Origin of the sequence: Dechloromonas denitrificans (assembly GCF_001551835.1) — a bacterium.
In the GTDB taxonomy this organism is placed as follows: domain Bacteria; phylum Pseudomonadota; class Gammaproteobacteria; order Burkholderiales; family Rhodocyclaceae; genus Azonexus; species Azonexus denitrificans.
In genome coordinates, this window is the sequence record NZ_LODL01000035.1 from 293953 (window position 1) to 349658 (window position 55706).

The 55706-nt window shown below is 64.8% G+C and carries 57 protein-coding genes and 1 tRNA gene (2 of these 58 only partly in view); 25 read left to right on the forward strand and 33 right to left on the reverse strand.

The genetic code is table 11. From position 1 onward, the window contains the following. From AT959_RS16140 to AT959_RS16150, 3 genes are all read left to right on the forward strand, one after another. Positions 1-439 carry the 3' portion of a hypothetical protein gene (locus AT959_RS16140; RefSeq protein ID WP_066885203.1) on the forward strand. 173 nt of this gene lie to the left of the window's left edge, so only the last 439 of its 612 coding nucleotides appear in the window; its start codon lies off the left edge, out of view; it ends in the stop codon at positions 437-439. A 61-nt stretch (positions 440-500) separates the two neighbouring features. Beyond that, positions 501-1289, forward strand: a complete 789-nt coding sequence (locus AT959_RS16145; protein ID WP_066885206.1) for an ABC transporter substrate-binding protein — start codon at positions 501-503, stop codon at positions 1287-1289. 15 nt (positions 1290-1304) lie between these two features. Beyond that, the gene (locus tag AT959_RS16150; protein ID WP_066885209.1) at positions 1305-4709 is read left to right on the forward strand and encodes a PAS domain S-box protein; all 3405 of its coding nucleotides are present in this window, start codon (positions 1305-1307) and stop codon (positions 4707-4709) included. A 16-nt stretch (positions 4710-4725) separates the two neighbouring features. Here the strand turns inward: AT959_RS16150 and AT959_RS16155 are convergent, their stop codons facing one another. Both AT959_RS16155 and AT959_RS16160 read right to left on the reverse strand, forming a co-directional pair. Beyond that, positions 4726-5853: a glycosyltransferase family 4 protein gene (locus tag AT959_RS16155; RefSeq protein WP_240481865.1), complete on the reverse strand. Its 1128-nt coding sequence runs from the start codon at positions 5851-5853 to the stop codon at positions 4726-4728. After that, positions 5850-6266, reverse strand: coding sequence for a diacylglycerol kinase (locus AT959_RS16160; protein WP_066885212.1), 417 nt, complete (start codon positions 6264-6266; stop codon positions 5850-5852). Before AT959_RS16160 ends, AT959_RS16155 begins: the two co-directional genes overlap by 4 nt. Positions 6267-6373: 107 nt before the next feature. Between AT959_RS16160 and AT959_RS16165 the strand changes: the two genes are divergently transcribed. Both AT959_RS16165 and AT959_RS16170 read left to right on the forward strand, forming a co-directional pair. After that, positions 6374-7057, forward strand: a complete 684-nt coding sequence (locus tag AT959_RS16165; RefSeq protein ID WP_066886423.1) for a hypothetical protein — start codon at positions 6374-6376, stop codon at positions 7055-7057. Positions 7058-7149: 92 nt separating this feature from the next. Further along, positions 7150-7524 carry a Crp/Fnr family transcriptional regulator gene (locus AT959_RS16170; protein ID WP_066885215.1) on the forward strand — a complete coding sequence of 125 codons (375 nt, stop codon included), beginning with the start codon at positions 7150-7152 and terminating at the stop codon, positions 7522-7524. Here the strand turns inward: AT959_RS16170 and AT959_RS16175 are convergent. Genes AT959_RS16175 through AT959_RS16185 form a run of 3 tightly spaced genes read right to left on the reverse strand, consistent with a single transcriptional unit; the run spans position 7494 to position 9723 of the window. After that, a complete protein-coding gene (locus AT959_RS16175; protein ID WP_066885217.1) occupies positions 7494-7715 on the reverse strand; it encodes a hypothetical protein in 222 nt (73 codons plus the stop codon). The two genes, AT959_RS16170 and AT959_RS16175, sit on opposite strands and share 31 nt — an antisense overlap. A gap of 13 nt (positions 7716-7728) precedes the next feature. Further along, positions 7729-8937 (reverse strand): glycosyltransferase, encoded by a 1209-nt coding sequence (locus AT959_RS16180; RefSeq protein WP_066885220.1) that lies wholly within the window; start codon positions 8935-8937, stop codon positions 7729-7731. Then, positions 8938-9723: a UDP-2,3-diacylglucosamine diphosphatase gene (locus tag AT959_RS16185; protein WP_066885222.1), complete on the reverse strand. Its 786-nt coding sequence runs from the start codon at positions 9721-9723 to the stop codon at positions 8938-8940. A 135-nt stretch (positions 9724-9858) separates the two neighbouring features. Here AT959_RS16185 and AT959_RS16190 point away from each other — a divergent pair, with 135 nt between their 5' ends. The 5 genes from AT959_RS16190 to AT959_RS16210 all read left to right on the forward strand — a co-directional run bounded on the left by AT959_RS16190 (position 9859) and on the right by AT959_RS16210 (position 13178). Next, on the forward strand, positions 9859-10080 hold the full coding sequence (locus AT959_RS16190; protein WP_066885225.1) for a ParD-like family protein: 222 nt from the start codon (positions 9859-9861) through the stop codon (positions 10078-10080). After that, positions 10077-10877, forward strand: coding sequence for a type I methionyl aminopeptidase (map, locus tag AT959_RS16195; protein ID WP_066885228.1), 801 nt, complete (start codon positions 10077-10079; stop codon positions 10875-10877). The genes AT959_RS16190 and map overlap by 4 nt, the downstream gene beginning before the upstream one ends. A gap of 89 nt (positions 10878-10966) precedes the next feature. Next, positions 10967-12181 (forward strand): formate-dependent phosphoribosylglycinamide formyltransferase, encoded by a 1215-nt coding sequence (gene purT / locus AT959_RS16200; RefSeq protein WP_066885231.1) that lies wholly within the window; start codon positions 10967-10969, stop codon positions 12179-12181. Positions 12182-12416: 235 nt separating this feature from the next. After that, complete coding sequence (locus AT959_RS16205; RefSeq protein ID WP_066885234.1) at positions 12417-12755, forward strand: hypothetical protein; 339 nt, start codon at positions 12417-12419, stop codon at positions 12753-12755. A gap of 9 nt (positions 12756-12764) precedes the next feature. Further along, a complete protein-coding gene (locus AT959_RS16210; RefSeq protein ID WP_066885236.1) occupies positions 12765-13178 on the forward strand; it encodes a hypothetical protein in 414 nt (137 codons plus the stop codon). A gap of 68 nt (positions 13179-13246) precedes the next feature. Here the strand turns inward: AT959_RS16210 and AT959_RS16215 are convergent, their stop codons facing one another. The 10 genes from AT959_RS16215 to AT959_RS16260 form a co-directional block, all read right to left on the reverse strand. Beyond that, complete coding sequence (locus AT959_RS16215) at positions 13247-14407, reverse strand: PepSY-associated TM helix domain-containing protein (protein WP_205629945.1); 1161 nt, start codon at positions 14405-14407, stop codon at positions 13247-13249. A 5-nt stretch (positions 14408-14412) separates the two neighbouring features. After that, positions 14413-16464 (reverse strand): TonB-dependent receptor, encoded by a 2052-nt coding sequence (locus tag AT959_RS16220; RefSeq protein WP_066885240.1) that lies wholly within the window; start codon positions 16462-16464, stop codon positions 14413-14415. 316 nt (positions 16465-16780) lie between these two features. Beyond that, positions 16781-16856, reverse strand: a tRNA-Met gene (locus AT959_RS16225). 83 nt (positions 16857-16939) lie between these two features. Then, the gene (phoR, locus tag AT959_RS16230; protein WP_066885243.1) at positions 16940-18232 is read right to left on the reverse strand and encodes a phosphate regulon sensor histidine kinase PhoR; all 1293 of its coding nucleotides are present in this window, start codon (positions 18230-18232) and stop codon (positions 16940-16942) included. A 5-nt stretch (positions 18233-18237) separates the two neighbouring features. Beyond that, the gene (phoB, locus tag AT959_RS16235) at positions 18238-18924 is read right to left on the reverse strand and encodes a phosphate regulon transcriptional regulator PhoB (RefSeq protein WP_066885246.1); all 687 of its coding nucleotides are present in this window, start codon (positions 18922-18924) and stop codon (positions 18238-18240) included. Further along, positions 18921-19610, reverse strand: coding sequence for a phosphate signaling complex protein PhoU (phoU, locus tag AT959_RS16240; RefSeq protein WP_066885249.1), 690 nt, complete (start codon positions 19608-19610; stop codon positions 18921-18923). Before phoU ends, phoB begins: the two co-directional genes overlap by 4 nt. Positions 19611-19623: 13 nt before the next feature. After that, a complete protein-coding gene (pstB, locus tag AT959_RS16245) occupies positions 19624-20403 on the reverse strand; it encodes a phosphate ABC transporter ATP-binding protein PstB (protein ID WP_066885251.1) in 780 nt (259 codons plus the stop codon). 56 nt (positions 20404-20459) lie between these two features. Further along, positions 20460-21392 (reverse strand): phosphate ABC transporter permease PstA, encoded by a 933-nt coding sequence (gene pstA, locus AT959_RS16250; protein WP_066885255.1) that lies wholly within the window; start codon positions 21390-21392, stop codon positions 20460-20462. Next, positions 21392-22327 (reverse strand): phosphate ABC transporter permease subunit PstC, encoded by a 936-nt coding sequence (pstC, locus tag AT959_RS16255; RefSeq protein ID WP_066885257.1) that lies wholly within the window; start codon positions 22325-22327, stop codon positions 21392-21394. Before pstC ends, pstA begins: the two co-directional genes overlap by 1 nt. A gap of 99 nt (positions 22328-22426) precedes the next feature. Continuing rightward, a complete protein-coding gene (locus AT959_RS16260; protein ID WP_066885260.1) occupies positions 22427-23428 on the reverse strand; it encodes a PstS family phosphate ABC transporter substrate-binding protein in 1002 nt (333 codons plus the stop codon). Between the two features lie 422 nt (positions 23429-23850). Here AT959_RS16260 and AT959_RS16265 point away from each other — a divergent pair, with 422 nt between their 5' ends. From AT959_RS16265 to AT959_RS21645, 3 genes are read left to right on the forward strand one after another with little or no spacing between them, the layout of a single operon-like run. Next, complete coding sequence (locus AT959_RS16265; RefSeq protein WP_066885263.1) at positions 23851-25140, forward strand: LssY C-terminal domain-containing protein; 1290 nt, start codon at positions 23851-23853, stop codon at positions 25138-25140. After that, positions 25137-26417 (forward strand): LssY C-terminal domain-containing protein, encoded by a 1281-nt coding sequence (locus AT959_RS16270; RefSeq protein WP_066885265.1) that lies wholly within the window; start codon positions 25137-25139, stop codon positions 26415-26417. Before AT959_RS16265 ends, AT959_RS16270 begins: the two co-directional genes overlap by 4 nt. Further along, positions 26404-27561, forward strand: a complete 1158-nt coding sequence (locus tag AT959_RS21645; protein WP_205629946.1) for a hypothetical protein — start codon at positions 26404-26406, stop codon at positions 27559-27561. Before AT959_RS16270 ends, AT959_RS21645 begins: the two co-directional genes overlap by 14 nt. Positions 27562-27750: 189 nt before the next feature. On the opposite strand, the gene AT959_RS16280 is transcribed toward AT959_RS21645, so the two are convergent. Then, positions 27751-28359 carry a hypothetical protein gene (locus AT959_RS16280; RefSeq protein WP_157651343.1) on the reverse strand — a complete coding sequence of 203 codons (609 nt, stop codon included), beginning with the start codon at positions 28357-28359 and terminating at the stop codon, positions 27751-27753. A 110-nt stretch (positions 28360-28469) separates the two neighbouring features. Between AT959_RS16280 and rpiA the strand changes: the two genes are divergently transcribed. The 3 genes from rpiA to AT959_RS16295 all read left to right on the forward strand — a co-directional run bounded on the left by rpiA (position 28470) and on the right by AT959_RS16295 (position 30958). Continuing rightward, the gene (gene rpiA / locus AT959_RS16285) at positions 28470-29138 is read left to right on the forward strand and encodes a ribose-5-phosphate isomerase RpiA (protein WP_066885271.1); all 669 of its coding nucleotides are present in this window, start codon (positions 28470-28472) and stop codon (positions 29136-29138) included. A 67-nt stretch (positions 29139-29205) separates the two neighbouring features. Next, positions 29206-29781, forward strand: a complete 576-nt coding sequence (locus tag AT959_RS16290) for a hypothetical protein (protein WP_066885273.1) — start codon at positions 29206-29208, stop codon at positions 29779-29781. A gap of 175 nt (positions 29782-29956) precedes the next feature. Continuing rightward, the gene (locus tag AT959_RS16295) at positions 29957-30958 is read left to right on the forward strand and encodes a patatin-like phospholipase family protein (protein WP_066885275.1); all 1002 of its coding nucleotides are present in this window, start codon (positions 29957-29959) and stop codon (positions 30956-30958) included. 43 nt (positions 30959-31001) lie between these two features. On the opposite strand, the gene AT959_RS16300 is transcribed toward AT959_RS16295, so the two are convergent. Beyond that, positions 31002-32837, reverse strand: a complete 1836-nt coding sequence (locus AT959_RS16300; protein WP_066885278.1) for an EAL domain-containing protein — start codon at positions 32835-32837, stop codon at positions 31002-31004. A gap of 155 nt (positions 32838-32992) precedes the next feature. On the opposite strand from AT959_RS16300, the gene AT959_RS16305 reads away from it, so the two are divergent. From AT959_RS16305 to AT959_RS16320, 4 genes are all read left to right on the forward strand, one after another. Further along, the gene (locus AT959_RS16305; protein ID WP_066885281.1) at positions 32993-35059 is read left to right on the forward strand and encodes an ATP-binding protein; all 2067 of its coding nucleotides are present in this window, start codon (positions 32993-32995) and stop codon (positions 35057-35059) included. 2 nt (positions 35060-35061) lie between these two features. Continuing rightward, a complete protein-coding gene (locus AT959_RS16310; protein WP_205629947.1) occupies positions 35062-35445 on the forward strand; it encodes a response regulator transcription factor in 384 nt (127 codons plus the stop codon). A gap of 2 nt (positions 35446-35447) precedes the next feature. Beyond that, the gene (locus tag AT959_RS16315; protein ID WP_066885284.1) at positions 35448-35918 is read left to right on the forward strand and encodes a chemotaxis protein CheX; all 471 of its coding nucleotides are present in this window, start codon (positions 35448-35450) and stop codon (positions 35916-35918) included. 96 nt (positions 35919-36014) lie between these two features. Next, a complete protein-coding gene (locus AT959_RS16320) occupies positions 36015-36257 on the forward strand; it encodes a hypothetical protein (RefSeq protein ID WP_066885288.1) in 243 nt (80 codons plus the stop codon). Between the two features lie 174 nt (positions 36258-36431). Here the strand turns inward: AT959_RS16320 and AT959_RS16325 are convergent, their stop codons facing one another. The 6 genes from AT959_RS16325 to AT959_RS16350 form a co-directional block, all read right to left on the reverse strand. Then, complete coding sequence (locus tag AT959_RS16325; protein ID WP_066885292.1) at positions 36432-38312, reverse strand: potassium transporter Kup; 1881 nt, start codon at positions 38310-38312, stop codon at positions 36432-36434. Between the two features lie 10 nt (positions 38313-38322). Beyond that, entirely contained in the window at positions 38323-39012 is a 690-nt protein-coding gene (gene kdpE, locus AT959_RS16330; RefSeq protein ID WP_066885294.1) for a two-component system response regulator KdpE, read from the reverse strand. Then, the gene (locus AT959_RS16335; RefSeq protein WP_066885296.1) at positions 39009-40544 is read right to left on the reverse strand and encodes an ATP-binding protein; all 1536 of its coding nucleotides are present in this window, start codon (positions 40542-40544) and stop codon (positions 39009-39011) included. The genes kdpE and AT959_RS16335 overlap by 4 nt, the downstream gene beginning before the upstream one ends. 274 nt (positions 40545-40818) lie before the next feature. Further along, on the reverse strand, positions 40819-41481 hold the full coding sequence (locus AT959_RS16340) for an HD domain-containing protein (RefSeq protein ID WP_240481866.1): 663 nt from the start codon (positions 41479-41481) through the stop codon (positions 40819-40821). A gap of 72 nt (positions 41482-41553) precedes the next feature. Beyond that, on the reverse strand, positions 41554-42639 hold the full coding sequence (locus tag AT959_RS16345) for an NADH:flavin oxidoreductase/NADH oxidase (RefSeq protein WP_066885299.1): 1086 nt from the start codon (positions 42637-42639) through the stop codon (positions 41554-41556). A gap of 31 nt (positions 42640-42670) precedes the next feature. Beyond that, the gene (locus tag AT959_RS16350) at positions 42671-43684 is read right to left on the reverse strand and encodes a zinc-binding alcohol dehydrogenase family protein (RefSeq protein ID WP_066885303.1); all 1014 of its coding nucleotides are present in this window, start codon (positions 43682-43684) and stop codon (positions 42671-42673) included. 111 nt (positions 43685-43795) lie between these two features. Here AT959_RS16350 and AT959_RS16355 point away from each other — a divergent pair, with 111 nt between their 5' ends. Beyond that, positions 43796-44683 (forward strand): LysR family transcriptional regulator, encoded by an 888-nt coding sequence (locus tag AT959_RS16355; RefSeq protein ID WP_066885305.1) that lies wholly within the window; start codon positions 43796-43798, stop codon positions 44681-44683. Here the strand turns inward: AT959_RS16355 and moeA are convergent. The 7 genes from moeA to AT959_RS16390 form a co-directional block, all read right to left on the reverse strand. After that, entirely contained in the window at positions 44680-45912 is a 1233-nt protein-coding gene (gene moeA, locus AT959_RS16360) for a molybdopterin molybdotransferase MoeA (protein WP_066885307.1), read from the reverse strand. The two genes, AT959_RS16355 and moeA, sit on opposite strands and share 4 nt — an antisense overlap. 4 nt (positions 45913-45916) lie before the next feature. Next, entirely contained in the window at positions 45917-46723 is an 807-nt protein-coding gene (locus AT959_RS16365) for an ABC transporter substrate-binding protein (protein ID WP_066885309.1), read from the reverse strand. Then, entirely contained in the window at positions 46699-47418 is a 720-nt protein-coding gene (locus AT959_RS16370; protein ID WP_066885312.1) for an ATP-binding cassette domain-containing protein, read from the reverse strand. Before AT959_RS16370 ends, AT959_RS16365 begins: the two co-directional genes overlap by 25 nt. Next, complete coding sequence (locus AT959_RS16375) at positions 47418-48113, reverse strand: ABC transporter permease (RefSeq protein WP_066885315.1); 696 nt, start codon at positions 48111-48113, stop codon at positions 47418-47420. Before AT959_RS16375 ends, AT959_RS16370 begins: the two co-directional genes overlap by 1 nt. A 212-nt stretch (positions 48114-48325) precedes the next feature. Then, positions 48326-49003 carry a DUF799 domain-containing protein gene (locus tag AT959_RS16380; RefSeq protein WP_066885318.1) on the reverse strand — a complete coding sequence of 226 codons (678 nt, stop codon included), beginning with the start codon at positions 49001-49003 and terminating at the stop codon, positions 48326-48328. Beyond that, positions 49004-49384, reverse strand: coding sequence for a DUF4810 domain-containing protein (locus AT959_RS16385; RefSeq protein ID WP_083518460.1), 381 nt, complete (start codon positions 49382-49384; stop codon positions 49004-49006). It lies immediately after the preceding gene. Between the two features lie 17 nt (positions 49385-49401). Continuing rightward, the gene (locus AT959_RS16390; protein ID WP_066885324.1) at positions 49402-50076 is read right to left on the reverse strand and encodes a CsgG/HfaB family protein; all 675 of its coding nucleotides are present in this window, start codon (positions 50074-50076) and stop codon (positions 49402-49404) included. Positions 50077-50397: 321 nt separating this feature from the next. On the opposite strand from AT959_RS16390, the gene AT959_RS16395 reads away from it, so the two are divergent. From AT959_RS16395 to AT959_RS16410, 4 genes are read left to right on the forward strand one after another with little or no spacing between them, the layout of a single operon-like run. After that, positions 50398-51273, forward strand: a complete 876-nt coding sequence (locus AT959_RS16395) for a putative selenate ABC transporter substrate-binding protein (RefSeq protein ID WP_066885329.1) — start codon at positions 50398-50400, stop codon at positions 51271-51273. Continuing rightward, positions 51270-52160 (forward strand): phosphonate ABC transporter ATP-binding protein, encoded by an 891-nt coding sequence (locus AT959_RS16400; protein WP_066885331.1) that lies wholly within the window; start codon positions 51270-51272, stop codon positions 52158-52160. Before AT959_RS16395 ends, AT959_RS16400 begins: the two co-directional genes overlap by 4 nt. Continuing rightward, entirely contained in the window at positions 52151-53710 is a 1560-nt protein-coding gene (gene phnE / locus AT959_RS16405) for a phosphonate ABC transporter, permease protein PhnE (RefSeq protein ID WP_066885335.1), read from the forward strand. Before AT959_RS16400 ends, phnE begins: the two co-directional genes overlap by 10 nt. Positions 53711-53724: 14 nt before the next feature. Then, positions 53725-54078, forward strand: coding sequence for a DsrE/DsrF/TusD sulfur relay family protein (locus AT959_RS16410; protein ID WP_066885338.1), 354 nt, complete (start codon positions 53725-53727; stop codon positions 54076-54078). Positions 54079-54156: 78 nt separating this feature from the next. On the opposite strand, the gene AT959_RS16415 is transcribed toward AT959_RS16410, so the two are convergent. The 3 genes in view from AT959_RS16415 to AT959_RS16425 are tightly spaced (at most 16 nt apart) and all read right to left on the reverse strand, a layout consistent with a single transcriptional unit that may run on beyond the window. Next, positions 54157-54492, reverse strand: coding sequence for a hypothetical protein (locus AT959_RS16415; RefSeq protein WP_066885340.1), 336 nt, complete (start codon positions 54490-54492; stop codon positions 54157-54159). A gap of 16 nt (positions 54493-54508) precedes the next feature. Further along, a complete protein-coding gene (locus AT959_RS16420) occupies positions 54509-55516 on the reverse strand; it encodes a formate dehydrogenase subunit gamma (protein WP_066885342.1) in 1008 nt (335 codons plus the stop codon). A 10-nt stretch (positions 55517-55526) separates the two neighbouring features. Continuing rightward, on the reverse strand, positions 55527-55706 hold the 3' portion of the coding sequence (locus AT959_RS16425; protein ID WP_066885345.1) for a hypothetical protein. The gene runs 36 nt beyond the window's last position; only the last 180 of its 216 coding nucleotides appear in the window; its start codon lies off the right edge, out of view — the gene reads right to left on this strand; its stop codon occupies positions 55527-55529.

The following is a 55706-nucleotide window of genomic DNA, read 5'->3' on the forward strand; positions in this document are numbered from 1 at the left end:
CGCCCTGCGCGTCCTCTATGGCAACGAGTTGCCGCGCCGCGGCGAGATCGAAGTCGGCCTGCACGAGGCGGAGGACAGCGGCGTCAGCGGCGTCATCGCCAGCGTTCTCGGCCTGCTCACCGGCGCCGCCGGCCCCGGCGGCTTCAAGGGCCTGGGTGGACAGTTCCGGCGCAACCGGCGCCTGCATTTCGCCGAGCCCGGCCTCGAATACATCCGCCTGCGCCGGATCGACACCGGCCTCAGCGTAGACTGCCGGCTCGACCTGTCCGCCGTGCCCGGCGACCCGCGCAGCGGCCCGCTGCTCGGCGCCATCCTGGCTGGCGTAGCCAGCCCGGCCGAACGCCAGTTGTTTGCCGAATTGTGGCAGGACCGCGTCCGCCGCATCCTGCTCGACGACAGTGCCGGCGACCGCCTGCTCAAATTCACGCTAAGCGATTGAAGCCCCCGGGGCCGGCCGGTATCTGATATGCTGAATACTACAAAAGTATTAGAGCCCTGCCATGTTGCGCATATTCCTGATCGGCCTCGCCCTCCTCGCTCACCAGTTGCCCGCCCTCGCTCAGGAGGGCACTCTTGACCGCATCGCCGCTGCCAAGACCGTCCGCGTCTGCATCTGGCCCGACTATTTCGGCATCAGCTATCGCGACCCGAAAACCCGGCAACTGTCCGGCATCGATATCGACATGGCCAAGGGCCTGGCCCGCGACCTTGGCGTCGGCCTCGAATTCATCGACAGTTCCTTTGCCCGGCTGATTGCCGACCTCACGGAAGACCGTTGCGACATCGCCATGTTCGCCATCGGCATCACGCCGCAGCGGGCAGAAAAACTGCGCTTCACCAAGCCCCACCTGGCCAGCGATATCTACGCCATCACCACCAAGAGCAACCGCCGCATCCGCGCCTGGGACGACATCGACAAGGCTGGCACAGTCGTCGCCGTGGCCAAGGGCACGCTGCACGAACCGGTGATGAAGGAAAAGCTGAAGAACGGCACGCTGAAAGTGCTCGATACGCCGCATGCCCGCGAGCAGGAAGTCGAATCCGGCCGGGCCGACGTTTTCATGACCGATTTCCCGTACAGCCAGCGCATGCTGAAGACGACCGACTGGGCGCGCCTGATCAAGCCGGACAGCACCTACCACATCACCCCCTACGCCTACGCCATGCGGCCGGGCGACGACCGCTGGCACGCCCGGGTCGAAGCCTTCGTCGCCACCGCCAAGCGCAATGGCGAACTGAAAGCGGCCGCCGAACGGCACGGCCTGTTGCCCATCCTCCGCCTCGACTGATCGGGTTCGACCAGCGTGAGCAACGCCGGGGCCCGCTCTTACACCAAGCTGCTGATCAGCCTGCAACTGCTGCTGGTCATCTCGGTGGTGGCCGGCACTTTCTCGAATGTCTACAGCCTGCGCCAGGAAACCCTGGCCCGCCACCTGCAGGAGGCTGAAGCGCAGGCCCGCGTCTTCGAAGACCAGCTAACGCAGACGCTGAACCTGGCCAGCCTGACGCTGCAAAGCCTGCCGGAAGCGATCGACCTGCCGCAGCCCGGGCCGGAGCGGGCCAATGCCCAGCTCGAACTGATCCAGCGCCGCCTGCTCTTCCTCCGTTCGCTGTCACTGGCCGGACTGGATGGGCGCATCGTCGCCAGTTCCAACCCGGACAACATTGGCGCCCTGGTCGTCACCGACGATTTCCAGCCGCGCCCGGAAGGCCTGCAGGCGGCCGGCTTCCTGCGCACCGGCGCGCCCTGGGTCGGGCGCGATTTTGCCGATGGCAAGCCGTCGACCGCAGGCAACCCAATCCCGGCCGATGCCAGCAGCTTTTTCCCCGCCCTGCGCGAAGAAATTTTCCACGGCCAGCGGCTGAAACTGCTGGCCAGCCTGAATCCCGACTATTTCCTCAACCACTTCGCCCGCCATATCGACCCGGCGCTGACCGAGGTCGAAATCCTCAGCTACGACGGTACGCTGCTGCTCTCGTCGAACGACCAGCGCAGCATCGGCAGCCGCCACCTCGACGCGGCCAGCCTGAGCCAGTTGCAGGCCGAGGAAATCGGCACCCGTAACGCCAGCCACGAGAACCGCGGTTACCTGCTGACCGCCTTCCGGGCCTCGCGCAGCTATCCGCTGCTGATCCAGGTCCATGTCGACCGCGCCACCGCCCTCGCCCAGTGGCAGGCGCAAACCTGGCGCACGCTGGGCGCCGTCGGCCTGGCCCTGCTCGCCCTGCTGCTCCTCACCTCACTGCTGATTGCCCGACTGCGCAAGGGCATAAGGGCCGAAGAGCAGATGCAGAAGGAACGCCAGCTCGCCGCCCAGGTTTTCGAGCACAGCACGAATGGCATCCTGATCACCGATGCCGAGCGCCGCATCCTGGCGGTCAACCCGCGCCTGGAGGTAGTTTCCGGCTACGCGGCCAGCCAGCTGATCGGCGCCAACCCGCGCATTTTTTCCTCCGGCCTGCATGACGCCACCTTCTACCAGGCGATGTTCACCGAGTTGCAGGCGCATGACGTCTGGCGCGGCGAAATCGTCAATCGGCGGCAGGACGGCACGCCGATCGAGGAATGGCTGACCATTTCCTCGGTGCGTAACGCGCAGGGCCAACTGACCAACTACGTCGGCGTCTTCGAGGACATTTCCGACGAGCGCCGCCGCGACAGCCTGATCCGCCGGCTATCGCAGGCCGTCGAGCAAAGCCCGACGAGCATCGTCATCACCAATCTGACCCCGGCCATCGAGTACGTCAACCCGCAATTCTTCCGCACCACCGGCTACACGGCGGAGGAAGTGATCGGCCAGAATCCGCGCATGCTGCAGTCCGGCCTGACCCCGGCCGCCACCTATGACGCGATGTGGCAAACGCTGGCCGGCGGCGAAGTCTGGGAAGGCGAATTCGTCAATCAGCGCAAGGATGGCTCGGTCTATCACGAGCGAGCGGTGATCGCGCCGATCCGCGAAACCGACGACGAAATCACGCACTATGTCGCGGTCAAGCTCGACATCACCGAACAACGCCTGCAGGCCATCCGGCTGCAACGCCAACTGGCCGCACTGCGCGCCCTCAACGACATCGTCGCGACGACCGGCCTCGATCCGCTGGAAACGATGCGCGCCGCACTGCAGGTCGCCGTCGATCACCTGCACCTCGAATACGGCATCATCAGCCACATCAACCGCGAGGTTGGTGCCTACCGCATCGAAGTCCAGGTTTCGCCGCCGGAAACGCTGCGCGACAAGCAGCAGATCGAACTCGGCATCACCTATTGCAGCTCGACGCTGGAACACGACGGCGTCCTCGCCATCGCCAATGCCGCAACCAGCGACTACCAGCGCCACCCGTGCTTCCGCGAATTCCGGCTGGCCGCCTACCTGGGGGCGCCGATCCAGGTCAATGGCGAGGTCTACGGCACCATCAGCTTCTCGTCGGCGACCGGCCGCGACCACGACTTCGACCCCTCCGACATCGAGTTCATCCGCATGCTCGCCCGCTGGGCTGGCGCCTTCCTCGAACGCCTGCATGCCCAGGAGCAACTGGAGCAGGCGCGGCAGGCGGCCGAAGCGGCCAGCCTGGCGAAGAGCAGTTTCCTGGCCAACATGAGCCATGAAATCCGGACGCCGATGAACGGCGTCATCGGGATGAGCGATTTGCTGCTCGGCAGCACATTGACCGCCGAACAGCGCGACTATGCGAAAACCATCCGGCACAGCGCCGACAGCCTGCTCGGCCTGATCAACGACATCCTCGACTTTTCCAAGGTCGAAGCCGGCAAGCTGCAGCTTGAAGCGATCCCCTTTGCACCCGCCGAACTTCTCCATGACATCGTCGCCCTGCTCGCCCACCAGGCCGCCCTCAAGGAAATTGGCCTGAGTACCGCCAGCGTCCCCGGCGTACCGGCCCAACTGCTCGGCGATCCCGGCCGGCTGCGCCAGATACTGCTCAACCTGGCCGGCAATGCCGTCAAATTCACCGAGACCGGCGGCGTCAAGATCACGATGGCGAGCGAAGCAGCCGCCGGCCAGCCCGATCAGGTCTGGCTCGACTTCCGGATTGCCGACAGCGGCATCGGCATGAGCCGGGAAGTCGTCGACAACCTGTTCGCCCCCTTCTACCAGGGCGACGCCTCGACCACCCGCCGCTTCGGCGGCAGCGGCCTCGGCCTGTCGATCTGCCGGCGCCTGGTCGAACTGATGGGCGGCAGCATCGAGGTCGCATCGACGCCCGGGGTCGGCAGCGAATTCCGCCTCCGTCTGCCGTTCGGCGTCGTCACCGACCCCGCGCCGCTCGCCACAGCCGCCCCCGCCCTTCCCCCGGTCGGCGAACTGCCGGCCGGCCTGCGCGTGCTGCTGGTCGAGGACAACGTGGTCAACCAGAAAGTGGCCGGCGCCCTGCTCAAAAAACTGGCCTGCCAGGTGAGTCTGGCGGTGAACGGTGCCGAAGCCCTCAAAATGCTCGCTGCCGACAGTTTCGACATCGTGTTGATGGATTGCCAGATGCCGGTCATGGATGGCTTCGAGGCCACCCGCCGCCTGCGTGCCGGCGAAGCGGGCCCGGCCGCGGCGAACCGGCCGGTGATCGCGATGACCGCCAACGCCATGCAGGGCGACCGCGAAGAATGCCTGGCCGCCGGCATGGACGCCTACCTGGCCAAGCCGGTCAGCCGCCAGGAACTGGTCGACAGCCTGCGCCAGTGGTGTGGCGGGCGCTGACTTTCAGCCGACAATCTCAGCCTGCAATCGCCTCGCGCGCCACTTTCTCGAAACTCGCCACGACGCCGGCCCAGTTGCGCGGCAGCATGCTTTGCCGGGCCGCCTGCGACAGTTGCGCCAGGCGGGTGCGGTCGGCGAGCAAGGCCAGGGCCGCCGCGACATAGGCGCCTTCGTCACCCGGCGAGGCGACCGCCCCGTTCACCCCATGCTCGATCAACTCGGCCGCCGCTGCACTGCGGTAGGCTGCCACCGGCAAGCCGCTGGCCATCGCCTCGGCGACCACGTTGCCGTAGGTTTCGGTCAGGCTGGGAAAGAGGAAGAGATCGGCACTGGCATAGTGGGCGGCCAGATCCTCGCCGAGGCGCATGCCGGCGAAGTGATGCCCGGGATGATCCACCGCCAGTTGGCGGGCTGACGGCCCGTCGCCGACCCAGACCATGCGCGCCTCGGGATGGCGCAGGCTGATTGCGGCGAACGTCCGTTCGACCAGCGCCAGGTTCTTTTCGGCGGCCAGCCGGCCGACATAGAGGCAGGCCAGGCCGCCCGGCGCGACACCCCACTCGTTGCGCAGCATGGCATTGCGCCGCAAGGGATCGTACAGCTGCGTATCGACGCCGCGCCCGACGACGCGCACCCCGCTCAAGCCTTCGCCGGCCAGGTCGGCGGCCAACGCCGCGGTCGGCACCATGGTCGCCCGCGTCCGCCGGTGCAGTGTGCGCAGGTAGGCGGCGACCGCCGGCCGCATCCAGCCCAGGCCGTAATGCACGCTGTAGCGGTCGAAATTGGTATGGAAGCCGGAGGTCACCGGAATACCCAGGCGGCGCGCCGTACTGACCGCTGACCAGCCGAGCGGACCTTCGGTGACGACATGCACCAGATCCGGCCGCCGCGCCCGCCATTGCCGGGCCAGCCGACGCCCGGCCGGCAGGCCGAAGCGCAGGCCGGGGTAGCCGGGCAGCGGCAAGCCGGGCAAGGCCAGCTCATGCTCGCTGCCGCGATCGCTCTTGCCCTGGCTCGGCCGGACGATGCTGACCCGGTGCCCCAGTTCGCGCATGCCGTGGACCAGTCGGCCGACCGTCATCGCGACACCATTGACCTCGGGCGGGAAGGTTTCGGTGACGAAGGCGATCTCGAGCGACATCATGCCGCCTCCAGCAGCACGCAGGCCCAGACGGCGAGCACGGTGAGCAGCGCGACGAGCACCGCGGCGCTGCCGATGTCCTTGGCGCGCTTGGCCAGCCGGTGGTTTTCCAGGCTGACCCGGTCGACCACCGCCTCGATCGCCGAATTGAGCAGTTCGACGACCAGCACCAGCAGCACGCTGGCGATCATCAGGCCGCGCCCGAGCCAGGGCACCGGCAGCAGCAGCGCGGCCGGGATCAGCAGCACCGCCAGCCAGACCTCCTGGCGGAAGGCGTCTTCGCACAGGTAGGCCGCCTTGAGGCCGGCAATTGAGTAATTGAAGGCATTCCAGACCCGGCGCAGACCGGTCTTGCCCTTGAACGGCGACTCCTGGCTCGGGTCGAGGCCCAGTTCGGGCGGCTTGGCTTCGTGCATGACACCTCCATGAAAGCCCCGAGGCTAGCCGGCCAGCACTAAGCTTTGATGACAGGGAGCGTCAGGAAACTGTCACAATGCCGCGCTAAAATCGGCCGGTTATGCTGATGAAAAGACTCCTCCCCGGCCTGGCCCTGCTGGCCAGCCTGCCTGGCGCCCACGCGGCGCGCCCGATGATCACCGACGATGCGCGGCTGACCGATCCCCAGGCCTGCCAGCTTGAAACCTGGGCGCACGCCCATCGCCAGCGCAACGAGCTGTGGGCCTTGCCGGCCTGCAACCCGGGCGGCAATTTCGAATTCACCCTCGGCGGCGCGCTGGCCCACGCCCACGGCGAAGCCGACAGCGGTGCCGTGCTGGTCCAGGGCAAGACGCTGTTCCGCAAACTGGAAAGCAATGGCTTCGGCTTCGGCCTCGCCGCCGGCTATGCGACGCAGCCCGGCAACGGCCAGTCCGGCGCGCCCTACTTCTACTTTCCGGCCAGTCTTTCGCTGGCCGACGACCGCATTGTCGTGCACAGCAATCTCGGCGCCACCTATGACCGCGAAAACCGGGGCACCCGCCTGACCTGGGGCCTGGGCAGCGAAATCCAGACCAGCGAACGACTCTACGTGATCGCCGAAAGCTACGGTCAGGATCAGGGCAGGCCCTTCGTCCAGTTCGGCCTGCGCTACTGGCTGGTGCCCAACCATGTCCAGATCGACACGACCTGGGGCAGCCAGCTCGGCCAGATCCGCGACGAGCGCTGGCTGTCGCTTGGTCTGCGCCTGATTACACCGCCTTTGTTCTAGATCAAGGCCTTGACGTTTGTCATAAATCGGTAAAAGTTCTGCCGCATCGCCTATGCTAAAAGGCCTACTCCCGTTCCGATGGAAGAATAGTCATGGTCTTTTTCGAGCTTTTTGCCAACAACCCCGACATCGTCCGCATCCCGGCCGGCCAAACCCTGTTCAAGGCCAACGATGCAGGTCACCTGATGTACGTGCTGACCACCGGCACGGCCGAAGTCATCGTCAACAACCGGGTGGTCGAAAGGCTGCAGCACGGCAATATCGTCGGCGAAATGGGCCTGGTCTCACCGGGGCCGCGCTCGGCAACCGTCGTCGCGACCAGCGACTGCGAACTCGTCGCTGTCGACGAAAAGCGCTTTCATTACCTGGTCCAGCAGACGCCCTTCTTCGCCACCCAGGTCATGCGCGTGCTGGCCGAGCGCCTGCGCGCCGCCAATCAGATGGTGGCGCCGATCGAGGACATCTGAGCCTCGGGTAGCGGCAGGAACTCGCCGCACCAGGCATGGTTGCCGACCGCCGGGAAACGCCAGTGATGCGTTTCCCGCGGTGAGCTGGCGCCGGCGAAAACCGGCGGAAAACGGTGACAGTTGCCGGTCAGGGCGTCGGCCAGCGTGTAATAGCGACAATGCTCGCAGGCGTGTTCGGTGCTCAGGCTCATGGTTCCCCCTTGTTCAGCCGGCCGCGTCCAGGGAAATATCCGGGACTCCTGCGGTCGACGTCCCTTCTGAGGCATTTTTCAAGCCCGATAGTTCGCGATAGAGGCCGGCCAGCCGGCCGGCCATCGCCGTGTCCGACCATTCACTGGCGTATAACGGCGCTTCGTCGGCCAGTCGGCGCCAGAGCGTCGGCTGCTGCAGGAAGTTGCCGAGCATTTCGCCGAAGGCTTGCGGCACCGCCGGCGGCGACAAGGCGCCACGGCCGGGGGCGAGGATATCGACGGTCCCCATTTCGGCCAATGCGATGACCGGCAGGCCGGCCGCCATCGCCTCGAGCAGGACCAGGCCTTGGGTTTCGGTGCGCGAGGCAAAGACGAAGACATCGGCCGCCGCGTAGCAATCCGGCAAGGCCTGGCGACGGTCGAGATAGCCGATGAAGGCAACGGCATCGCTCAGGCCCATGGCTTTGACCCGCGCCTGCAGGCTGACCATGGCCGGCCCTTCGCCGGCAATCAGCAGGAGCAGTTCGGGCTGCAACTGCCGGGCATGGACCAGCGCATCGAGCAGGAAGGCGATGTTCTTCTCATGGGCGACGCGGCCGACGAACAGCGCCACCGGGCGATCCGGCGCAATGCCGTGCTGCAGCCGGAAGGCGAGGCCGTCGCCGCGGCCGAACTGGGCGAGTGGGATGCCGGTCGGCAGCACGTGCAGCGGCACGCTGACGCCATAGCTCTGCAGGCGCTGCTGCATCGCCGTCGACGGCACGACCACCGCATCGAGCGCATTGCATTGCCGGCGCGACAGGCCACGGGCCTGGCCCTTGAGCCAGCCGGCCGGCAGGAAGGGGGCGTAGTGCTGCAGGTATTCCTCGAACAGCGTGTGGTAGGTGGCCAGCACCGGCCGGCCCAGCTTGCGGGCCGCCTTGAGGCCGGCGTAGTGGGCAACGAAGGGGGTCTGGATGTGGATCAGGTCGCAATCTTCGGCCGCGGCCAGCACGGCGCGCTGCATGGCTCGCCAGCCGACCAGGCGGTCCTCGCGGTCGCCCGGCACCGGCCGCCCGGCGACGCGGACGATGCCCGGCTCGTCGGCCTCGTCGCCGTAGCGCGGCACAACCAGGCGAACCTCGACGCCGAGCCCGGCCAGCGTCCGGCGAAAGGTTTCGATCGAGGTCGACACGCCATTGACCCGGGGAAAATAGACATCGGACACCATCAGGACACGCATTCAGACCTCCGCAGTTTCGGATAGCGGGGCGGCGAGCAGGGCCTGTGGCCGCGCCTCGCCCCAGGCGACCAGTTCGAGTCGGCCGTCGAAATGTTCGACGATGGCCGTGCAGGAATCGACCCAGTCGCCGCAATTGACGTAGCTCAGGCCGTCGATCTCGCGGATCGTCGCCCAGTGGATGTGACCGCAGATGACGCCGTCCAGCCCCCGCTCACGGGCGTGATGGACGGCCGAAGTTTCGAAATCGAAAATGAAATTGAGCGCCGTTTTCACTTTGCGCTTGGCGTAGCCGGCCAGCGACCAGTAGCCGGCCAGGCCGAGCTTGCGGCGCGCCCAGGACAACCAGTGATTGATCCTGACCAGCAGGTCGTAGGCCTTGTCGCCGAGCACGGCGACCCAGCGGTGATGGCGCGTCACCTGGTCGAACTGGTCGCCGTGGATGAGCAGGAAGCGGCGGCCGTCGGCCATTTCGTGCACCAGTTCATCGACCACCTCGATCTCGCCGAAGACGGTGCCGCAGTAGTCGCGCAGCGCCTCGTCGTGGTTGCCGGGAATGAAGATGACGCGCTCGCCGTGGCGGGCCCGGCGCAGCAGCTTCTGGACGACGGTGTTCTGTGCCTGCGTCCAGCAGATGCTGCGGCTCATCGCCCAGAAATCGATGATGTCGCCGATCAGGTAAGTCTGGTCGGCCGAATACTCGCGCAGGAAATCGAGCAGACGATCCGCCTGGCACGCCCGCGTGCCGAGGTGGATGTCGGAAAGGAAAACTGATCTGACCTTGGGCATGACGGCACGATAGCCGGCCGCCGTGAACGGACCATGACGAGGCCGTGACAGGCGTGTGACAAGGCCGTCTTGCAGCGCCGAAGGCGATCTCTGCTATTATATGGATCATATACAAACCATATACCGCACACACCCATGGGAATCGTCAAAATCTCCGAGCGGATGCATGAGAACCTGCGTCTGACCAGCGGCGCGCTCAGCCGTTCGATCAATGCCCAGGCCGAACACTGGCTGCGCGTCGGCATGCTGGCCGAACTCAACCCGAACCTCTGCTACGCCGACATCTGCCAGTTGCTGATCGAGGCCGAGCAGCAGGACGCCCACGAACAGCCGCCAGCCGCGGCGCTCGCCGCATGAGCGCCGGGCGCGGCGTACCGATCCGCACGCCGGGCGAGATCGCCATGGCCCGCCAGGCCGGCCGGCTGGCGGCCGAACTGCTGCAGATGATTGCCGGGCACGTCAAAGCCGGCGTCACGACCAACGAGCTGGACCGCCTGTGCCATGACTACATCGTCAATGTGCAGCAGGCGATTCCGGCCAACGTCGGCTATCACGGCTACCCGAAGACGATTTGCGCTTCGGTCAATCACGTTGTCTGCCACGGCATTCCTTCCGACAAGAAACTGAAGGACGGCGACATCGTCAATATTGACGTTGCCGTCATCAAGGATGGCTGGTTCGGCGATACCAGCCGGATGTACTTCGTCGGCAAGCCGGCGATCCAGGCCCGGCGCCTGGTACGCACCACCTACGAGGCGATGCGCGCCGGCATCTTGCAGGTGCGCCCGGGGGCGACGCTGGGCGATGTCGGCCACGCCATCCAGAGCGTCGCCCAGCGCGAAGGCTACAGCGTCGTGCGCGAATACTGCGGCCACGGCATCGGCACCGTTTATCACGATGAACCGCAGGTCGTGCATGTCGGCCAGCCCGGCCGCGGCCTCAAGCTCGAACCGGGCATGATCTTCACCATCGAGCCCATGCTTAACGCCGGCAAGGCCGCCATCACCCATCTGCCGGACGAGTGGACGGTGGTCACCAAGGACCGCTCGCTGTCGGCCCAATGGGAACACACCGTGCTGGTCACCGACGACGGCTTCGAGATCCTCACCCCTTGGCCGGACGGCTACGGCGACTACGCGCCGATCGGGGCCTAGGGCACCAGGTCCAGGACAGCGGGCTTGCATTTCAGGCGGGCGACGCCTAAATTCGCCGGATTTTCGCCGTCGACCGTAAAGGAATCCCCATGCAAATCGGCACCCCGCTGTCGCCCTCCGCCACCCGCGTCATGCTGCTCGGCTCGGGCGAACTCGGCAAGGAAGTGATCGTCGCGCTGCAGCGCCTCGGCGTCGAAGTGATCGCCGTCGACCGTTACGAAAACGCCCCCGGCCAGCAGGTCGCCCACCGCGCTCACGTCATTTCGATGACTGACGGCGGCGCGCTGCGCCGCCTGGTCGAACTGGAAAAACCACACCTGATCGTGCCGGAAATCGAGGCCATCGCCACCGACATGCTGGTCGACATCGAAGCCGCCGGGCTGGCCGAAGTAATCCCCACCGCCCGTGCCGCCAAGCTGACCATGAACCGCGAAGGCATCCGCCGGCTGGCCGCCGAGGAGCTCGGCCTGGCCACCTCGCCCTATCAATTCGCCGATTCGCTGGCCGACCTGCAGGCCGCCATCGATGGCGTCAATGGTGAACCAGGCATCGGCTACCCGTGCATCGTCAAGCCGGTGATGTCCTCGTCCGGCAAGGGCCAGTCGCTGCTGCGCGGCCAGGCCGACGTGCAGACGGCCTGGGACTACGCGGCGAGCGGCGGCCGGGTCAATGCCGGGCGTGTCATCGTCGAAGGTTTCATCGACTTCGACTACGAGATCACGCTGCTCACCGTGCGCGCCCGCGATGCGGCCGGCACCGTGCAGACCTATTTCTGCGAGCCGATCGGCCACGTCCAGGTCGCCGGCGACTATGTCGAATCCTGGCAACCGCAGCCGATGCGCCCGGCCGCCCGGCAACGCGCCGAGGAAATCGCCGCCGCGGTGACCGGCAACCTCGGCGGGCGCGGCCTGTTCGGCGTTGAACTGTTCGTCAAGGGCGACATGGTCTGGTTCTCCGAAGTCAGCCCACGGCCGCACGACACCGGCCTGGTCACCCTCTGTTCGCAGCGTTTCTCCGAATTCGAACTGCACGCCCGCGCCATCCTCGGCCTGCCGGTCGATACCGCGCTGCGCGAACCGGGCGCCTCGGCCGTCATCTACGGCGGTCTGGAAGCGCAAGGCATCGCCTTCAGCGGTCTCGACGAAGCGTTGGCCGTGCCGCGCAGCGACCTGCGCCTGTTCGGCAAGCCGGAATCGTTCAAGAAACGGCGGATGGGCGTCGCCGTCGCCAATGCCGATACCGTCGACGAAGCCCGCCAACGGGCGAAACTGGCGGCGAGCCGGGTCAAGCCAATCACCGGCTGAAGCCGCCGGTCGCCCCCCAATACCGGTCATTCCCGCGCAGGCGGGAATCCAGTGGCACGCGCTGACTGGGTCCCCGCCTGCGCGGGAACGACAAAATCAAAAAACCACCACATTAACTGAAGCGCATGGACGGCAAGGGCCACTTGAACAAAATACCGAGCTGACATGTCCACCGCTTACGGCGTACCCGACCTTCCGTCGCGTTTGCGCCGCCCCGACTCGTGAGGAGAATTCCATGAAGAAACAATCCCTCTGCATGCTGTTGGCACTGGCCGCCCTCCCCCTGCTGGCGCAGGCCGACACCGGCTCGGTAACCATCGTTTCGCCGGCCGACAATGCAACGCTGAAAGCAACGGCCGAGAACAAGATCAGCTATGACGTCACCCCGGGCCCGCAAGGCGACCACACCCACCTTTATGTCGACGGCAAGGAAATCGCGGTACTGCGCGACTTGAAAGGCAGCTACGCCTTGAAATCCCTGACGCCGGGCGCGCACGATCTGTGCATCAAGGTGGTGAACAAGAATCACACGCCGATCGGCATCGAGAAATGCGTCAAGGTGAAGGTTGAATGATCGCTGGCCGTGGATCTGCAGAATCTGGCCTACGCGCTGGTTCAACTGGCCCATAACTTCGGCGCCGTGGCGGTGACCGGTGGCGCCGTCGCCGGCTGGCTCAGTCAGCGACGGGATGCGGCGCCGACCAGCGGGCTGCTGTGGCTGATCCTCGCCGGCTGGGCGCTGCAGGCGGCGAGCGGCGCCGGATTCGGGTTGATCAGTCTGGCCTACTACGGGCAGTTTCCCGATTTGCACGGGGTGGCCGTGGTTGCCTTGGTGCTCAAGTTGAGTTGCGCGACCGGCGGGCTGCTGTTGAGCCTGCTCTGCCTCAAGCTTGCCGCCAACTGGTCGGCGGCGCGGCGCAGTCACGCCTGGACGGCGCTGGTCGGCCTGGCGGCGACGGCACTGTCGGCCGCCGCCTTCCTGCGCTGGTTTGCCTGAAGCGGCTCAACAGAAAATAGCCGAGTCCTGCGGTCAACGCTGCCCAAAGGCAAAAATGCCGGCACGCTTCAAACCGGCCGGCCATCGGCGAGTGCGGACAGCTTGGCCCGCGCCTGGCGTTTCTGCGACCAGCGCATCACCCCAGTCACCCAGAGCAGGGCGGGCAGCAGGCCGGCCAGACTGGCCAGCAGCCGCCCGGCCAGGCCGAAGCCTTCGCCGTTGTGCAAGGGATGCTGCCAGGCCAGAAAGACATCGCCCGTCGCCTCCCGCCGCCAGTCGCGCACGGCCAGCACGTCGCCGGAATAGGCATCGACCCAGACATTGCTGCGCGGGAAACGGTAGCCGGGGTCGCCGGCCTGCCAGAAACTGAGCCGGAAGACGCTATCCGCCGTCGCCGGCGTTTCGACCCAGCGCAGCACCGCCCCCGGCAAGGCCGCCTGCGCCCGGGCCACGGCCAGGTCGGCCGAGATCATGTCGCCCCGCGTGTCGGCCGAATGCGGCGTGGCGCTACGGCCGAGCGGCGAAAAGGCCTCGACCAGCGGCCGGCCATATTCCGGCAGGGCGAGAAACACCCCGCTGAAGCTGATGACGAGCAACAGCACGAAGCCATAAATGCCGCCCAGCGTATGCCAGTCGTAGGTCGCCCGCACGATGCCGGGCCGGATGCGGACCCGCAGTGCCTCACGCCAGCGGCTACCGGCCGGCCACCACAAGTAGAGGCCGCTGCCCAGCGAGAGCAGGCTGAACAGGCCGACCACGCCAACCGCCATTCGCCCCGGCTTTTCCCAAAGCAGCGTGTAGTGCAGGTTGTAAAGCCAGGTCATCGCGTAATCGCCCCAGAAGCGCTGGCTGGTGATAGTCACCGTCTGCGGGTCGAGGGTCGCCATGAACGGCGCGAAGCTGCGGCCGGCCGTTTCCGGCGGCCGGTAATAGCGGGCGCTGAGCGGCCGGCCGTCGGCCAGCGGCATTTCCAGCCGCCAGGCGCCGCCATAGTCGGGCCGCGCCGCATGCAGTGCATCGAGCGCCTGCTGCACCGAAAAGGTGGCCGGCGCGCTGCCGGCGACCTGCTGCGCCGGATTGAGCCAGAGATCGATTTCCGGGTAGAAACAGAGCACGCTGCCGCTCAGGCCGAGCACGGCGAACACCGCGCCGAGCAGCATGCCCGGCCAGAGATGGACCTGCACCCAGAACTGGCGCAGGCGACGGCGGCGCTGGCTGATGACCGCCACTACGCTCAGTAGGTGGCGCGAACGGCACCGTAGAAGGCGCGGCCGTCACCCGGCGAATGCAGGCTCTGGTTGTTGTCGCTGTCCCACCAGACGTATTCGTAATACTGGTTGGTCAGGTTCTTGACCTGGAACTCGAGCGCCACGTCCTTGCTCACTTGGTAGCTGGCACTGACGTTGAGCAAGGCGAAATCGCCGTACTTGCCCTTGCTGTTGGCCCGCTCCAGATAGTAGTCGCTCTGCACATTGGCCCAGGCCGACAGGCGCAAGGCGGGCAGCACCTGATAATCGACCCCGGCCGCGAAGATGTGGTGCGGGATGTGGTCGATCTGCTTGCCGAGCGTGCTCGGCGCCGAGGATTCCGGCTTCAGGATTTCCGAGTTCTGATAGGAGTAGGACAGCCACAGCGTCCCCTTGTCGGTCGGCCGGATACTGGTTTCGACGTCGATCCCCTGGCGGCGGGTGCGGCCGATGTTTTCCGAGGAATTGGCCGGGTCGTTCAGCTTGCGCCGCGCCTCGTTGGAAGCCGTCTGCTGCCAGAAGGCCAGGCGGCCATCGAGCCAGCCCGTCGGCTTCAACTTGACGCCGACTTCCCAGCCGTCGTTCAGCGACGGTTCGAGGTCGCTGCTCTGGCCGACCTTGTAGGCCGCCGAACCGACGCCGACCTGGAAGCTGCGCCCGACATTGCCGTACAGGCCGACGCCCGGCGTCAGCGTGTACATCGCGCTCAGCTTGGGCTGCGGGATCAGGCCGTAATCGTTGACTTGATAGTTCTGGCCGTTCAGCAGGTTGGTGTAATTGCCATAGGCGCGGTCGACGCGCAGGGCGGGCACGATCTTGAAATTCTCGGTCGGCCGGATGATGGCCTGGACATAGGCGCCGTAGATATCGAAATCGAACTGCTGGTCGCGGGTCGTCTTGGTGTGCCGCCGGTCGGTGGTGTTGTAGCGCTGACTGAAGTTGTCCTGCCACTGGGCATCGACGCCACCCTCGATAGCCAGGCCATAGAGGCCCTCGACGACCGGCCGGTAGGTCAGCGTACTGAGGAAACCGTAGTGCTTTTCATCGACGACCCGTTCCTGCTGCCCGGCCGCCTGCGAGAAACGCACCCAGCGCTGGTCGTAGAGGTTGTTGACATAGGCCTTGCTGCTCCAGAACAGGCGCTCGTTCAGTTGCTTGTCGAAGTGGCCGCTGAACTGGCTCATCCGGCGATTGCCGGCATCGCTGGCATTGCGCGCGGCCGAGCCTTCGGGATCGGTACGCGACTCGTTCAGGGTCATGTAGCCGGGCTCCTGCGCATCGTGCCGGTACACGCGGGCAATCGCCCCGACCTTGGTCGCACCGTCGTCCGGCGTATAGAACCACTTGCCGGCCAGCGAATACTTTTCCGAATCGGCGTGTTCGCGATAGCCCTCGGTCGCCTGGTAGCCGAGAAAATAGTTCTGCGACAGGCCGCCGCTGTCGACGCCCTTGGCCAACTGCACCTCGCGCGTGTTGAAGCTGCCGTAAGCGGCGCGGGCCTTGGTGTATTGGCCGCCGATGTCGGTGACGATGCTGGCGTTGCCGGCGATGTTGTGCAGGCCGTAGCGCGGATCGTTGGTGCCCTTGACCAGTTCGATGGCCTCGATCTCGAGCGGGAACAGCATGTCGAGGTAGGGCATGTTGCCGTCGTTGCTGTTGCTCGGGATGCCGTCGACCAGCAGCTTGACCGCATTGATCTCGCCCTCGCCGTTGAAGGCGCGGAAGGAAAGCTTGCCGGCCGTCGTCCCCTGGCGGAACTCGGTCAGCATGACGCCGGGCATCTGGCTGAACAATTGCCAGACGCCGCCGACATTCTGGTTGGCGATCATGTCGCTGCCCAGGATATTGACTGAACTGAGCACCGACTTGCTGGCCAGGGCGCCGCTGCCCGCCGCGCGGACACTGACCTCACCGAGCGTCACTGCCGACTCCTCGACCCGCTGATCGGCCGCCGATGAGGTTTGCCCCATGACAGCCAGCGCCAGCAACACACCGATATGTAGCGGCTTGAAGCCGCCCGCAAATTTCCCCCGCACCATCCGACTCTCCCCACCCCGCCTCGGCGGATTCCAGAAAATTACTTAAAATTCAAGGCCGTCAACAAAGATCAGAAAACGCTTCTAAATTTATATTGATCTCGATCAAAACATGTATGAAATCAATCGTTTGATCGGCCCGGATTCTAATAAATTAATCCGAAGACAAGCTGCGGCAAAAGGTCGCAGGCCGGGCTGGCGGCGGAGGATAGCGCGCTGGCGCCGACCGGCCAGGCTCACTGTTCACACATTGGATCGGCGGCCCCAAAACAAAAAAGGACCAACGCTATTAAGCGGTTGATCCTTCGTTGATTTTCTTTGGTTGCGGGAGCAGGACTTGAACCTGCGACCTTCGGGTTATGAGCCCGACGAGCTGCCAACTGCTCCATCCCGCGTCCGTCAGAGGTGCGCACTATCCGCCTATCGGATGCACCAGTCAAGGCAATTCGGAAAATCAGCCGAAATTAACGAAGGGGCTTCAAATACCGGCCACCCGGCTGGCCGGGAAACGGGCGGCGAAACGGCTGCCCAGGCCCGGCGTGCTCTTGATGTCGAGCTGTGCCTGATGGCGGCTCAGCGAGTGCTTGACGATGGCCAGGCCGAGGCCGGTACCGCCGGCATCGCGCGAACGACCGCGGTCGACCCGGTAGAAGCGCTCGGTCAGTCGCGGGATATGCTTGGGATCGATGCCGATGCCGGTATCCTGAACGGCGAATTCGGCCCCCTGCGAGCTGGCCCGCCAGCTGATCCGGATGGTGCCGCCGGGCGGCGTGTAGCGCACCGCGTTCGAGACCAGATTAGCGAAGGCACTGACCAGCTCCGGCTCGGAGCCGCGCAGGTCGCCCTGGCCGTCGGTCTCGACGACGACCGTATGGCGGCCGGCAGAGAGCGCTTCGGCATCGCGGCGCAGCTTGTCGATCATGTTGACCATATCGACCGGCTCGTTGTCCGGCGGTGGCGCCGACTCGATCGAGGATAGCGTCAGCAGATCCTGGACGATGGACTGCATGCGCAGCGACTGCTCGCTCATCATCGCCAGGTAACGCGCCTGTTCCTCGCGGTCGACCTCGATTTCCTGCAAGGTTTCGAGGAAGCCGGCGAGCACGGTGAGCGGCGTGCGCAGTTCGTGCGAGACGTTGGCGACGAAATCGCGGCGCATCCGGTCGAGGCGGTCGGTCTGCGTCACATCCTTGATCTGCATCAGGCGGCGGTCGCCGGCATAGGGAATGACGTAGATCGACAGCACGCGATCCTCGTTGCGGTCCGAACGCAAGGTCAGCGGCCGGGAGAAATCCTCGTCAGTCAGATAGGCGACGAATTCGGGTTGGCGGACCAGGTTGACCACCGGCTGGCCGCGGTCGGTCTTGACGACGAGGCCGAGTTGCATCTCGGCCGTTGTATTGCAGAACAGGATCTGGTTCTGGTTGTCGAGCAACACGACGCCGTCGGTCAGCGCCTGGCCGGCAGCGATCAGCATGGCGATCTCGGCGTCGCGGCGGGCGATCTGTGCCCGCAGGTCCTTCTCGTGCCGGTAGAGGCGGCCGAAAATGCCGTCCCAGGCGCCCTCGCCCTCCAGGCTGCTATCGACGACCGGGGCGCGCGACCAGCGGTCGAGGCGAGCAAAGTTGCGGAAGTGGAAGAGCATCTGCAGGCCGAGGCCACCACAGAAGACCACCCAGCCGGCCCAGGGCGCGTAGAAGTGGCCGACCGGCAGCGCGACGACGATCGAGAGCAGGGCGAGCAGCAGGGCCCGGATGACTTGTGCCGTCACCCGCCTCAGGCTCCGCGGAAGCGATAGCCGGTACCACGCACGGTTTCGACCCGCTCGTGGTTGCCGGACGACTCCAGTGCCGCGCGCAAGCGGCGGATGTGCACATCGACCGTGCGCTCTTCGATGAAGACATGGTCGCCCCAGACTTCGTCGAGCAGTTGGGCGCGGGTATAGACCCGTTCGGCATGAGTCATGAAGAAAAAGAGCAGGCGGAATTCGGTCGGCCCCAGTTCGATCGGCTGGCCGCTGGCCAGCACCCGATGGGTCGCCGGATTCAGTGCCAGGGAGCCGATTTCGACCGCTTCGCCGGCCAGATGCGGCGCCCGGCGGCGCAGCACGGCACGGACGCGGGCGACCAGTTCCTTCGGTGAGAAGGGCTTGGTGACGTAGTCGTCGGCTCCGGCCTCCAGCCCCTGCACCTTGTCTTCTTCATGAACCCGGGCGGTCAGCATGATGATCGGCAGTTCGCGGGTCCGTTCGTCGGCCCGAATCTTCTTGGCCAGCGTGACGCCGGACTGGCCGGGCAGCATCCAGTCGAGCACGACCAGGTCGGGCAGCGCGGCACGGATGGCCGATTCGGCCTCCTCGGCACTGCCGGCCCGGACGACCAGGAAGCCGGCGTGCTTCAAGTTGATGACGACAAGCTCCTGGATCGCCGGTTCGTCTTCAACGACCAGAATGGTCGGAGTCACTTGATGAGCTCCTTGGTGTGGCGGATATCGCGCCCCTCGACGACGTACACCACCTGTTCGGAAACGTTCTTGGCATGGTCGCCGATCCGTTCGATGGCGCGGGCAATCGAAATGATGTCGATGGCGGTGGTAATGGTGCGCGGATCTTCCATCATGTGGGTGATCAGCTGGCGGATGATCGACTTGAACTCGGTATCGACCTCGGAGTCGGCCCGGATGACCTCGGTGGCCTGCACCGTATCGAGCCGGGCGAAGGCGTCGAGCGCCTCGCGCACCATGGTCAGCGCCGCTTCGGCCAGGTGGCGGATACCGACCCCGTACTGCGACGGCATGTGGCCGTTTTCGTAGATGCGGCGGACGCCCTTGGCGATTTTCTTGGCCTCGTCGCCGGCCCGTTCGAGATCGGTGACGATCTTGCTGATGCCGAGCACCAGGCGCAAGTCGGAAGCGGTCGGCTGGCGCTTGGCGATGATGTGGGCGCAGTCGTCGTCGATCGCCTTTTCCAGCTCATTGACCTTGCGGTCGGTCTCGACGATGGTCTTGACGCTGGCGATCTCGCCGGTTGAATAGGCGTCGATGGCGGCCGAGACCTGGGTCTCGACCAGGCCGCCCATCTGCAGCACGTGGGTGCGCAGACGGCTGAGTTCTTCGTCGAACTGGCTGGAGAGATGCTGGCTTTCGTTCATGTCGGTCCCCTTCTTAGCCCATGCGGCCGGTAATGTAGTCTTCGGTGCGCTTGTCTTGCGGCTTGATGAAGATCTCGTCGGTCTTGCCGAATTCGATCATCTCGCCGAGGAACATGTAGGCGGTGTAGTCGGAAACGCGCGCCGCCTGCTGCATGTTGTGGGTAACGATCAGGATGGTGACGCGCTTCTTCAGCTCATGGACCAGTTCCTCGATGGCACCGGTAGCGATCGGGTCGAGGGCCGAGGTCGGCTCGTCGAACAACAGCAGTTCGGGATCGGTGGCCAGGGCGCGGGCAATGCACAGACGCTGCTGCTGGCCGCCGGACAGGTTGGAAGCGAGATCCTGCAGGCGATCCTTGACCTCATCCCAGATCGCGGCGCCGCGCAGGGCCTGTTCGACCTTGTCGTCGAGCACCCGGCGGTTGTTCTCGCCACGGACGCGCAGACCGTAGGCGACGTTTTCGTAGATCGACTTGGGGAAAGGATTCGGCTTCTGGAAAACCATGCCGACGCGCATGCGGACTTCGATCGGGTCGACTTCCGGCGACAGCAGGTTGGTGTTGTCCGGGAAGAAACGGATCTCGCCCTCGTAACGGTTGCCCGGGTAGAGGTCGTGCATGCGGTTGAAGCTGCGCAGGTAGGTCGATTTGCCGCAACCGGACGGGCCGATCAGCGCGGTGACCTTCTTGTCGTAGATCGGCATGTTGATGTTCTTCAGGGCCTTGGCTTCACCGTAGTAGAAGTTCAGGTTACGGGCTTCAGCCTTGAGCTGGGGGTGATCGTGGATCTGCATTTGAGACTCCATTTCGTATTCGGTTTTGGGTGTTTTTCCGGGGTTCACCGCCGGAATCACCATTTAATGTTCTTGCGCATCTTGTAGCGCAGCCAGATGGCGACGGCGTTCATCGACAGCACCATGGCCATCAGCACGAAACCGGCGGCGGCGGCATTGACTTCGAAGGCCGGGTCGGGACGCGAGGTCCAGTTGAAAATCTGGATCGGCATCACGGTGAAGGGCGCAAACACCCAGTCGAACAGGCCGGCCGTCGAACCGTCGCCCAGCGTTGTGAAAGGCGCCGGTGGCAGGAAGGCGATGAAAGTCAGCGCGCCGATCGTGATGATCGGTGCCGTTTCGCCGATGGCGCGGGCAAGGCCGATGATGACGCCGGTCAGGATGCCGGGCATGGCGTAGGGAACGATGTGGTAGCGGCAGGTCTGCCAGCGGGTCGCACCGACCGCCATCGAACCTTCGCGGATCATCGCCGGAATGGCGCGGATCGCTTCGCGGGTGGACACGATGATGATCGGCAGGATGAGCAGGGCCAGCGTCAGGCCGGCCGACATGATGCTCTGGCCGAAACCGAACTGGTACACGAAGATGCCGAGCGCCAGCAGGCCGTACACAATCGACGGTACCGCCGCCAGGTTGCTGATGTTGATCTCGATGACGTTGGTCAGCCAGTTGCGCTTGGCGTACTCCTCAAGATAGAGGCCGGCGGCGACGCCGAGCGGCACGGCAGCCAGCGCGGTGACCAGCATGACCAGCAGCGAGCCGACCCAGGCCGACAGGATGCCGGCCTGCGTCGCCCGCCGCGAGGCGAAGTTGAGGAAGAAATCGAGCGTGAAACGCTCCGAACCCTTCATCACCATGTCGGCGACCAGGGCGACGATGACGATCAGCGCCAGCGCCAGGCAGAAGATGCCCATCGCCTTGAAGATGTTGTCGCGTAGCTTGCCGCGCGCGATGACGGCACGGATTTGTTCGGTAGTCAGGGCTTGCATCAGTAGGTCTCCCGATATTTCGCACGCAGCCACTGGCCGAGAATGTTGAAAATCAGCGTGATCAACAGCAGCGTCAGGCCGGCTGCAAAAATGGTCTGGTAGCCGATCGAACCGTGCGGCAGATCACCCAGGGCAACCTGCACGATATAGGAAGTGATCGTCGCAGCCGGCTCCATCGGGTTCCAGGTCAGGTTCGGCTGCATGCCGGCGGCGACGGCGAGAATCATCGTTTCGCCGACGGCGCGCGAGATGGCCAGGATGTAGGAAGCGGCAAGGCCGGAAACGGCGGCCGGCACGACGACATGGATGGCGGTGTAAAGCTTGGTCGAGCCCATCGCATAGGCGCCTTCGCGCATGCTCATCGGCACGGCGCGCATGGCATCCTCGGACAGCGAGGCGATGTAGGGGACGATCATGATGCCCATCACCAGACCGGCCGAGAGCAGCGAGAAGCCGGGCAGCGAGGGGAAGATGTACTGGAGGATCGGGGTCACGACGAGCAGCGCGAAGTAACCGAAAACGATGGTCGGAATGCCGCCGAGCAATTCGAGAATCGGCTTGGCGATTTCACGGACCTTGGCGTTGGCGAATTCGGACAGGTAGATGGCGATGATCGTGCCCATCGGAATGGCGACGAGCAGCGCGACCAGCGAGGAAACGAGGGTGCCGGAAATGAGCACCATGATGCCGAAGTGGGCATCATCGAACAGCGGCGTCCATTGCGTGTCGGTCAGGAAATCGACGATGCTGACATTGGAAAAGAACTGGATGGACTCGGAAACCAGAACATAGACGATACCGAGCGTCGTCATCACCGAAACCGCCGCCGCACCGAGCAGCAGCGCCTCGATCAGGCGCTCCTTCCAGTTGCGCATGGCATTGTAGGCCAGACGATCGCTGACCTTGGGCAGGTCGGACGCGTTGTTTGCAGACATAGTGTGCGAATTCACATCAAGAATTCCATAAACGGAAAAGCCGACCCCGCTCCGGGGCCGGGCTTTTGACAACTGGCGAGTGGCTCGCCGGAACGAACATTACATCTTGGCTTCGCGCTTCATCAACTCTTCGATGGTGATGCCAACTTCATTCTGCCCACCGAACACGGTACCGATCTTGTTCTTCTTCACATGCTCAAGATTGCCGGTGTAGGCGTTGTCCGGCAGCGGCACGTACTTCACTTCCTTGGTCAGCTTGGCGGCGTTCTTCATGTAGAACTCGACGAACTCCTTGACCTCCGGCTTCTGCAGCGACTTGGCCTTGACATAGACGAAGATCGGGCGCGACAGCGGCTGGTAAGTGCCCTTGATCACGGCCTGTTCGGACGGCGCGACGGCGGCGCCACCCTTCGGCGGCACGATCGGCAGCGCCTTCAGCTTGTTCATGTTCTCGGCGTAGTAGGCGTAGCCGAAGTAGCCGATCGCATTGACGTCGCGCGAGACGCCCTGGACCAGCACGTTGTCGTCTTCGGAAGCGGTGTAGTCGCCGCGCGAGGACTTGGCCTTGCCGACAATGGCTTCGGTGAAATACTCGAAGGTGCCGGAATCGGCGCCGGCGCCGAACAGCTTGACCGGCGCGTCAGGCCAGGCCGGATTGACCTGGTTCCACTTCATGACCTTGCCCTGGGCGGCCGGTTCCCACAGCGCCTTCAGTTCGGCGACAGTGGCTTCCTTGAGGAAGGTGTTCTTCGGGTTGATGACGACGGTCAGCGCGTCGAAGGCAACCGGCATTTCGATGTACTCGACACCGGCGGCCTTGCAGTCTTCCATTTCCTTCTTGGTGATCGGACGGGAAGCGTTGGACAGATCGGTTTCGTCACGGCAGAACTTCTTGAAGCCGCCGCCCGTGCCGGAAATACCGACGGTCACCTTGATGGCGTTCTTCTTGGCTTTCTGGAATTCTTCGGCAACGGCTTCGGTGATCGGATAAACGGTCGAAGAACCGTCGATCTTGACGATCTGGGCCTGAGCGGCCTGGGCACCGAACAGCGCGACACCGGCCACGGCCAGTGCGGATACGAGCTTGGAATGCTTGAACATCGGGGGAGACTCCTGCACAAGGTTGGAATTAACAACGCTGTGCAGGTTAGCGCCGCTTTGTTACAGCCAAATGACAGGCTGTAACAAATGGACTGGCTTCTTATTTGGTAGAACGCGAGACCTGCTCGGTACTCAATGTCAGGCCGAGCTGCTGCTCACGGCCTGTGGCAATTAGCCGCCGTCGGGCAAGGCAATAACCTTGACGTGAAATTGCGCCAAGAGCAACATTTGCAAAGCGAATAAATCCATTGAATTTGCTATTTCTGGCGGCGCTACTTGTCATCAAGGGTGGTCCGGTCTATGCGGCGATTATCTGGGGCAGAAGTTCATGCACGTGCCGTTTCCCGCGTTAGCGTGAACACGGGTGCCGCTGGCGTTCATCCTGGATTCCCCGCCAGGGCATCGCCCGGATCGGTCAGCCCATGAGTTTCATTCGCCGATCGCTGCTCGTGCTGGCGAGTACCGCCATGCTGCTAGCGGTCAGCGGTTGCGCCCTGGTATCTCCTCCCCCCGAAACGGCGGCGTTGGACTTCAAGAGCCGGGCCATCTCGCGCACCGACCACGCTGTACGTGTGTCGACCAGCGTGCTTTCGGCCGATGAGAGTCGTGCCGTTTATGGCGCCCCCCTGGCCACGCTCGGTATCCAGCCGGTTTGGATTGAGGTGGAGAACCGTGACAACGCCGGGTACTGGCTGATGTCGTCCGGCCTGGATCCGAATTTTTTCCCGGCGTCCGAGGCGGCGGACGTCTTCGCTTCCGGACAGCCTGAGATCGAGCAGCGCTTCCGGGAACTGGCCTTCCGCAATCCGGTTCCAGCCGGTGAGACGGTCTCGGGATTCGTCCTGACGAACCTCGACGAGGGGGTAAAAATGGTCCAGGTGGATCTCGTCGCAAGCGGTCGCCTAAGAGCCTTTTCCTTCCTCAGCATCGTCCCTGGATTCCGCGCCGACTACCGATCGCGGAAAGTGTTACCGGGGGAGCTTCACGCTCCTGACGAAATAATCGACTACACCGATGACAATGCTTTCCGCGCTGCCCTGGCCGCACTCCCCTGCTGCGTCACCAACAACAATGGGACACGCAACGGGGACCCCCTCAACCTGGTCATCATCGGCGGCCTCGAAGACGCCTTCCCCGCCCTGGTGCGCCGGGGCTGGCGTTTAACCGAAGAGACCTGGCTCGGCTCGGTAACCCGGATGATCACCTCCGCGCTGTCCGGAGAACGCTATCGCTATGCACCGGTCAGCCCCTTGTACCTGTATGGGCGAGCGCAGGACATCGCCTTGCAGAAGGCTCGCGACAATGTCCATCAGCGCAACCATCTGCGCCTCTGGCTCAGCCCCCTGCGCTTCCATGGCAAGCCGGTCTGGGTGGGCCAGATCAGCCGTGACATCGGTACCCGGCTCACCATCCACTCGCCCTATCTGACGACTCACAAGATCGATCCGGATGTCGATGAGGCACGGGCGGCACTGACGGAAGATCTGTTCTACTCGCAGAACCTCAACAAAATCGGCTTTGTCAGCGGGGTCGGTGTTGCCTCCAAGGCTTCGCCGCGCGGCAATCTGACGACCGATCCCTACTATACGGATGGGTTTCGCGCCGTGCTGGTCTTCGATGCCCATCCCACCTCGCTGGCCGAGATCGACTTCCTGCCCTGGGAGGGGCGCGAAGGGGGCTTCGTCCGCTCGATCATTCGGGAGCCGCGATGAGCCTGGCCACCTGGTTGCTCGCCCACCTGCCGCAAAGCCGGTTGCCGGTCTGGCGCGCTTTCGCCATGCTGGGCACCGCGGCCCTCCAGTTCGCACTGGCTGGCTGCGCCAGCTGGCAAATACCGACCGAGGTGGACGATGTGGCATTACGGGCTCGGGCGGTGAGCGCCACCGAGCAAGAAGTGCAGCTGAGCGCCACCGTGCTCAGCGCCGAGGACAGCCGGCGGATGTTTGGCGTGGACGTCAATGGCACGGGCATCCAACCGGTCTGGCTACAAGTGGAAAACAAGAGCCCGCAAATGCTGTGGTTGCTGCGCGCCGGTACCGACCCGGATTATTTTTCGTCGCTGGAGGTTGCCTGGTCGCTCCACGCGCCCTTGGCGAATGCCGACAATGCGGCGCTCGACGAGCATCTCGATCGGCTCGGGTTCCAGAACCCGATCCCGCCGGGGGCAACCCGCGCCGGGATCATATTCACCAATCCCCATCGCCGGACGAGGCTGCTCAACGTCGATCTCGTCGGTCAGCGCCGGATGATTCCGTTCACCTTGTTCCTGCCTGTCCCGGACGAAGCGCCTGACGTCGGCTTGATTCCGATCCGGCAACGCTACGCGGCAACAGAAGCTCCCGAATACGCCGATCCCGACGCCCTCCGTGCCGCGCTGGAGCGCTTGCCCGGCTATGCAACGGGCGCGGATGAAACGGCATCGGCTGATCCGGCCAATGTCGTCATGATCGGCGAGTTGGCTGACATCGGCGCCGCGCTGGTGCGGCGCGGCTTTCGCCGCGACACGATGGAGCTTGACAATGCCCAGCGGCTCTTTGGCCGCCCCCCCGATATCGTTGTCCGGAAGGCAGGCCAAGGCGGCGTGCCGGCAAACTGGTTACGCCTTTGGCTGGTCCCGCTGCGCTATCAGGGTCAGGCGATCTTTCTTGTTCAGGCGGGCAGGCCGGTGGGCGGACGCTTTGCAGTGGCCGAGGGCAAAGACTTGATCCTCCATCCGGATGTGGACGAGGCGAGAAACCTGCTGATTCAGGATCTGCTGTATTCCGGGGGCCTGGCCAAACTGGGTTTCGTCGGTGGGGTCGGGGCGGCAACGGTGGCGCGACCGCGGGACAGTCTGGCCGGCACAAAGTACTACACCGACGGACTGCGGGCAGTGATGTTTTTTGCCACGCGTCCACTGGCGCTGTCCGACGTGCAAATACTTGACTGGATCCCTCTACCAAACCGGGAGGGTGATTTAGATGCGGAGAAGAGGAATGCACAACAATGACCAGCTTCCGGCCGCCAATCTGCGCTCGCGCTCAGTCGGGGAAAGTGACCGGCTCGGGCGGCCCCGGGGGGCACGGCTGCTTAATATGGCCCTGCTGGCGGGCTGTGCCCTAACGGCTTGCTCCACCCCGCCGCTCCATCACTATTCAGAGGATACCCCACCGCTCATCCTGGTGCCGGCGGTGCAGGCCGGCGTCCAGGATAAGCGGGGACGCATGCGGGAAATTTTCTGCCAGGTGCTTGAAGCGCGGGGGCCGGCGCTGCCGGATTACCGGCCATGCGAAGAGGCACTCACCCGAGTCGGCGTCGAACCCGCCGGGACCGGCAAAACGGTGGAACTTGGGGCATCGGAGCGGCGCCTCATCGCAGCGGTCATCCCCGGGGTTGGCTGGGATTGTTTCTCCGATTGGCTGGACTTGAAAGGCAGCGTGGCGGCGCACCTTGGTCAGTTCGGCTTCGACCAGCTCATCATCAAAGTGGACGGGTTGTCGAGCAGCGCCCACAACGCCCGCCAGATCCGCGATGCAATCATGGCGATGCCGCCGCAGGAGGGCAAAGCGCGTCTGGTGCTTTTCGGCTACTCGAAGGGGGCGCCGGACATCCTTGAGGCGGTAACCTCCTACCCCGAAATCCGTCCGCGGGTCGCGGCCGTTGTCAGTATCGCCGGGGCCGTTGGCGGATCCCCGCTGGCCAATGACGCCGAGGAGTCACAACTGGCCTTGCTAAGACATTGGCCCGGCGCCAAGTGCTCGCCCGGCGACGGCGGTGCCGTCGAAAGCTTGCGCCCCGGCATGCGCAAGACCTGGCTGGCGCAGCATCCCCTGCCCACGGATGTCCCCTACTATTCGCTGGTGACATTTCCGCAACCCGAGCGCATATCCGCAGTCCTAAAATCGGGCTACAACAAGCTCAGCCAGGTGGATGCGCGCAATGACAGCCAGGTTCTGTTCTACGACCAAGTGATCCCGGGCAGTTCCCTGCTCGGTTATATCAACGCCGACCATTGGGCGCTTGCCGTCCCGATCGCACGCTCGCATGCGTGGCTCGGCTCAACCTTGGTGAACCACAATGACTACCCCCGCGAAGCCTTGCTCGAGGCAATGTTGCGCTTCGTGGAAGAGGATCTCGCGGCATCGGCACGTTAAGGTGATTGCCGCCAGCGAACCTAATCAGGATCTCCCTGCTGGGCAAGAGCAGCGAACGGAATTCACCAGAACGGGTTTTGCGACCGGTTCAGGAAGGGTTCTTCGATTCAGCCGGTCGATCAGCGCCGGAGATGCCTGACCTGAGCGAAGACCAGCGGTCAGGTCAGGTCAGGTCAGGATTTCTACCGCTTACTTCTTGCCGTCCTTGGCCGGGCGGCCGGTCTTGATGCGCTCGACGCGGCCCATCACCGCCTGCAGTTCGGCGTCGTTGAGCGCCGCCAGCAGGGCGATGCCGCCGCGCAGCAGTTCGCTCTTCTTGACTTCGCTGCCCAGCCCAGCCAGCCGCTTTTTCAGTTCGCCGATGCGGGCGTACTCGGCTTCCGGCATGGCGTAGCTGTCGCGGACCAGCTTCGGCTTGCGCGGCTTGACCGGCTTGGCTGCCTTGACGGGCTTGGCTGCCGCCGGCTTCATCACCTGCGGCTGGTCGTACTTGATGGCTTGCGCCTTGACCAGCGCTTCGGCCAGAACCTTCTGGTGCTTAGCGACGGTTTCATCGACGCGCGACGGCTTGCGGGGCGGCCGGGCCTTGGCGGCGGCAGCAGCCGTGGCCGGCGCCGGCGCCTGGGCAACGACGACGGCCGCCTCGGGCGCCGCTGCAGCAGCTACTTCAACAGTCGGCAGCGGGGCCGGAGCGGCCTTGACCTCGGCCTTCGGGGCTGAACGCGGCACCAGTTTTTTCGGCGGCTTGGCCACTGCAGACGGCTTGGCGGCGGGGGAATTCTTTTTCTGCTCTGTCATATGGCTCTCTCATAAAAAACGGTATGCGTAGTTTAGCGATTTGCCGACGCCGTAAAGTTAAACTTTTTTGACAGGTTAAAATGCCCGGCAAACCATTCAGGAGCAGCCCCATGACCCAGGACGAACTCAAGCAGGCCGTAGCCCAGGCCGCCGCCGACTACGTCGCCAAACACGCACCGGCCGGCAGCATCATCGGCGTCGGCACCGGCTCGACGGCCAATTTCTTCATCGATGCGCTGGCCCCGCTCAAGGATCGCTACAAGGGCGCCGTCGCCAGTTCGGAAGCGACCCGGCTGCGCCTCGAAGGACACGGCATCCCGGTGCTCGACCTCAACGACGTCGATGACATTCCGGTCTATGTCGATGGCGCCGACGAAATCGATGCCGGCCTCAACATGATCAAGGGCGGCGGCGGCGCGCTGACGCGCGAGAAGATCGTCGCCGCGGTGGCCAAGACCTTTGTCTGCATCGCCGACGGCTCGAAGCTGGTCGAGACGATGGGCAAGTTTCCGCTGCCGGTCGAAGTCATCCCGATGGCCCGCGCCCATGTCGCCCGGGAATTGGTCAAACTGGGCGGTCGACCGCAGGAACGCGCCGGTTTCGTCACCGACAACGGCAACCTGATCCTCGACGTGCACGGCCTCGCCATCACCGACCCGAAAGGCCTGGAAGCGCAGATCAACCAGATCACCGGCGTCGTCACCAACGGCCTGTTTGCGCTGCGCCCGGCCAACATCTGCCTGCTCGGCACCCCTGAAGGCGTCCGCACGCTGGGCTGAGCGCCTTCATTTTTCTGTCACATCGGGGCGCTAGTCTGGCGGCATTCAACGATGCCGGGAGCGCCCCATGTTCTTGTCTGCCCAACAGATCGCCCACAGCCGCGATCACACGCTGAACAACCTGCTTGGCCTGTCGGCCGCCTGCCTCGAAGCCAGCCAGCGCTTTTCGGAACTGCTCTCGGCCGCCGGCCGCGATGCCCTGCACCACGGCAGCAAACACCTAGCGCTGTTCGGCCACGGCCAGCTCGAATCAATGACGCAACTGCCGACCACGCTGTGGCTGGAACAGAGCGTCCGCCACAGCAAGCTGCTCGATACCGCCTTCGGCATTCTCGGCGAAACGCAGAAGACCCTGCTGCAGACCGCCGAAGCACAGGTTCGCGTCTTCGACGAAATCGCCTTTGCGACGATCAACCGCGCCGCCAGAAGCAGCCCGTGGGAAGGTGAAATCGCACTGACCGCCCTGCGGTCGACGCTGGAAAATGCCGAAAAAGCACTGCACGAGATCAACGTCGCCGCCATCGAAAGCGTCAGTCAGGCCGAGACGGAAATGCCACAGATCACGGAGAGCGTCACCGAAAAAAAGACCCCGAGAAAAAAACCGGTCGCTGCCAACAACAGCAGCGGCGAGGAAAGCGCCTGAAACCGGAAAAATCACCACGATCTCTCTCCATTCAGCCCGGCCCCGCCGGGCTCTTTTTTGTCCGCCGCCCGCCGTGATAAACGATTGACCGGACCCGCCTGATATCCCAGACTGTGACTGCTTTCAGGCCCAAGCCGGCGACGCCGTCGCCGCCGGCCCCACCGGAGAAATCGCCATGCCCACCCTCAACCTCGCCCTGCAAGGCGGCGGCGCGCACGGCGCCTTTACCTGGGGCGTGCTCGACGCCCTGCTCGAAGACGGCACGCTCGATTTCGAGGGCGTCAGCGGGACCAGTGCCGGCGCCATGAATGCCGTCTGCCTGGCACACGGCCTGATGGTCGGCGGCCGCGACGGGGCCCGCCGGGCGCTGGCCGATTTCTGGACGGCGGTGGCGAATTCGTCGCCCTTCGATACCGAAAATGCCGCACCGGCCCTGGCGCCGGCCATGAAGATGATGCTGCAATGGGCCGACTACCTGTCGCCGGAACAGCTCAACCCGCTCGACCTCAACCCGCTGCGCGACATCCTCGGCCAGCAGATCGACTTCGCCCGGCTGCGCCACGCCAGCCCGGTCAAGCTGTTCATCGCCGCCACCCACGCCAACTCGGGCAAGCTGCGCATCTTCCACAACCACGAGATGTCGCTCGACGCCCTGCTCGCCTCGGCCTGCCTACCGACCATCCACCGGACCGTGACGATCGACGGCGAACCGTACTGGGATGGCGGCTACAGCGCCAACCCGGCGGTTTTTCCGCTGCTTTACGAATGCACGACGCCGGACATCCTGCTCGTCCTGCTCACCCCGCTGCATTACAGCGAAACGCCGGCCTCGGCCGCCGACATCAAGCTGCGCCTGCGCGAGCTGGCCTTCAATGCCACCTTCCTGCGCGAAATGCGGATGTTCGCTCACCTGCGCGAACAGATCGGCACCAGCTGGCTGCCGGAATGGCTGCCGATCGGCCGCTTCGAACGACGCATCGGCCGCCTGCGCTTTCATGCGATCAGCGCCGATTCGCTGCTCGGCGACCTGCCGGCTGAAAGCAAGCTGGCAGTCAGCCTGCCCTTTTTCGAGCGCCTGCGCGACGACGGCCGGCAACATGCCCGCGACTGGCTGGCCCGGCACCGGGCCGCCCTCGGCCAGCAGGCAACGCTCGACCTGGCCCGGCTGTTTTACTGAGCGACGACGGTTTTTGCCCTTTTTTGGGCGTCGACCGCCGGCCTCAGTTCAGCACGCGCAGCATCGAGCGCGGCGCATCGGCCCCACCCGGCCGTCGGCGCTCGACAAAGACGCTGCCGGCCAGGCTGTCGGCGGCCGGATTCTTGGCCCGCTTTTTCGCCTGTTTCTTGGCGGCCGAGGCCGCCGCCGCCACCTCGCGGTGCGACTCGCACTCGCCGGGCGCGATCTTGACGACGCCGATCGACAGCGTCGGCAGCTGCTGAAAAACGAATTCGCCGCGCCGGTTCTCGGCCATGTAGCCGCCGCGCGCCCGCTCCTCGGCGCTGAGCATGCCGTCCATCGCCTCGGCGAAGGAACGCACCAGTTGCCAGCAGCGCATTTCCCAGTCGGCGCTCTGGAAGATGACGAAGAAATCGTCGCCGCCGATGTGGCCGACGAAATCGCAGCGCGCATCGGCCGCCTCGCCGGTCAGCCGGCCGAGCAGCTGGATCACGTCGTCGCCGCGCCGGTAGCCGTAGGTGTCGTTGTAGGGTTTGAAATTGTCGATATCGACGTAGGCCGCGACAAATTCACCGTCGCTGGCCAGCATGCGGTCGATGTGTTCGTTAATCGGCACGTTGCCCGGCAACTGGGTCAGCGGATTGGCGTAGCGGGCAGCGCTGATCTGCATTTCGGTGATCGTCGCCATCAGGTCGTGGCTGCTGCCGACGCCGAGGTAGCCGCCCTCGTCGGTGACGATGAAGCCGTCGAACAGGTAATGCTTGGGGGCCAGCGACAGCATCATCGCCAGTTGCTGGATGGTGGCATGCTGATCGACGACCAGCGGCGCGTGCTCCATGAACAGTTCGCAACTCTTGCGGCCGAACAGTTCCTTCTGAAACGGCCGGGCGAAGCGATCGATCATGCTGTGCCGATTGATCAGGCCGATCGGCTGCCGTCCATCGACGACTGGCAGCACGTCGAGTTTCGGATCGGCTTCGAAGCGGGCGATGACCAGCGAGTTGCAGGCATCGATTGGCACCGGCTCGATCTCCCGGAGCAAGGTCCGCGCCGTCGGCATCTTGCCCAACACCAGGCCGCTCGGGGTCAGCGACAGTTGCTGGTTGGCCAGCGCACTCAGCGCCGCTGGCGGTAGCTGGCGCAGCGGCACCGGTTCCGGCCGGGCGATGAAATAGCCCTGGCCGCAGGCAATACCCATGTCGCGGATGCAGCAGAAATCCTCACGGCGCTCGATACCCTCGGCGACCAGCGAGGCATTGCAGATCTCGGCCAGATCCTGCATCGCCCGCACGAAGTGGTACTTGATGCGGTCATCGGCAATGCCATGCACGAAATGCTTGTCAATCTTGACGAACTCGGGGCGGACCTCCGACCACATGCGCAGGTTGGCGAAGCCTTCGCCGAGATCGTCGATGGCGATCTGGAAGCCGCGCCCGCGATAGTTCTGCAAGGCCTCCTGGATGCCGGGCAGGTCGGTGATCTGCTGGTTTTCGGTCAGCTCGATGACGATGCGGTTGGGCGCGATGCCCAGTTCGGCAAGCAGGGCGCGGGTGTGGCCATTCATCATCAGCGGGTCGAGCAGACAGCCCGGCGTGACATTGAGAAACAGTCGGCCGGGCAGGCGCTGGGCGGCGAAGGCGCGCAGACTGGCTTCGCGGCAGGCGTGTTCGAGTTCGAGGGCCAGATTGCAGGCTTTGGCGGTGCCGAACAAGGCATCGGGAAATTGCAGCGGCGAATCCTGCGGGCCGCGGATCAGGGCTTCGTAGCCGAGAATGGCCCGCACGCGAAAATCGACAATCGGCTGAAAGACAGGATAAAGCAGCCCCTCGTCGATGATCCGGCGTAGTTCGGCGGCTTCGTCATCCATCAAGACAATCATTGTGTTTCATTCCGGCACAGTAACAATCCGGCGAGTTTAGGAAGTCAATATTTCACTCCGGTGACACCGGAGGCGTTCGTGACAAAAGATCTGCCTGTCACAGCGGCGCAACATTGGCCCGGCAAGATCGTGGCCCCGCCCCGTTTCAGGTCGTCATGAAAACGCTGTTTGCTTCGCTGTTTGGTAAATACCGCGATCTGGTGCTGGCCATCGGCATCTTTCTGCTGATCGACGCCGGCGTCTCCGCCATCAACATCTACACCTCGCGCCAGATCGAGGCCGATGCCGGCCGGATCAACGCGGCCGGCCTGCTGCGCACCTATGCCCAGCAACTGACCAAGGGCCTGCTGACGCTGGAGATGGATCTGCGCAACGGCCAGCGGACCCAGTCGAGCCTGGCCGAAATCTCGGAAGCCCGCCTCGGTTTCGACGACGCCCGCCTCGCCCTCGACAAAAAACTGGCGCAGCCCTCGGCGCTGCCGCTGATCGAGCCGGAAAGCCTGCGCCAGCACGCCCAGGAACAGCTCGCTTCGGTCGTCCGGACCTGGGAGCCGATCGACCGCGAAGTCGGACCGCTGATCGTCAACGCCGACCCCGATCCGGAGTCGGTCGCCCGCGCCGTGCAAAAAGCGGTCACCCGCAACAACCGGCTGACCCAGCAAGCCGACGATCTCAGCGAAATGCTGACTGAAATGGCCAATAAAAAGACGTCGACCGTACGACTGATCCAGGCCATCGCCATTTCGCTGGCCTTCCTCAATTTCGCCTTCATCCTCTTCAAGTTCATCGGCCGGCTGGCCGCCAGCGACCGCCAGACCGCCGCCGCACGCGAGGAAACCGAACGCATCCTGGGCAGCGTCCGCGAAGGCCTTTTCCTGCTCACCGCCGCCCGCACCGTCGGTGGTCAGCGCTCGCAATCGCTCGACCGCATCTTCGGCCAGCAACTGCAGCCCGGCGCCGATTTCCTGGCCTTTCTCGGCCGCCTGACCTCGGCCGCCAATGCCGAGGCGGCGCGGGACTACATCGACCTGCTGTTCAACAAGAAGATGAAGCAGAGCCTGCTCGAACAGTTGAATCCGCTGGTCGAAATCGAACTACTGGCCGAACAGCGGACGAAGAAAAGCCCCAGCCACCTGACCTTCGAATTCAACCAGATTCGCGAGAACGGCCAGGTCGTCGCCCTGCTCGTCACCGTCTTCGACGTTTCGCAGAAGGTCAGGCTGGAACACCAGCTGGCCGGCGCCGAAGCCCGCGCCGACAACGAAATCGCGCTGCTGCTCGGCATCCTCGACCACAACCCGAATGAAGTCGCCGGCTTCCTGCAACGCGCCCGCGACACCCTGCAATTGATCAACGGCGAATTGCAAAATATCCAGCCGCTGCGCCAGCCCTACCCGCAAATGGTCAATCGCATCGCCCGCATCGTGCATGGCCTGAAGGGCGAGGCGGCGACGCTCGGCTGCAGCAGCATCAGCCGCGCGGCGCATGCCTTCGAGGACATCCTGCAGCCCTTGCGCGGCCGCAACGATCTCGCCGGCGACGACCTGATCCCGGTCGCCGTCGGGCTGAGCAGCCTGCTCAGCGAAATCATCAAGGTCGAGGCGGTGGTCAAGCGGGTCCAGCATTTCGCCGGCGGCCAGTCCGACAAGCCGCCACCCGACCCGCTCGGCGACAGCCTGCGCCGCATCGAGCAGTACGCACAGCGGGTGGCTGAAGACCTCAACAAGCAGGTCCGTTTCGAAGCCGCCGTGCCGCGCCTCGACCATTTGCCGCCGGCACTGGCCAGCGTGCTGCGCGAGGCGGTGCCGCAACTGGTGCGCAATGCCATCGCGCACGGCATCGAAGCGCCGGCCGAACGCCTGCGCCAGGGCAAGCCGGCGACCGGCCTGGTTCGCGTCGAACTGACCAGCGAGGCCGACGGCACGCTGACCATGACCATCCACGACGACGGCTGCGGCCTGTCGGTCGAGCAGTTGCGCGGCGTGCTGATCGAACGCGCCCTGTACAGCCCGGCCGAGGTCGCCGCGCTGAGCGACGAGCAGGTCATCGCGACGCTGTTCGAAGCCGGCGTCAGCTCGCTCGACAGCGCCCACCAGCACGCCGGGCGCGGCGACGGCCTGGCCGTCGTCAAGGCTGCGCTGCGCGACCTCGGCGGCCGCCTGCGCATCAACTCCCGGGCCCATTCCCACACCCGTTTCATCATGCAGATCAAACCCGCCTGAGCATGTCTCTCTCCAATATCCTGAGCATGATGATCGTCGATGACTCGATGATCATCCGCAACCGCATCGCCCGCCTGGTCGCCGGCCCGGCACTGCCCCACATCAACATCGCCGGCCTCGCCGCCAACGGTGAAATGGCCGTCGAACTGGCCCGCGACTGCCGGCCCGACCTGATCACCATGGATCTGACCATGCCGCTGCTCGACGGCGAAGCCTGCATCGAGCAGATCATCGACTTCCTGCCGGAGACGAAGATCCTCGTCGTCTCGGCACTGGCCGACAAGGCCACCGCGCTGCGCGCCATCAAGAAGGGCGCCAGCGGCTTTCTGCACAAGCCGTTCACCGACGACGAACTGCTCGAATCCCTGCTCGAACTGATCGACTAAGCATGCGCCACGAACTCCGCCCGGAAGACATCGAAGTCTTCTCAGAAGCCATCACCCATTTCTTCAACACCTGCACCGGCGAAACGGCCAACGTGCGCTCGGCCTACCTGATCGAACACGGCCCGGCCGTGCTCTGGAACGACTTCAACGGCCTGATCGAGATCAGCGGCGCCTACACCGGCAGCGTCTGCTTTTCGGCGCCACGCGCCCTGCTCTCGCACGTCCTGCTCAAGATGGGCGAGTCGGTATTCACCGACGACCGCCACGCCGACATCGTCGGCGAGATCGCCAACACGCTGTCCGGCCGCGCCCGCCGCCATTTCGGCGAGGGCCTGAGCATCGCGCCGCCCCGCCTGCTGAACTATGGCGAGCAATCGTTGCCCAACATCAGCGGCAATCTGCCCTATGCCATCCCGCTCGGCTGGCACGGCTACGAGGCCAGCCTCGTCGTCCAGCTTGCCCCCGGCCCCTGAAGGCAGACCGGCGACAGCAAGCCACCTGTCATTTGCCTGCAATATAGGACTATCATGCTGTCAGCTACGGCCAGTCCTTTCTGCTAAGAGGTTGCAATGATGGAAATGCTGTTCTGCTACTGCTGCCGGGTCCATCACCCGAAAGACCAGATGCGTCCCTTCCGGACCAAACAGGGTTATCGCTGGCGCTGCATCCGCAGCATCGAGGCGGCCGCCTGTTCGCGCCGCGAACGTGACGCCTTCGGCCGCCAGCAAACCGAAATCAATCGCGCCGAGGCGCAACTGGTCGCCGAACGCCTGGCCTTGGTGCGCGTCGAACAAGGTTTCATGCCGGGCTGAAGCGGCTGGCACGCAAACCTTCAAAATTGCCTTATTTGAACGGTCGACCGCCGGGGTCGACCTGAGTCAGCGCTGATCTATTCAGGAATGTCATTCCCGCGAAGGCGGGAATCCAGAAAAATCAACGAACTGGATCCCCGCCTTCGCGGGGATGACGAATATTTTAGCATTTCACTAGAGCACCACCTGCGAGCCAAGCTCGACCACCCGATTCGACGGAATCCTGAAGAAGGCCGTGGCGCTGCCGGCATTTCGGAACATCGCGACAAAGATCAGGCTTCGCCAGTAGGCCATTTCGGAGCCCAGCTTGGGGATCAGCGTTTCCCGGCCGAGGAAGAACGAGGTGTCCATCATGTCGATGGCGAGACCGGCTTCGGCACAGAGGGCCAGCGCTGCCGGAATATCCGGCTCGTCCTTGAAGCCGTACTGGACGATGACCTGATGGAAATTGCCATCCAGATGGTGCACCTCGACCCGGTCCACGTCCGGTACAAACGGTACGTCAAAAACCTGCACGCTGAGGATGATGACTTGCTCGTGCAGTGCCTTGTAGTGCTTCAGGCTGTGCAGCAAGGCGTGCGGTACGGTGGCCGGATTCGGCGTCATGAAGACGGCGGTGCCCGGAACGCGTTCGACGCCCCCTTCGGTGATGCTGGCGATGAACGGTTTCAGTTCCATCGCGTCTTGAGCCAGGCGCATGCCAAGCAGCTCGCGACCGCGCTTCCAGGTGGTGAGCAGGATGAAGATGACCAGGCCAAAGACCAGCGGGAACCAGCCGCCATCGGGAATCTTGATCGAGTTGGCGAGAAAGAAGGCGAGGTCGATACAGATGAAGGGCAAGGCGCCGAGCACGGCGCGCAGCGGACTCCAGTTCCACAGTCGGACGGCGACCGCAATCGCCAGGATATTGGTGATCAGCATGGTGCCGGTGACGGCGATGCCGTAGGCCGCGGCCAGGTTCGACGAACTGCCGAATTCGATGACCAGCGCGATGATCGAGACGAGCAGCAGCCAGTTGATGCCGGGCAGGTAGATCTGGCCGATTTCCCGGTCCGAGGTGTGCTGGATTTCAAGGCGCGGCGTGTAACCCAGTTGAATCGCCTGCTGGGTGATCGAGAAGGCGCCGGAAATTACCGCCTGCGAGGCGATGATGGTGGCGACGGTAGACAGCACGACCAAGGGATACATCGCCCATTCCGGGGCCAGGCGATAAAACGGGTTTTCGACCGCGCTCGGATCGGCGAGCAGCAGCGCCCCCTGGCCGAAATAATTGATGAGCAGGGCCGGCATGACGTAGCCCAGCCACGCATACTGGATCGGCCTGGCGCCGAAATGCCCCATGTCGGCATAGAGCGCTTCGGCACCGGTCATGCAGAGCACGACGGCACCGAGGGCAAAGAAGCCGAGCAGGGAGTTGCCGAGCAGGAACTGGAAGGCATACAGCGGGTTGATCGCCATCAGCACGCCGGGGTGTTCGATGATCGACAGGGTGCCGAGCACCGCCAGCACCGCGAACCAGAGGACCATGACCGGGCCGAACAGCGCGCCGACACTGGCCGTTCCCCGGCGCTGGAAGAGGAACAAGCCAACCAGCACGACCAGCGTGATGGGCAGGATGTAGGGCTTGAAGGCCGGGGTGATGATTTCCAGCCCCTCGACCGCCGACAGCACGGAAATCGCCGGCGTGATGACGCCATCGCCATAAAAGAGGGCGGCCCCGAACAGGCCCAGGGTGATGAGCAGCTTTTGTTGCCAGGAGTCGGGCCTCCCCTTGTGCAGGGCGAGTGTCATCAGGGCGATGATGCCGCCTTCGCCCTTGTTGTTGGCGCGCATGATGAAGGCAACGTACTTGACGGTGACGACGATGATCAGCGACCAGAAGAACAGCGACAGGATGCCCAGCACATTGTCGGGCGTGATCGGCACCGGATGGTGGGCGCCGCCAAACACTTCCTTGATCGAGTAGAGCGGACTGGTGCCGATATCGCCATAGACGATACCGAGGGCGGCCAGGGTCAGCGTTGCCAGACGCTTGTTGTCTTGTTTTTGTTGCATGGTTCTCCCCCTACGGCTGGAAGCGATAGCCGACGCCGGTTTCGGTCAGAAAGTATTTGGGTTGCGTTGGGTCGTCTTCGAGCTTCTGGCGCAGATGGCCGACATAGACCCGCAGATAGTGGCTGCTCTCGATATACGACGGCCCCCAGATTTCGCGCAGCAGGTTGCGCTGGGTCAGCACCTTGCCGGGATGGGCGAGCAGCGTCGACAGCAGGCGATACTCGATCGGCGTCAGATGCACCGGCTCGCCCGCCCGGCTGACCAGGCGCCGCGACAGATCGACGACGATGGCGCCGAATTCGACCAGCGGCGATGCCGTTTCGCCGCTGCGGCTGCGCCGGCGCAGCAGGGCGCGGACGCGCGCCCGCAGTTCGCCGACACTGAAGGGCTTGGTCAGGTAGTCGTCGGCCCCTGCATCCAGTGCGTCGATCTTGTCGTTCTCCTGCGAACGGGCCGAGAGGATGAGCACCGGTACGTCGGACCAGCCGCGCAAGTCGCGGATCAGGTCGATGCCGTTGCCATCCGGCAGGCCGAGGTCGAGGATCAGCAAATCCGGCTGCCGCGAGCCAGCCTCGATCAGCCCCTGGGCCATGGTTTCCGCTTCGCTGACCTGGCAGCCCTCTTCTTCGACGGCCACCCGGACAAAGCGGCGAATCTGCTTCTCGTCCTCGATGACCAGGACTTTGGCCGGCGTGCTCATGCGACTTCCTCCTCGACCACCGGCGGATTGCCGACCGGCAGCGTAAAGCTGACGCAGGCGCCGCCCGCCGGCGGATTGTCGGCCCGAATCCGGCCACCATGGGCTTCGACAATCGCCTTGCAGATCGCCAGGCCGAGGCCGGTACCCGGCTTGCCCGATTCGGGCTGGCCACGCACGAACATGTTGAACAGTTCCTCGCGCCGCTCTGTAGGGAAACCCGGGCCGTGGTCGCGGATGGCGATTTCGACGAGGTCGCCCTGGCGCTGGGCGCTCAGCTCGATGGCGGTTTGCGGCGGGGCGTATTTGGCGGCGTTTTCCAGCAGATTGCACAGCACGCGTTCGATGAGCACCGCGTCAAAATTGAGGAGCGGCAGGTCCCGCGCCAGATCGACCTTGACCGGATGCTCGGCCAGCGCATTGCCGAGCAGCTTGATGCCGGCCCCGATGACTTCCTCCAGCGGTTGCCATTCGCGGCGCAGGGTGACCTCGCCGGCGTTGAGTCGCGCCATGTCGAGCAGGTTGCCGACCAGCCCAGCCAGTCTGGCCGACTGTTCATGCAGGGCCTGGGCGGTTTCCAGCGCGACCGCCGGCAAGGCGGGTTTGACCAGGAACAGCGAGTCGGCCAGGCCGACCATCGCGGTCAGCGGCGTGCGCAGATCGTGCGAGAGGGCCGACAGGATGGAACTGCGCAGGCGTTCGGTCAGCATTTTGACTTCCGTGCCCTGGGCCACCTCGACGTAGTGCAGGCGCTCCAGGGCAACCGCGACCAGCGAAGCAAGCGCTTCGAGCAGCGACAGCGTTGCCGGCGTCGGTTCCAGGGGATTGTCGGCAAAGCGGACGGCGAGCACGCCGCGAATCCGCATCGAAGCGCGCAGCGGCAGATAGAGCGGTGCATAGCCCAGGCCGCTGACTTCGTCGCTGCGAACCAGCTTGCCGCTCTCCAGCGCGACCAGGGCCAGGTGGCTTTCGACCGGCAGGGCATTGGCAGAGTCGGCGGCAAGCAATCGATGCCGGCTCTCGTCCGGCAACAGGATGGCGGATTGAGCGGCGAGTTGCTCCTTGATGAAGGCTTCCGAAATCTCGACGACCTGCTCTTTGCTCAGACTGCCGGCCAGTTGGCGGGCCAGCTGGTAGAGGCCCTGCGTGCGCTGTTCGCGGACTTCGGCTTCCTGTGCCTTCTGCCTGAGGACCGAAGTAAAATGCGTCGTCGTCAGGGCGGTGACCAGCATCACTGTGAAGGTCACCAGATACTGGATGTCGCTGACGGCCAGCGAGAAGCGCGGGCTAACGAAAAAGAGGTCGAACAGCAGCACGCTGAGAATCGACGCCAGCACCGCCGCGTTTCGCCCCAGTTTGACCGAGATCACCAGCACGGTGAGCAGGAACAGCATGACGATGTTGGCCAGATCGAGATGGCCGAGCAACGGGGTCGCCACTGCCGCGGTGCCGAGGCAGGCAAGGACGGTCAGCCAGATATTGCGGCCGGCTTGCAATGCCGGCTTGGCGTCGAGCGAACGGGCGGTGGCTTCCATGTCGCGTTTCCTGAAAGGGGATACCCACAGACTAGGTGACCCGGTATAAAAACGCTGACCATTCTGGCGCGGGCGCCGTAAAAATTTCGTAAAGATTGCCGGCACCACGGCCGGCTTGCCGGTTGGATGTGTAAAACCAGCCGGTGATTCCCGCGCCGGCGCCCCGAAGGAAGTACCCTTGGGGTACGGGAATCCAGCGACCTATGGATCCCCGCCTGCGCGGGGATGACGGTGGCTACTCTCGGCAATAGCACCGAATTGACGATGCAGAACGCTAGTCGTCCACCACGTCGCCGCCCCATTCGGCAACGAAATCGTCGCGGAACGCGCGCAGCCAGGCCAGCCGGCGTTCGCCCATGGCGCGGCCGGCGGCTGTGCTCATCGTCGCCGGCAAGGTCGCCAGTTTGACTTCGATGTGATCGAGGGCGTAGATCCGGTCGTCCATCGCCCGGGCCCGGGCCAGCGGGTCGCTCGGGTGGGCCAGCGCGCTGCCCATCCGGCCGGCGGTGTAATAGAGGCGGGCCAGGCCGACGGCACCCAGTGCATCGAGCCGGTCGGCGTCCTGCACGATGCGCGCTTCGATGGTGAGCGGCGCGATGCCGGCTGAAAAACTGTGGGCCTCGATGGCATGCGCCAGCCCGGCCAGCTTGTCGGCCGGGAAGCCGAGCTTGCCCAGTTCGTCGCAGGCCCGGACAGCCGCCTGGCGCGAGGCGAGGTGACGCTCGGGATCGTTCTTCGGCAGATTGACCAGATCGTGCAGATAGCAGGCGGCCAGCACGATCAAAGCGTCGGCCCCCGGGTAGTCCTTGAGCAGCGCCTGGGCGTTTTTCCAGACCCGATGTAGATGGTTCAGGTCGTGCGCGCCGTCGTCCGCCGCATCGGCGACAGCCAGTTGCATCAGGCGCGCGCGCCAGGGATCGAGGTCATTCATCGGCATCTGTTTTCCCGGGCCCGGGCGGCAAGTTTGGCAAAAGGGCCGGGCGCCAACCCGACCCCGGCGGTCAACCGCCTATTTAACGCGGATTCCCGGTTGTGGCAAGGAACGCCAGTATTGCGGCGGCACCACCACCTGGGCGCCGAGCTCGGTGGCGGCATGCCACGGCCAGCGCGGGTCGTAGAGGATGCCGCGAGCCAGCGCCACCATGTCGGCCTGGCCGGAAGCGACGATCGCTTCGGCCTGGGCGGCTTCGGTAATCATGCCGACGGCGATGGTCGGCAAGCCGCTTTCCCGGCGAATCCGTTCAGCCAGCGCCACCTGATAGCCCGGGCCGACCGTGATCTGCTGCTGCGGCGACAGGCCGCCGCTGGAAACGTGGATGAAGTCACAGCCCAGCTCGCGCAGAGCCTGGGCGAAGACGACGCTCTGTTCGACATCCCAGCCGCCGGCCACCCAGTCGGTCGCCGAAATGCGGATACCGACCGCCAGCGTCGGCACGGCGGCACGGACGGCGGCAAAGACGGCGAGCGGGAAACGCAGGCGGTTTTCCAGCGTACCGCCGTACTGGTCATCGCGCTGGTTGCTCAAGGGCGACAGGAACTGGTGCAGCAGGTAGCCGTGGGCGGCGTGGATTTCGATGGCGTCGATGCCGAGCCGCTGTGCCCGTTGGGCGGCGCTGACGAAGGCGGCCAGCACGCGGTCGAGGCCGGCCTGATCGAGCGCCTGCGGGGCCGGCTCATTGGGTTGAAACGGGATGGCCGAGGGCGCCACGGTCGGCCAGCCGCCTTCACTGGGCGGCACCAGGCCACCGCCCTGCCAGGGTACGTGGTTGGAAGCCTTGCGACCGGCATGGGCGAGCTGGATGGCGATCGGCATCGAGGAATGGCTACGCACTGCGGTCAACACCCGGCCGAGGGCATTTTCCGTGGCGTCCGACCACAGGCCGAGATCGGCCGGCGAAATACGACCTTCCGGTTCGACCGCAGTGGCCTCGATGATCAGCAGGCCGGCGCCGGAATGGCTCAAGTTGCCGTAGTGCATCAGGTGCCAGTCGGTCGCTTCGCCGTTGTCGGCCGAATACTGGCACATCGGCGCGATCGCGATGCGGTTGGGCAGGCGCAGCGGGCCGATCGAATAGGGGGTGAACAGCTGGCTCATGGGCGTTTCCTTAATTGTGTGAGCGGACATCTCAAAAACCTTCAAGCACGATCTTGCCGATACTGCGGCCGCTTTCGAGAATCCTGTGGGCCTGGCGCAGATTGGCGGCGTTGATCCGCCCGAGATGCTGCTGTGCCGTGCTGCGGATCACGCCCTGCTCGACCAGGCGCGCCAGTTCGTCGAGCAGGCGATGCTGCGCCACCATGTCGGCGGTCTGGAACAGCGAGCGGGTGAACATCAATTCCCAGTGCAGGCTCAGGCTCTTGCGTTTGAGCAGGCGGACATCGATCGGTTCCGGATCGTCGATCAGCGCCAGCTTGCCTTGCGGCGCGAGAATTTCGACCAGTTCGGGGAAATGGCGGTCGGTCTGGGTCAGGCTGATCACGTAGCCGACCGGCGGCAGCTTCAGGGCCGCCACTTGCGGCAGCATCGGCTGGCTATGGTCGATCACCTGATGCGCACCGAGTTCGCTAGCCCAGGCGCGGGTTTCCGGCCGCGAGGCGGTGGCGATCACGGTCAGGTCGGTCAACTGGCGGGCGAGCTGGATCAGGACCGAGCCGACCCCGCCGGCGGCGCCGACGATGAGCAGGCTGGCCGGCTGCCCGGCCCCGGCCAGCGGCACTTGCAGGCGGTCGAAGAGGAGCTCCCAGGCGGTGATGCCGGTCAGCGGCAGAGCGGCCGCCTCGGCCGGCGCGATGCCTTGCGGCGCATGCCCGACCAGGCGTTCGTCGACCAGGTGGAATTCACTGTTGCTGCCGGCCCGGTCGATGGCGCCGGCGTACCAGACGGCGTCGCCAACCTTGAACAACGACACCTCCGGCCCGACTTCGCGAACGATACCGACCGCGTCCCAGCCGAGCACCTTGTATTCGCCGGCGGCCGGGGCCGCGCTACGGCGCACCTTGGTATCGACCGGATTGACCGAGATCGCCTGCACCTCGACCAGCAGGTCGCGGCCGGTGGCCTGCGGCCGCGGCAGTTCGATGTCGAGCAGGCTGTCGGGGGCGTCGAGCGGGCCGGGTTGGCGGTAAGCGATGGCTTTCATGGGGCACCTTGCAGAAGTTTGGATGCAGCGAGTGTAGGCCTCGGCCAGCCGCTTGATAATCCGCCGCTCGCTTGATTTAATATCAAAATATTTTTGAAAATAGGCGGCAACATGCTCAATCTGGCCGACATCCAGCTCTTCATCCGGGTCAGCGAAAGCGGCGGCATCAGCGGTGCGGCACGTGCCTTGGGTCTGACGCCGGCAGCCGCCAGCGCCGCCATCAAGCGCCTGGAACGGCAGGTGGCGAGCCAGTTGTTCGAGCGCTCGACCCGCTCACTGCGGCTGACCCAGGCCGGCGAGGATTTTCTCGGCTACTGCCGACAGTCGGTGCTGGCCCTGGAGGAAGGGCTGGCCGCATTGCGCGACGGACGCGAGGAACTCTCCGGCGAAATCCATCTCGGCGCCCCGTCCGATCTGGGCCGCGATCGCCTGGACCGGATGCTCGAACCCTTTCGCCAGCGCCACCCGCAGATCCGGCTGATCATGCACCTGTCGGACGGCATCCACGACCTCTATCGCAACCCGATCGACCTCGTACTGCGCTACGGCCTGCTCCGCGACTCGACGCTGATCGCGCGCAAGCTGTGCGACAACAGCCGGGCGGTGTGCGCGGCGCCGGCCTACCTGGCGCGGGCCGGGCGACCGGCGAGCTTCGAAGACCTCGCCGAGCACAACTGCATCTGCTTCTACCGCAACGGCGAGCCCTACAACCGCTGGCGGCTGTTCGACCAAGGCCAGGCCCGCGAAGTGGTGGTCAGCGGCGACCGCGCCGCCGACGACGGGGCGATGGTGCGCCAGTGGGCGCTGCAGGGCTGCGGCATCGTTTACAAGTCGCGGCTCGACATCGCCGACGACCTGGCCAGCGGCCGGCTGATCGACCTCTTTCCGGCGGCGCAAGGCGAGCCGGTGCCGCTCTTTGCCGTCTATCCCAGCCGCCAGTACCCGCCGGCCCGGTTGCAGGCCCTGCTCGAATTCCTGCAGGGCGCCTTCGCGGCCTAGAGCAGCCCTTCGAAGAGCTGGACCTGGACGCTGTCGCCGGCCGCCACGCCGGCGCAGTCTTCCGGCAGGATGACGAAACAGTTGGCCTCGGACATCGAACGCAGCACGCCGGAGCCCTGGTTGCCGGTGGTTTTGACCTGCCAGGAGCCGTTGACCGCAGCAATCGCGCCGCGCAGGTATTCCCGCCGGCCCGGCTGCTTCTTGATCGCGTTGGCGGCAACCACGGTCAGCAAGGGGCGCTCCGGCAGCGGGTCCTGGCCGGACAGGCGGCGCAGCGCATCGAGCGCGAACTGCGTGTAGCTGACCATCACGGCAACCGGGTTGCCGGGCAGGCCGAACAACCAGGCCTGGCCGATGCGGCCGAAAGCCATCGGCCGGCCGGGCTTGATGTTCAGTTTCCAGAACTTGACCTGGCCGAGCTTGGCAAGGATTTCCCGGACGAAATCGGCTTCGCCGACCGAAACGCCGCCGGTCGTGATGATCGCATCGGCGATCTGGGCGGCTTCGACCAGCGTCGCTTCGAGCGCCGCCGGCTGGTCGGGGACGACACCGAGGTCGATGACGTCGGCGCCAAGGCGGGCGAGCAGGCCGTGCAATGTGTAGCGGTTGCTATCGTAGATCTGGCCGGGGGCCAGCGGCTGGCCGATCGAGGCCAGTTCGTCGCCGGTCGAGAAGAAGGCGACGCGCAAGCGGCGCTTGACCGCCACTTCGCCGATGCCGAGCGAGGCGATCAGGCCCAGTTCAGCCGGCCCGATCAGTTTGCCGGCAGCGAGTGCGACGGCGCCCCGGGCGAGATCCTCGCCGGCCCGCCGGGTGTTCTGGCCGGCCCGCTGGCCGGGTGGGACGATGACGACCGAACCCTCCAGGCGCGCCACTTCCTGGACGACGACGCTGTCGGCGCCGGCCGGCAGCACGGCACCGGTCATGATGCGCACCGCCTGTCCCTTGCCGACCTGGCCGGAGAAGGCGTTGCCGGCGAAGGCGGTGCCGACGACGTTCAGGCGTGTCTCGCCGTCGGGCGCCAGGCTGTCGAAGCGGATCGCGTAGCCGTCCATCGCCGAGTTGTCATGGGCCGGTACGTCGTGCGGCGCGATGATGTCGGCGGCCAGGATGCGGCCCAGCGCACTGCGCACCGGCACCAATTCATGGCCGGCAATCGGCGTGATTTCGGCCAGCATGCGCTGGCAGGCTTCGGCAGCGGACAGGGAAGGATTGGCGTGCTCGCTCATCGTGTCACTTCTTGGCGTTGGGGAAGAAAACCGGCTGGCCGTCGGCGCGGAAAGCGGCAATCGCCTCCTGCCCTTCCTTCGAAACCAGCCACTGGGCGAAGCGCTCGGCAGCTTCCTTTTTGACATGCGGATGGCGCGCCGGGTTCACCGGAATGACGCCATAAGGATTGAACAGCACCGGGTCGCCGGCCAGCACCAGATCGAGGTCGCGGCGGTTCTTGAAGGCGCCCCAGGTGGCACGGTCGGACAGCGTGTAGCCATTGATCGCCGCCGCCATGTTCAGGGTCGGCCCCATGCCGCTGCCGGTTTCCTTGTAGCCGGCCAGGGTTTTCGGATCGACGCCGGCCTCTTTCCACAGGCGCAGTTCGGCGGCGTGCGTGCCGCTCTTGTCGCCGCGCGAGATGAAGGCCTGGCCGCTGCTGGCAATCGCCTTCAGGGCGTTGAGGGCGCTGGCCGCCGTGCGGATCTTGGCCGGATCGTCCTTCGGACCGACGAAGACGAAATCGTTGTACATCACGTCCTTGCGGTAGCTGCCGTAGCCTTCGGCGACGAACTTGTCCTCGGCCGCCCGGTCATGCACGAACAGCACGTCGGCATCGCCGCGGCGGCCGATCTCCAGCGCCTGGCCGGTGCCGACCGCGACGACGCGGACCTTGATGGCGGTCGACTGCTCGAATTTGGGCAAAATCCAGCCGAACAGGCCGGACTGCTCGGTCGAGGTGGTCGAGGCAACGACCAGGGTTTCTTCGGCGTGCGCCGTACCGATGAGCAGGCCGAGGGCCAGGATCAACGATCGAAAGCAATGCGCCATGGCAGTTCTCCTTGCATGAAAGCCCGGGCCGCCGGCGATTGCGGGCGGGCAAAGAAACGGGAGGCCGGGGCGTGTTCCTGCACCCGGCCGTCGGCGAGAAAAATGATGTCGTCGGCCAGGCGCGTCGCCTGCCCGAGATTATGGGTGGTCATCAGCACCTTGGCGCCCTCGGTGCGGACTTCGCGGATGATCCGCTCGACCGCTTCGGTGGCCGACGGATCGAGGCTGGCGGTCGGTTCGTCGAGCAGCAGCAGGCGAGGCCGCATCGCCCAGGCGCGGGCCAGCGCCAGGCGCTGACGTTCGCCACCGGAAAGCAGGCGGGCGCAATCCCGGGCCCGGTGCGCCAGGCCGACCCGCTCCAGCACCTCGGTCGTCCGCCGGCGCCGTTCGGCTGCGCTCATCGCCTGCGGCCGCAAGGCAAACTCGACGTTGGTGAACACCGTCATCCGCAACAGCATCGGCTGCTGAAAAACCATGGCCAGCCGGCCATCGGGTTGCGCCGCACCGCCCCAGTCGATCGCCCCGCCATCGGCCGGCAGCAGCCCGGCCAGCAGGCGCAGCAGCAGCGTCTTGCCGGTGCCGTTCGGACCGAGGATGACGCTGATCCCCTCGCCTGACAATTCAAGGTCGAGGCCGTCAAGAATGGGCCGTGCCTCGGGCGCGAAACGCAGGCCGGCAATGCGTAGCGGAAACATCAGCCGTACCGCCGCGTCGCCCAGCAGCGGACGTAGTGGGCCGCGACATTGAGGCCGAAGATGATCGCCATCAGCACGATACCCAGCGCGATCGACAGCGCCAGATCGCCCTTGCTGGTTTCGAGCGCGATGGCCGTGGTCATCACCCGGGTGTAGCCGTCGATATTGCCGCCGACGATCATCACCGCCCCCACTTCCGACATCGCCCGGCCGAGGCCGGCCAGCATCGCAACCGATAGCGAAAAGCGGCAGTCGGCCAGCAGCAGGGTCACCGCCTGCGGTCGACCAATGCCGATCACGGAAAACTCCGGCGCGTACTCGCGCCAGGCATCCTCGACGATCTGCCGGGTGACGGCGGCAATCAGCGGCACGACCAGCACGCTCTGGGCAACGATCATCGCGGCCGGCGAAAAAAGCAGGCCCTGGCTGCCGAACGGCCCGCTGCGCGACAAGGCCAGATAGACGAGCACGCCGACCACCACCGACGGCAGCCCCATCAACGCATTGAGCGCGACGATCAGCGCGCCGCGCCCACGAAAACCGGCCACCGCCAGCCAAGCGCCGAGCGGCAGGCCGAGCAGCGCGCCAATGAGCAGCGCGGTCAGGCTGACGCGCAACGACAGACCGACGATTTCGAGCAATCGGTGGTCGAAACAGCCAAGCAGCAGGAGGGCGTCGGAAAGCGTGGCAAGCATGGGATGCGCAGGATAACACCGGGCCGCAAGGGCGGAAAATGCTTGCGCCATCGGCAACGTGGGTGCTCCACGCAAGACGCTTGGGCGCCGGCTGACTGGAGCAAGCCGCCGTAGCCACCTTGTCGAGCATCTTGCCAGGCGCTGCGATAACCGGGTTTGGCGACCAAGCTACTTGGAATTAGCTTGGTCGCCAACAACACGTGGAATCCAGCTTACGGGGCTGGCGATCCTTCTTTCAAATACATCGGCGAGCGCGGTCCGTAGAGAAGCCCGTTTGGCCTGCCGGCAGCGAGCAAGCGCAAACTGGTGATGCCGGCGATGGGATGCCCTTTGTCACTCAGGCTCTCAATAATCTGAGTGATCACTGCCTTGACCAGCAAACCGACCAGCCCACCGCCGGAGTTGCTTTGCTGTTCTGCACTGGAGGCGGTTGCACTGCCAGCCCAAAGCGTTTTGCCGGTCCGGAGATCGACCAGACGCCCTTCTGCCGTGACCCGTGTCTCGCTCATGATCACCGTATAGGTTGAGCCGTACTGTCTGACGTTGATGTACAGGGCCGCATCGGCACCAAAAATCTCCCGCAGTTTGGTCGGTTGAATCTGGTGGATATCGGCCGGGGTGGTCATCCCGTTTTGCTTGAAAGTTTCATCAACCAGCGTCACCGGGAAAACGTAATACCCTGATTCCGCCAACGGAAATGTTGCCTGCGACAACATGCTGTAGGTGGCATTTACATCGGGCGAACTGTTCAACGGCGGCAAGACCAGAATCGACCCCGGCCGACTTTCCTTGAAAGCCGAGTAGTCGTAATTCGCCCGGGTAGCGCAACCGCCCAGCAGCAGAAAGCAAAACAGCGGAGCGAGTAATTTGATCGACACAAAATGCTTCATTTATTTACCTTCCTGGGCAGGTTTGGCCTTCTTGAGCAGGAAATCGACGTAGGCCGAACTCTCAGGAAATTGCTTCTTTTCGGTTTCCAGGTGCTCGACCAATTGCTCGGACCTCCCCGTCTGCCCATAAAGCATGGCGAGGTGAGCCCGGAAGCCGGGTGGCAGGGCTTTGCCTTCGGCGGCGGCCTGCTCCCTGATTTCCTCAAGGGCCTGAATCTGTTCCTCCGGCCCCTTCTCGCCCTTGAAGTGACCGTAGACTTGCAGCTGATATCCGCCCCAGTAGTACAGAGGCTGCTGCCGGGTGGCACAGCCCGCCATGACGGAGAGCGAAAGAATGAGCATCGCGCAGCGCGCGGCCCGCTGGTAAGCAAGCGTTTTCATGCGGTAACCACCTATGGTCAGTTCGAAGGACGCCAGGCGCCGTTATCGACACCTTCAACAAGCGCATCAACGGCTTCGCGGATTGCCAGGTCGAGAACCTTGCCATTCAGAGTCGAGTCATAGCTGGCCGTACCACCAAAGCCGACGACCTCGCGATTGGACAAGCTGTATTCGCCCGCACCTTGAGTCGAATAGATGACTTCGGAGGTTTGCACGTCGACGACACTCAACGCCACCTTGGCGTAGGCGATTTGCTGCTTGCCGCGCCCCAGGATGCCGAAAAGCTGCTTGTCCCCCACTTCCTTGCGGCCGAACTCGGTGACATCCCCCGTAATGACGTAGCGCGCCCCTTTCAAATTCTGACTGGTCTTGCTCAAGGCGGCTTCCTGCTTGATCTCGGACATGTTGTCGCGATCAAGTACGCTGAAACGGTTGGTCTGTTGCAGATGCGTGATCAGGATGGTTTTCGCCTGGCTCCCCAAACGATCGACGCCATCGGTGAATATTCCGCGCAAGAAGGTCGACCGGTTATCGAACTTTCCAACTGAAATAGGGTTGCGAGCCGCATTCGACGGCCGGGCCGAGGAAGCCGTTTTGGCCACAGCAAGGCTACGCGAATCCTCGGTTGCACAGCCTCCCACCGCCCCCACCAGCGCGGCAACCACCAGCAAAGGCACTATTGTTGTTTTCATGCTCTTTCCTCACTATTGATATTTTTAAACATACAAAGAACATAATTATAACCAGGTCATCCCCGAATAATCCCCTGTATTCTTTGCTATGACTTCGACTAGCCGGCAATGAGCAGTCAAAATAAAACTTGATAAATTTGACAAATATCAACCTGCACGAGTAGCAACCGGTGCCGCCCAGCCGGTCGGGATGCCCCGGATGAGCCCGGCTATAATGCGGCACGCGGTCGGAGTACCGCACTGAAACGGTGGCGCTGCGGCGCCTTTCAAGCTGTCGTGATATCCGCACGGCGGCGGTTGCTGTAAAAATCGGAGCCTTAAATGACCCTGTCCGCCACGCGCCGCCTGGCGCTGAAGGGGGCGCTTGCCTGCGCCTTCGCTTCTGCCTTTGCCTCCTCCGCCCTTGCCGCCGACGCCGTGCTGCGCGTTTCGGCCATTCCCGACGAAGCGCCGACCGAACTGCAACGCAAGTTCGCCCCGCTCGGCAAATACCTCGAAGCGCAAACCGGCATGAAGGTCGTCTTCACGCCGGTTTCCGACTACGCCGCCGTTGTCGAATCGCTGGCGACCAAGAAGATCGACCTCGCCTGGCTGGGCGGCTTCACCTTCGTGCAGGCCAAGATTCGCACCAACGGCACGGCTATCCCCATCGTCCAGCGCGCCGAGGATGCGGTGTTCACCTCCAGGTTCATCACCGCCGATCCGACGATCAAGGCGCTGGCCGACCTCAAGGGCAAGACCTTTGCCTTTGGCGCCCCGTCCTCGACCTCGGGCAGCCTGATGCCGCGCTTCTTCCTGCAGCAGGCCGGGCTGAACCCGGAAAAGGACTTCAAGAACGTCGCCTTCTCCGGCGCCCATGACGCCACCGTCGCCTTTGTTGCCGCCGGCAAGGCCGAGGCCGGGGTGCTCAACGCTTCGGTCTGGGACAAGCTGGTCGAGCAGAAGAAGGTCGACACCGACAAGGTCCGCGTCTTCGCCACCACGCCGCCTTACTTCGACTACAACTGGACGGTGCGCGGCGATCTTGACCCGGCTCTGGTCAAGAAGCTGACCGACGCCTTCCTCAAGCTCGACCCGGCCAATCCGGAACACAAGGAAATCCTCGGCCTGCAACGCGCCGCCAAGTTCATCCCGACCAAGAAGGAAAACTACGAAGGTATCGAGAAGGCAGCCCACTCGGCCGGCCTGCTCAAGTGAGTTTTGCGCTGGATGGCGCCGGGCTGACCCACGCCAATGGCTTTACGGCGCTGAGTGGCATCACGCTGCGGGCGAACAAGGGCGAGCGGATCGCCCTGATCGGCCCCTCCGGTGCCGGCAAGACCTCGCTGCTCTCGGTGCTCGGCACGGCGCTCGCGCCGAGTGCAGGTTCGGTTGAGGTACTGGATTTTGGCTTTCCCGGAGCGTCGACCGCAGGAATGCCGTCATTCCCGCGAAAGCGGGAATCCATGTCAGCTAACGAGATTTCCGGCGTGTCGCTGGCTTCCCGCCTACGCACCCGCATCGGCACCATCCATCAGGCACCGCCGATTCCCGGCCGACAACGGGTGGTAACCGCGGTGCTGGCCGGAAAACTCGGTCAGTGGCCGGCCTGGAAGTCGCTCGCGTCACTGCTTTACCCACTCGACGTGGCCGGCGCCCGCGCTACGCTGGAACGCCTCGACCTCGCCGACAAGCTCTTCGCCCGCTGCGATCAATTGTCCGGCGGCCAGTTGCAGCGGGTCGGCATCGCTCGCGTGCTCTACCAGCAAGCCGAACTGATCCTCGCTGACGAGCCGGTCTCCGCCCTCGACCCGGCGCTGGCCCTGGCCACCGTCCACCAACTGACCGCCGACACCGAAGCGCGCGGCGCAACGCTGGTCGCCAGCCTGCATGCGGTCGACCTCGCCCTCAACTGCTTTCCGCGCATCGTCGGCATCAAGGGCGGGCGCATCGCCTTCGACCTGCCGGCCGGCGAAGTCAGCGAAGCCTTGTTGCACGACCTGTACGCCAGCGAGGGCCAGACCCTGCCGACCCTGGCCAACGAACCGCGATTCACCACCCTGGCCGCCGCCAACGACCCGGCGACACGCGCCGCATGCTGCTGAATCCGGCCCCGCCGCGCGACCCGGCCGCCCGCGGCCGCCTGAGCGGCGCCCTGCTCGCCCTCGTCATCCTCTGGCCGCTGTTCCGGGCCGCCGAATTCAAGCCCGGCGCGCTATTCGACAGCAGTAACCTGAAGGTCATCGGCCACTTCCTGGCCGGCTTCCTGCCACCGGAACGCGGCGCCGAATTCCTCGCCTATCTCGGCAAAGCGACGCTGGAAACGCTGGCCATCGCCACTGCCGGCCTGGCCCTGGCCTTCGTGCTCGCCGTGCCGCTCGGCTACCTGGCGACCGCGGCCGGACGCGAGCAACCGACGCTGAATCCACTGAGCCGCAGCCTGCTGACCATCCTGCGCGGCATTCCCGAACTGGTCTGGGCGCTGCTTTTCGTGCGCGTCTTCGGGCTCGGCCCGGCGGCCGGCGTGCTGGCGCTGGGCCTGACCTACGGCGGCATGCTGGCCAAGGTCTATGCCGAAATTCTCGAATCGGTCGATCCTGCGCCGGCCCACGCCCTGCGCCACAATGGCGCCGGCCGGCCACTGGCCATTCTCTACGGTCTGTTGCCGCAGGCCTCGAAGGAACTCGCTTCGTACACCGTCTACCGTTGGGAATGCGCCATTCGGGCCTCGGTGGTGATGGGCTTCGTCGGCGCCGGCGGCCTCGGCCAGCTAATGGATCAGGCCATGAAGATGCTCAACGGCGGCGAGGCGGCCAGCATCCTGCTCACCTTCATGCTGCTCGTCTTCGCCGCCGACGGCATTTCCGGCTGGCTGCGCCGGGCGCTCGACACGCCACCAGCCGCCCGCGCCTCGCCTTTCGGCTGGCGCAGCATCAGTTTTCTGCTGGTGCTGCCGAGCGCGATCATTGCCAGTTTCCACTGGCTGGAAATCGGCTTTGGCGAGCTGTTCACCGCCGGTGCCGCCCACAGCATCGGCGAATTCGTCGCCGGCTTCCTGCCGCCCGACCTGAGCAGCGACTGGCTGGCCCGCGTCGGCCTGGGCATCTGGGAAACCTTGGCCATTTCGGTGGTCGGCACCCTGCTTGCCGCCGCCAGCGGCCTGCTGCTCGCCCTGCCGAAATGGCGGGCGCCGTTCAGTTTCCTGCTCAACACGCTGCGCTCGGTACCGGAACTGGTCTGGGCGACCATTACCGCACTCGCCGTCGGCCTCGGCCCGTTCGCCGGCGCGCTGGCCCTGGCCCTGCACACGACCGGCGTGCTCGGCCGGCTCTATGCCGAAGCCCTCGACAACGCACCAGCCGCCCCCGGCCACGCCCTGCGCCTGGCCGGCGCCCCGACTGGCCTGAGCTTCCTCTACGGCACGCTGCCCGGCGCGGCGCCGCAACTGATCGCCTATACGCTGTACCGCTGGGAAATGAATATCCGCATGGCGGCCATCCTCGGTTTCGTCGGGGCCGGCGGTCTGGGGCAACTGCTCTATTTCGAACTTTCGCTTTTCCACCACGCCCAGGCGTCGACCGTGATCATCGCCATGCTGATTCTGTCGATTGCCGTGGACCAGACCAGTGCCTGGCTACGCCAGCGCCTGCGATAAACGGAGATTCATGCATGCAGAACATCCTGATCATCATTCACGCCCCACCTTACGGCAGCGAGCGCTGCCTGTCCGCGCTGCGCCTGGCGACGGCGCTGGCCGGCAACGACCAGAAACCGGCGGTCCGCATCTTCCTGATGTCCGACGCCACCGTGCTCGGCCTGCCGAACCAGGTCGATGGTAGCGGCAATGGCCTGCAGGGCATGGTCGAGGGACTCGTCGCCCAGGGCGTCGAGATCCGTTCCTGCCGGACCTGCGCGCTGGCCCGCGGCCTGGCCGAATTGCCGCAGATTCCCGGCGTCAGCATCGGCACGCTGGTCGAGCTGGCCGAGGCGACGCTGGCCGCCGACAAGGTGATCACCTTCTAATATTCGGCAACTACCGAGCAAAAGAAAACCCGGCGCTTCAGGCCGGGTTTTCTTTTGGCAGACTGCTTGCAGCAGCCGCTATTTTTTCACTGCGGCAGGCGCCGGAGCCGGCGCAGCGGCAACCGGTGCCGCCGGCGCAGCTGCGGGAGCGGCTGCCGCAGGCGGTGCCGGCGGAGCGATCGGCGTCGGCTTGACGGTGATGCCCTTGGCCTTCTGCTCCTTGATGTATTTCTCGGCCACGCGGTCTTGCGCCTTGCCGAGCTGCTCGGCCTCGGCCTTGGCCTTTTCGGCCGCGACAAGCTTGGCTTCCTCGGCCTTGGCCTTGGCTTCTTCGCTCGGCGGCGGCAGCTTGGCCCAGGCGCCGGCACTGGCCAAGCTCAGGGCCAGAATCAGGGCAAATTTGCTGTGCTTCATCGTGATCTTCCTCCCATTAACCTTGCGGATGACCGGATTTGCCGGCCTTGACGTCCCTGTACCATTCCTCGTGGTGCTCGCGAGCCCAGGTTTCATCGACGTAGCCGGTCTTCATCGAATCCAGCGCGCCATGAACACCGATGGTGCCCATGTAGATATGGCCGAAGGCGAGCAGCAACATGACGATGGCCGCCACGGCATGAACCAGGTTGGCGAGTTGCATGTCTGCCCGGCCCTGCCCGAAGTTCGGGAAGTCGAGGACGAAACCGGAGACCGCCACGGTCAGGCCGAGGATGGTGACACCGATCCAGAACCAGGTCTTTTCACCGAAGTTGAAGCGCCCGGACGGTACATGCTCGCCGGTCAGCAAGCCACCGGCCTTGCGGATCCACAGCGCATCGATGTTCTGCCAGACGTTGTCGCGCGCCCAGATGGCGATCATCGCCAGCGTCGAGACGGCGAACAGCGGCCCGATGAAATTGTGCACGTTCTTGCCGAGCACCATCAGGTAGCCGAACAGGCTGTGGCCGATGACCGGGATCAGCACATGCTTGCCGAACAGGATGGCGAGACCGGTAACGGCGAGGATCAGGAAAGTGCCGGCCGTGATCCAGTGCACGACCCGCTCGTAACGCGGGAAACGCTGGATCAGCTTGCCGGTCAGCGGATCGTGGTTGGTCAGCGGCCCCTTGATCTTGTAGAAGATCAGGATCGCCGCGGCGACCAGCACGACCAGCCAGCCGCCGTACAGCGTCAGCGGGCCGTTGCGCAGGTGGCGCCAGGCGTCGCCGCCGGTCTGGATCAGCACGCCGGCTTCGTTGCCCGGATTGTTGGTGAAATGCGCCTTGTCCTGGCGCACCTCACGCCACATCGGCGCATTGTTGCCGGGCTGGGTCTGCTGCCGCTCGGCCTGTTGCTGTGCCGGCGGGGTATCGGCCGCGCGCAGCGGCAGACTCCAGGCCAGCATCAGGCAGGCGGCGATCAGCCAGCGCCCGAGCAGTGAGGCGAAATTTGAAGTCGTCATCGTCAACTCCTCAGTTAGCCTTCTTGTACTCGTTCTGGTTCTGGTTGCGGCTGGCCAGCGCCGCCTCCCAGGCCGCCTTGTCGCCGGCGAACTTACCGCCTTCCCACGGCCGGGTGTCCGACTTGCCCTGGTAGCTGCCCGGCTTGTAGCTGGCAACCTGCGAGTACTCACCACAGGCGCTCAGGCCAAT

Excerpts from the sequence above, each read along its gene's own strand:
- AT959_RS16190 (WP_066885225.1), top strand. The coding sequence starts at position 9,859 with ATGGGAATCGTCAAAATCTCCGAGCGGATGCATGAGAACCTGCGTCTG.
- AT959_RS16290 (WP_066885273.1), top strand. The coding sequence starts at position 29,206 with ATGTTCTTGTCTGCCCAACAGATCGCCCACAGCCGCGATCACACGCTG.
- pstA (WP_066885255.1), bottom strand. The coding sequence starts at position 21,392 with ATGCAAGCCCTGACTACCGAACAAATCCGTGCCGTCATCGCGCGCGGC.
- AT959_RS16300 (WP_066885278.1), bottom strand. The coding sequence starts at position 32,837 with ATGATTGTCTTGATGGATGACGAAGCCGCCGAACTACGCCGGATCATC.
- AT959_RS16270 (WP_066885265.1), top strand. The coding sequence starts at position 25,137 with ATGAGCCTGGCCACCTGGTTGCTCGCCCACCTGCCGCAAAGCCGGTTG.
- AT959_RS21645 (WP_205629946.1), top strand. The coding sequence starts at position 26,404 with ATGCACAACAATGACCAGCTTCCGGCCGCCAATCTGCGCTCGCGCTCA.
- AT959_RS16345 (WP_066885299.1), bottom strand. The coding sequence starts at position 42,639 with ATGAGCCAGCTGTTCACCCCCTATTCGATCGGCCCGCTGCGCCTGCCC.
- AT959_RS16395 (WP_066885329.1), top strand. The coding sequence starts at position 50,398 with ATGACCCTGTCCGCCACGCGCCGCCTGGCGCTGAAGGGGGCGCTTGCC.
- AT959_RS16295 (WP_066885275.1), top strand. The coding sequence starts at position 29,957 with ATGCCCACCCTCAACCTCGCCCTGCAAGGCGGCGGCGCGCACGGCGCC.
- AT959_RS16220 (WP_066885240.1), bottom strand. The coding sequence starts at position 16,464 with ATGGTGCGGGGGAAATTTGCGGGCGGCTTCAAGCCGCTACATATCGGT.
- AT959_RS16310 (WP_205629947.1), top strand. The coding sequence starts at position 35,062 with ATGTCTCTCTCCAATATCCTGAGCATGATGATCGTCGATGACTCGATG.
- AT959_RS16145 (WP_066885206.1), top strand. The coding sequence starts at position 501 with ATGTTGCGCATATTCCTGATCGGCCTCGCCCTCCTCGCTCACCAGTTG.
- AT959_RS16355 (WP_066885305.1), top strand. The coding sequence starts at position 43,796 with ATGCTCAATCTGGCCGACATCCAGCTCTTCATCCGGGTCAGCGAAAGC.
- AT959_RS16180 (WP_066885220.1), bottom strand. The coding sequence starts at position 8,937 with ATGCGTGTCCTGATGGTGTCCGATGTCTATTTTCCCCGGGTCAATGGC.
- AT959_RS16325 (WP_066885292.1), bottom strand. The coding sequence starts at position 38,312 with ATGCAACAAAAACAAGACAACAAGCGTCTGGCAACGCTGACCCTGGCC.
- pstC (WP_066885257.1), bottom strand. The coding sequence starts at position 22,327 with ATGTCTGCAAACAACGCGTCCGACCTGCCCAAGGTCAGCGATCGTCTG.
- AT959_RS16410 (WP_066885338.1), top strand. The coding sequence starts at position 53,725 with ATGCAGAACATCCTGATCATCATTCACGCCCCACCTTACGGCAGCGAG.
- AT959_RS16340 (WP_240481866.1), bottom strand. The coding sequence starts at position 41,481 with ATGCCGATGAATGACCTCGATCCCTGGCGCGCGCGCCTGATGCAACTG.
- phnE (WP_066885335.1), top strand. The coding sequence starts at position 52,151 with ATGCTGCTGAATCCGGCCCCGCCGCGCGACCCGGCCGCCCGCGGCCGC.
- AT959_RS16380 (WP_066885318.1), bottom strand. The coding sequence starts at position 49,003 with ATGAAGCATTTTGTGTCGATCAAATTACTCGCTCCGCTGTTTTGCTTT.
- AT959_RS16170 (WP_066885215.1), top strand. The coding sequence starts at position 7,150 with ATGGTCTTTTTCGAGCTTTTTGCCAACAACCCCGACATCGTCCGCATC.
- AT959_RS16265 (WP_066885263.1), top strand. The coding sequence starts at position 23,851 with ATGAGTTTCATTCGCCGATCGCTGCTCGTGCTGGCGAGTACCGCCATG.
- AT959_RS16320 (WP_066885288.1), top strand. The coding sequence starts at position 36,015 with ATGATGGAAATGCTGTTCTGCTACTGCTGCCGGGTCCATCACCCGAAA.
- pstB (WP_066885251.1), bottom strand. The coding sequence starts at position 20,403 with ATGCAGATCCACGATCACCCCCAGCTCAAGGCTGAAGCCCGTAACCTG.
- rpiA (WP_066885271.1), top strand. The coding sequence starts at position 28,470 with ATGACCCAGGACGAACTCAAGCAGGCCGTAGCCCAGGCCGCCGCCGAC.
- AT959_RS16375 (WP_066885315.1), bottom strand. The coding sequence starts at position 48,113 with ATGCTTGCCACGCTTTCCGACGCCCTCCTGCTGCTTGGCTGTTTCGAC.
- AT959_RS16305 (WP_066885281.1), top strand. The coding sequence starts at position 32,993 with ATGAAAACGCTGTTTGCTTCGCTGTTTGGTAAATACCGCGATCTGGTG.
- purT (WP_066885231.1), top strand. The coding sequence starts at position 10,967 with ATGCAAATCGGCACCCCGCTGTCGCCCTCCGCCACCCGCGTCATGCTG.
- AT959_RS16260 (WP_066885260.1), bottom strand. The coding sequence starts at position 23,428 with ATGTTCAAGCATTCCAAGCTCGTATCCGCACTGGCCGTGGCCGGTGTC.
- kdpE (WP_066885294.1), bottom strand. The coding sequence starts at position 39,012 with ATGAGCACGCCGGCCAAAGTCCTGGTCATCGAGGACGAGAAGCAGATT.
- AT959_RS16155 (WP_240481865.1), bottom strand. The coding sequence starts at position 5,853 with ATGATGTCGCTCGAGATCGCCTTCGTCACCGAAACCTTCCCGCCCGAG.
- phoU (WP_066885249.1), bottom strand. The coding sequence starts at position 19,610 with ATGAACGAAAGCCAGCATCTCTCCAGCCAGTTCGACGAAGAACTCAGC.
- AT959_RS16160 (WP_066885212.1), bottom strand. The coding sequence starts at position 6,266 with ATGCACGAAGCCAAGCCGCCCGAACTGGGCCTCGACCCGAGCCAGGAG.
- AT959_RS16205 (WP_066885234.1), top strand. The coding sequence starts at position 12,417 with ATGAAGAAACAATCCCTCTGCATGCTGTTGGCACTGGCCGCCCTCCCC.
- map (WP_066885228.1), top strand. The coding sequence starts at position 10,077 with ATGAGCGCCGGGCGCGGCGTACCGATCCGCACGCCGGGCGAGATCGCC.
- AT959_RS16390 (WP_066885324.1), bottom strand. The coding sequence starts at position 50,076 with ATGAAAACAACAATAGTGCCTTTGCTGGTGGTTGCCGCGCTGGTGGGG.
- AT959_RS16420 (WP_066885342.1), bottom strand. The coding sequence starts at position 55,516 with ATGACGACTTCAAATTTCGCCTCACTGCTCGGGCGCTGGCTGATCGCC.
- AT959_RS16335 (WP_066885296.1), bottom strand. The coding sequence starts at position 40,544 with ATGGAAGCCACCGCCCGTTCGCTCGACGCCAAGCCGGCATTGCAAGCC.
- AT959_RS16415 (WP_066885340.1), bottom strand. The coding sequence starts at position 54,492 with ATGAAGCACAGCAAATTTGCCCTGATTCTGGCCCTGAGCTTGGCCAGT.
- AT959_RS16315 (WP_066885284.1), top strand. The coding sequence starts at position 35,448 with ATGCGCCACGAACTCCGCCCGGAAGACATCGAAGTCTTCTCAGAAGCC.
- AT959_RS16280 (WP_157651343.1), bottom strand. The coding sequence starts at position 28,359 with ATGACAGAGCAGAAAAAGAATTCCCCCGCCGCCAAGCCGTCTGCAGTG.
- AT959_RS16385 (WP_083518460.1), bottom strand. The coding sequence starts at position 49,384 with ATGAAAACGCTTGCTTACCAGCGGGCCGCGCGCTGCGCGATGCTCATT.
- AT959_RS16185 (WP_066885222.1), bottom strand. The coding sequence starts at position 9,723 with ATGCCCAAGGTCAGATCAGTTTTCCTTTCCGACATCCACCTCGGCACG.
- AT959_RS16365 (WP_066885309.1), bottom strand. The coding sequence starts at position 46,723 with ATGGCGCATTGCTTTCGATCGTTGATCCTGGCCCTCGGCCTGCTCATC.
- AT959_RS16370 (WP_066885312.1), bottom strand. The coding sequence starts at position 47,418 with ATGTTTCCGCTACGCATTGCCGGCCTGCGTTTCGCGCCCGAGGCACGG.
- AT959_RS16165 (WP_066886423.1), top strand. The coding sequence starts at position 6,374 with ATGAAAAGACTCCTCCCCGGCCTGGCCCTGCTGGCCAGCCTGCCTGGC.
- AT959_RS16175 (WP_066885217.1), bottom strand. The coding sequence starts at position 7,715 with ATGAGCCTGAGCACCGAACACGCCTGCGAGCATTGTCGCTATTACACG.
- AT959_RS16350 (WP_066885303.1), bottom strand. The coding sequence starts at position 43,684 with ATGAAAGCCATCGCTTACCGCCAACCCGGCCCGCTCGACGCCCCCGAC.
- moeA (WP_066885307.1), bottom strand. The coding sequence starts at position 45,912 with ATGAGCGAGCACGCCAATCCTTCCCTGTCCGCTGCCGAAGCCTGCCAG.